We start from the raw sequence: 57,671 nt of genomic DNA on the forward strand, positions 1-57,671 counted from the left end.
GCGGGCCACCCGGGGCTCGGGACCGGGACGTTTGACGCGGCGGCGCACCGCGTGAAAATCTGGCACTCAAGTCTGAGAACGTGATTCTCCAAACCTGGCTGGTCTTATCCTGGCTGGGCTCGAAGGGAAGAGGTGAGCGCCTCCATGCTGACCCTCAAGGCTGCGGGCCTGCTGGACGTCGACCATGGCGAGATCATCCGGCCGGGAATCCTGAAGGTCGACGGCGAGTACATCGTCGGCGTGGGCGGTCAGCCCGAGGGCGAGGTCATCGACCTCGGCGACCTGATCCTCGTGCCCGGCCTGATGGACATGGAGCTGAACCTCCTGATGGGCGGCCCCGGTGAGAACCAGTTCACCGGGCAGATGCGCGACGACCCGCCGCTGCGGATGATGCGCGCCACCCAGAACGCCCGCCGCACCCTGCGGGCCGGCTTCACCACCGTGCGCAACCTCGGTCTGTTCTGCAAGACCGGCGGCTACCTGCTCGACGTGGCGCTGATGAAGGCGATCGACTCCGGCTGGGTCGACGGCCCGCGGATCGTGCCCGCCGGCCACGCCATCACCCCGACCGGCGGCCACCTCGACCCGACGATGTTCGGCCAGTTCGCGCCGCACGTCCTGCAGCTCACCGTCGAGGAGGGCCTCGCGAACGGCGTCGACGAGGTCATCAAGGCCGTCCGCCACCAGATCAAGCACGGCGCCCAGGTCATCAAGATGTGCGGCTCGGGCGGCACCATGACGCTCACCGGCCCGGCGGGCGCGAAGCACTACTCCGACGCGGAGGTGCTCGCGATCACGGACGAGGCGCACCGGCGCGGACTGCGGGTCGCGGCGCACACCCACGGCTCGGAGGCCGTGACCCAGATGGTCGAGTGTGGCGTCGACTGCATCGAGCACGCCTTCATGATCGACGACGACACGATCAACCTGATGGTCAAGCGGGGCACCTACCTGGTCGCGACCCAGGCGCTGATCGACGGCATGGAGGTACTGAAGTCCTCCGACCCGAGGATCCAGGCGAAGGCCGCCCGGGACTGGCCGAGGGCCAAGGCGTCGATCCGCAACGCGATCGAGGCCGGCGTGAAGATCGCCATCGGCTCGGACGCGCCCGCGATCCCGCACGGCAAGAACGGCAACGAGCTGGTCACCATGGTCGACCGCGGCATGACTCCGCTGCAGGCGATCCAGGCCGCGACCATCGTCGGCGCCGACCTGATCGACGTCACCGACCGGGGCCGGCTGGCCGAGGGCCTGCTCGCCGACGTGATCGCCGTGCGCGACAACCCCCTCGAGGAAATCCGGGTCTTCACCCGCGTCCCCTTCGTGATGAAGGGCGGTAAGCAGTTTGTCTACTGAGCCCAAGACCAGCGCGCTGGAGACACCGTTGTCTGAGAACCCGTTGTCCGAGAGCCCAGCACCCACGAGCCCAGCGCCCGAGAATCCGGTGTTCGAGAGCCCGACGGGCGCGCATCCGGTGCCCGGTACCGCGCCGGCGAAGCCGAGCCGCGTCGAGGATCTCGTCGAGATCCAGCAGACCCTCGCTCGCTACGCGGTGACCATCACCCAGGGCGACATCGACGGCCTGGTGAAGGTCTTCACCCCGGACGGCACCTACACCGCCTTCGGCGACACGTTCGCGCTGAAGGACTTCCCCACGCTGGTGGCCGCTGCCCCCAAGGGCCTGTTCCTGACCGGCACGTCGGCGATCGACTTCGCCGACGACGGCGTCAACGCGACCGGCACCCAGCCGCTGTGCTTCATCGAGCACGCCAAGCACGACATGCGCATCGGCTACTACAAGGACACCTACCTGCGCACGGCCGAGGGCTGGCGGCTGCGGACCAGGGCCATGACGTTCATCCGGCGCAGCGGCGTGCACGACCACGGCATCCCGCACGTCATCGAGCGGATCAACCAGTGACCGCTGAGACCAGCCTGGTGCCCGCCGGGTTCACCCCGCCGGTCGACGGGGAGACGGTCAGCGTCGAGGACTTCCGCGCCGCGGTGCGGGCCTGGTTCGACGAGCACGCGGCGGCGCTGGCGAAGCCCGCGGATCACTCGCTCGAGGCCGAGGTCGCCCAGCTCGGCAAGGTCCGCCGGGCGCTGTTCGACGCCGGCTGGATGCGCTACGGCTGGCCCACCTCGGCCGGCGGCCTCGGGGGGCCGGACGTGCTGCGCGCCGTGCTCGGCGAGGAGGTGGCCTCCCGCGACCTGACCGACGCCACCAACTACTCCCTCATCGAGGTCCTCGCCCCCACGATGATCTCGTACGCGAAGGGGGAGCTGGCCGCGCAGATGCTGCCGCGGCTGCTGTCCGGGCGCGAGCAGTGGTGCCAGGGCTTCTCCGAGCCGGGCTCCGRCAGTGACCTGGCGTCGCTGACCACCCGCGCGGTCCGGCGCGAGGACGGCGCCTGGGTCGTGAACGGCCAGAAGGTCTGGACGAGCCTCGCGCAGTACGCGCGGCGCTGCGTCCTGCTCACCCGCACCRCCCCCGGTCACGGCGGCATCACCGCGTTCTTCGTCGACATGGACACCCCCGGCATCACCGTCCGCCCGCTGCGCACCATGCACGGCGTCGACGAGTTCGCCGAGGTGTTCTTCGACGACGTCGTCGTCCCGCACGAGCGGATGCTCGGCAACGAGGGCGACGGCTGGAGGCTCGCGAACGATCTGCTCCCGTACGAGCGGTCCACCTGTTTCTGGCACCGGATCACCTACCTGTTCACCCGGCTCGACAGACTGATCGTCGACGCGGACGCGGACGCGGACGGAAGCGAGCCGGCCGCGACCACGGACGCGGCCCTGGGCGCCGCCTACCTGGCGCTGCACACCGTCCGCTGCCGTTCGCGCAACACCCAGCGCCGGCTCGCCGCCGGCGCGAACCTGGGCCCGGAGACGTCGGTGGACAAGATCCTGCTGGCCACCGCTGAGCAGTTGCTGTCCAACACGGCACGCGACGTGCTGCCCGGCGTGATCGAGCTGGCCGAGAGCGACTGGCGCACCGAGTACCTGTACTCACGGGCGGCGACGATCTACGGCGGCACCGCCGAGATCCAGCGCAACATCGTCGCCCGCCGCCTGCTGAACCTGGGCAAGGAGTAGCAGTGGACGCGGAGGAACGGGAACTTCTCGCCGAGGCGCTACGCGGAACCATGACCGCGACCCCGCCGGGCGCCGCGCTCGACGCGGCCCTGGCCGAGCTGGGCTGGGAGGATCTGCTCGCCGACGAGCCCGACGTCGCTGTCCCGTTGGTCTTCTCACTGCTGGGGGAGACGGGCGCGCACGCTTCGCTGCTCAACGACGTGCTGCTGGTCGCCGCCGGTCAGCCGGGCGGTGGCGTCGTGGCACTGCCCTACGCCGGCGGCCGGCAGGTCGTCTGGGAGCGCGCGGACGCGGCTGGCGATGGCGAGGTGCTCGACGCGGCGCTGCCGCTGCGGGCCGTGGATCCGGACGTGGCCGACGGCGGGAAGGCCGCCGCGGACCCGGCGGCGCTCGCCGCGGGCCGACGGGCGCTGGGCTGGTGGCTCGTCGGCACCGGGCGGGCGATGCTCGACCTCGCCCGGACGCACGCGCTCGACCGCGCCCAGTTCGGCAAGCCGATCGCGGGGTTCCAGGCGGTGCGCCACCGACTCGCGGAGACCCACGTCGCCCTGGAGGGCGCCGAGGCCACGCTGACGGTCGCCGAGGAGGAGCTGGGCTCCCTGCTCGCCAAGGCGTCCGCCGGCCAGGCGGCGCTCGACGCCGCCCGTCACTGCCAGCAGGTCCTCGGCGGTATCGGCTTCACCGCCGAGCACGCCCTGCACCACCACATCCGGCGGGCCCTGGTCCTCGACGGTCTGCTGGGCAACTCCCGAGAGCTGACCCGCCAGGCCGGGGCGTTCATCCGTGCCCAGCGCACCGCACCGCGGCTCGCCCAGCTGTAGCCAGGCCCAGCACCGTGTCTGTCCGTGGCGTGGCCACCCCGACGGCAGCGATCGTCGGGGTGGCCGGCCGCCCGTCCGCCAGTGTCAGGAATGGTGGCACGGGATGCGGGCACCAACGTTGGCGCCGTCGCCGGGGCGGCGTCGTGGTAACCGCCCGCCCGCTGCCCGGAAGGATTCCAGCCCGCCCTGTGCCGCACGGCACTTCCTGGCGATAATGGATATCGCTCCGGGCGAAAAGGTCGCCGGCCGGCAAGAAGGAGCGAAGAATGCAAAAGGCGCTTGCGCCCGAGATCTCGACCTGGCCCGCGGAGCAGCCGCGGCTCATCGGCAGCCGCTGCGGCGACTGCGGCGCCACGACGTTTCCCACCCAGGCGCGCTGCCCTCGGTGCAGTGGCGACAAGATGAGCGATCTGTTGCTGCCGCGTCGCGGCACCCTCGTCGCGTGGACGACCCAGGGCTTCGTCCCGAAGCTGCCCTACGCCGGCGGGGAGACGGCCAAGACCTTCAAGCCGTTCGGCGTCGGGCTGGTCCAGCTCGGCGACGTGATCCGCGTCGAGGGCCGGCTGACGGAGGCCGACCCGCAAAAGCTGGCGTTCGGCATGGACGTCGAGCTGGCGATGGTGCCGTTCTACACCGACGCCGACGGCAACGAAGTGATCACCTTTGCCTTTTCACCGGTCTGAGCCACGCCGAACGAGCCAGAGAGGAACTCCGAGATGAACGACGTCGCCATCATCGGCGTGGGCCTGCATCCGTTCGGTCGCTTCGGCGACAAGTCCGCCATGGAGATGGGTGCGGACGCCATCCACCTGGCGTTGAGGGATGCCGGCATTCAGTGGAAGGACGTCCAGTTCGGTGTCGGCGGCAGCCTGGAGGTCGCCAACCCGGACGCGGTGACGAGGCTCATCGGCCTGACCGGCATCCCGTTCACTGACGTGTTCAACGCGTGCGCGACCGCGGCCAGCGCCATCCAGYTGTGCGCCGACACGATCCGGCTTGGCAAGTACGACGTCGGGATCGCCGTGGGGATGGACAAGCATCCGCGCGGTGCGTTCACCGCCGACCCGTCGATGCTCGGCCTGCCGGCGTGGTACGCCGAGAACGGCCAGTTCGTCACCACGCAGTTCTTCGGGATAAAGGCCAACCGCTACATCCACGAGCACGGCATCTCGCAGCGGACGCTGGCGAAGGTCGCCGCCAAGAACTACCGCAACGGCGTCCTCAACCCGAACGCGTTCCGGCGGAAGCCGATGAGCGAGGACGAGATCCTCGACTCGGCCATGCTCAACTACCCGTTGACGCAGTACATGTTCTGCTCACCGGACGAGGGCGCCGCCGCCACCATCATGTGCCGAGCCGACATCGCCCACCGGTTCACCTCGCGGCCGGTCTACCTTCGTGCCGCGGAGATCCGCACCCGTCGTTTCGGCGCCTACGAGGTGCACAGCACTTTCGCGCCGGTCGAGGAGGACGTCGCGCCGACCGTCTACGCCGCCCGTGCCGCTTTCGAGGCCGCTGGCGTCGGCCCGGAGGACGTCGACGTGCTCCAGCTTCAGGACACGGATGCGGGCGCGGAGATCATCCACATGGCCGAGTGCGGCTTCTGCGCCGACGGCGACCAGGAGAAGCTGCTCGCCGAGGGCGCGACGGAGATCAACGGCCGGATGCCGGTCAACACCGATGGCGGCCTCATCGCCAACGGCGAGCCGATCGGCGCGTCCGGGCTCCGCCAGGTGCACGAGCTGGTCCGCCAGCTGCGTGGCGAGGCGGGGGACCGTCAGGTCGGCGGCAACCCGCGTGCCGGGTTCGCGCAGGTCTACGGCGCTCCGGGCACCGCCGCGGCGACCGTGCTCACCGTCTGATCGACCCGGCGGCACGCGCGCGGCGGTCGCCGCGGACGTGAAAGGGCAGCCGGCCGCGGCGACTCGGCGACCGGCTGCCCGGTGGATGTGCCGGCCCGCCGTCCGGCCCGGTGGTGGTCAGTTGGCGGACTTGATCTCGGTCTTCATCTGGTCGAGGCCAGCCAGAACCGGCCAGCCGCTGACGGACAGGGCGTTGCCGTGACCGGTCTGGTGGATGTCGAAGACCGACTGGACGGCGGCGTAGAAGCCCTGGATGTCCAGGGTCTGGTTGACGGCCCTCTTGGCCTGGCGCAGCCCGAAGGACGGCATCCTGGCGATCTGGGCAGCCAGCGCCCGTGTCTCGGAGTCCAGGTCGGCCCGCGGGACGACCTTGTTGACCATCCCGACCTTCTCCGCCTCCTCGGCGGTGACGGCCCGGCCGGTGAACAGGATCTCCTTGGCCTTGCGCGGCCCGAGCTCCCAGGTGTGGCCGTGGTACTCGACGCCGCCGATACCCATCGCGACCACCGGGTCGGAGAACTTCGCGTCGTCCGCCGCGACGATCAGGTCGCACGGCCAGCACAGCAGCAGCGCGCCGGCGATGCAGCGGCCCTGGACCGCCGCGATCGACGGCTTCGGAATGTTGCGCCAGCGCATCGAGAACTCGAGGTAGCGCCGGGCCTCTGTCTGGTAGATGAGCTCGAGTGTGACCTTGTCGGAGGTGGCACCCGGGATGGCCGCCCTGATGTCGTGGCCGGCGGAGAAGTGCTTGCCCTCACCGCGCAGGATGATGACCTTCACATCCGGGTCTTCGGCCGCCTTGACCCAGGCGTCGTTGAGCTCCTCCAGAAGAGGGCCGTTCTGTGCGTTGGCGGCTTCCGGCCGGTTCAACGTGATCGTCGCGATGTTGTCGGCGACGTCGTAGAGAATGTACAAGTCGGTACTCCCATGACCGTTCGGCTGGTGGCCAAAGGCTGCGCGAAATGATCTTTCTTCGCGCACCCGGCGGCCGATGTCCTCGGGCCCYTGATGTTCAGCCCCTGACGGTTCAGACCCGGGGCAGGCCGAGGACCCGCTCGGCGACAATCGTGCGCTGGATCTCGGATGTCCCGCCAGCGATGGTGCCGGAGAAGCTGTGCGCGTACCGGTCGAACCAGCTGGCGAAGAACCAGTCGAGGTTCATGTGCTCGAAGGGCCTGGAGTGACCGTCGCGGGCCAGCCCGGCGGAGCCCTGGGCGAGCAACGCGTGGCGGGAGGCAGTGCGGACGGCCTCCGAGCCGAACAGCTTGAGCACCGAGATCGAGGCGACGTCCTCCTCGCCGCGCGCGGCGCGGGCCAGCGCGGCGGAGCCGAGCAGCCGCAGCGCCTGAGCGTCCATCGCGAGGGTGGCGTAGCGGTCGCGTTCCAGTGGCGTCGCGGGGCGGACGTCCGCGACCAGCTCGTCAAGCCGATCGGCGAAGCCGAGCCACAGCATGGTGCGCTCGTGGCCGAGCGAGCCGTTCGCGACGTGCCAGCCCTTGTTCAGCTGGCCGATCAGGTTCTCCGCCGGGACCCGGACGTCGTCGAAGAAGACCTCGTTGAAGTCGAGGTCGTCCGCGCCGATGATGGAGCCGAACGGCCGTCGGGTGATGCCGGGGAGGTCGGTCGGGATCACCAGGACGCTGATGCCCCTGTGCTTGGGCGCGTCCGGGTCGGTGCGCACGAACGTCAGCAGGATGTCCGCGTCGTGGGCCCCCGAGGTCCAGATCTTCTGCCCGTTGACCACGAAGTGGTCGCCGTCGAGCACCGCCCGGGTGCGCAGCCCGGCGAGGTCGGAGCCCGCGCCCGGCTCGCTCATGCCGAGCGCCGCCGTGATCTCGGCCTTGAGGATTGGCACCGCCCAGCGCCTCTTCTGCTCCTCGGTACCGAAGGTGAGCAGCGAGGCGGCGATGATGCCGAGGCCCTGCGGGTTGAAGCTGTGGTAGATGTGCCGCTTGCCCAGCTCCTCCAGGTGGACGAACTGCTGCAGCAGCGTGGCGTTCCGACCCCCGTACTCGGGCGGGTTGCCGGGCAGCAGCCAGCCGTTGTCGAACTGCAGCCGCTGCCAGCGCCTCGCCCAGGCCGGCATGTGCGCGGTGGAGGTGGGCCGCTCGGTGGTCTCCTCGACGCCGGGCAGGTTCGCGTCGAGGAAGGCCACGAACTCGGCGCGGAACGCCTCGACGTCGTCGTCAAACCGCAGCTGCATGACGCTCCTCCGAGGTGGTACCGGCCGCGGGGGCCGCCGCGCGGGCGTCGAGCAGCGCGTCGGTGACCCTGGCCCGGTGGACGTCGGCGCCGCCGAGCAGCAGCTCGCCCGACAGCGCCCGCTTCAGCGCGAACTGCAGGTCGTTCTCCCAGGTGAAACCCATGCCGCCGAACAGCTGGAAGCCGTTCTCGAACACGACCGTCGTGCACTCACCGGCGGCGGCCTTGGCCATCGCGGCGGCGGTCGCGCGCCGCGGGTCCTGTTCGGCGATCGTCAGCGCGGCGAAGTAGGCGAGCGCGGTCGCGCGCTCGATCGCCACGTGCATGTCGACGGCCTTGTGCTTGACGGCCTGGAACGAGCCGATCGGGACGCCGAACTGCTCGCGGGTACGCACATGGTCGAGCGTGAGGTCCAGAACCCGCCTGCAGGCGCCGACCATGGTCAGCGCGAGGCCGGTGAGCGCGATGTCGCGCGCGAGGCCGACGTCGGCGCGGGTCCGGCTCTCCTCGCCGACCCTGACCTGCCAGAAACTGACGTCGGCGACGTGCAGCAGCGGGTCGAAGACGTTCTCGCGGTGGACCGTCGCCTCGGTGGCGGGGACGGTGAACACCCCGGCGTCGGTGACCACGGCGAACCAGTCGGCGCGGTCGCCGTCGAGGACGTGATGGCCGGTGCCGTCGAGGATCCAGCCCTCGTCGCCGTGCGGGTCACGGTGGGCCGTGACGCCCTCGAGGACGGCGGTGCCGGTCTGGCCATCGGAGAGGACGCCCGGGGCGAGCGGGGTGAACCAGGTCATGGTCGCCAGGTAGGGCGTAGGATCAGTGGCCCGGCCGAGCTCCTCGAGGAGGATCGCGAGTTCGACCGCCTCCGCCGTCTCGGTCAGCTCGGTCCAGCCGAGGCCGGCGAAGGTCCGCCACAGCGGCCCCGGGTCCGCGCCCTGGTCGGCGACGGAACGGACCAGCGCGGGTGGGCACTCCTTCGCGAGAACATCGCGGATGGTCGTGCGCCACAGCTGCTGGTCGGAGTCCAGCTCAAAGAGCATGCCGGCTCCCGATGGTTGGTGGATTCTCAGCCACGGAGGGCCTCCTGACGGTATTCCGCCCGGACCCGATGGAGAATAACATTCTCCGAAGACGGAAGCATCGGTCTCGCGAGCGCCGCGGGCCAGGGGGGCGAGGAGTGCACATGGCTGTACGCACGCTGGGGAGTACGTTCTACTCATGGCGCACGACCAGGAGCTTGCTGTGAGCACGCTGAGCGAGGAACCGGCCTGGAAGCAGCGCGCTGTCGAGCGCTCCACCAAGGCCGCGCRCCAGCGCGCGGAGCGCAAGGTGCAGCAGTTCCTCGAGGCCGCCCAGGAGATCATTCTGGAGAAGGGGTCGACCGACTTCACCGTACAGGAGGTCRTCGACCGGTCGCGCCAGTCCCTGCGCAGCTTCTACCAGCACTTCGGCGGCAAGCACGAACTGCTGCTGGCGCTGTTCGAGAACGCCCTGCGCCGCTCCGCGGACGAGATCCRTGCCGCCGCGGCGGCCGAGGTCGACCCGCTGGCCGGGCTCGAGATCGCCGTCCGGATGTTGTTCGAGAGCTCGCTGCCGGATCCGTCCACCCGCCACCCGCTGTTCACGGACTTCGCCACGCAGCTGCTGATGACCTACCCGACCGAGGTCAGGTCCGCGCACGAGCCGATGCTCAGCGTGTTCGCGGAGCTGATGGCGCGCGTTGACGCGGTCGGCGAGCTCCGAGCGAGCCTGCGCCCGCGCCGGGCGGCCGCGATGGTCATGCAGTCGGTGATGTTCCTCGCCCAGTCGACCGTGGTCGCGGGGGTGACCGAGAGCGCTCACCCGCTCACGACGGACGAGGTGTGGGACTTCTGTTCGGGAGGGTTCGCCCGTCACACCGTGGCGTGACGGGCGAACCCGGGTCCCCTGGCCGCCGGGTCAGGGCTGCTGGTTCAGGGCGGTCATCTGCGCCCGGGTGATGATGTCTCCGCAGGTGGCCGTGGAGCTGGTCGGTTCGAACGCGGTGCCATCCTTGTTGATCTTGATGGCGTAGTAGCAGGTCGAGGTCTCGTGGAGGTTGGTGGACAGGTCAATGCTGGTGTCGGGGGTCAGGCCGGCGCCGTCGTAGTCCTTGACGGCCCGCAGGCTGGTGATGAAGGACTCCCGGGTGGGGCATTTCCCGGCGGCTTCGAGGCCGCGGATGAACAGGTCCGCCGAGATCCACCCGTCCACGGCGAGGTCCTGGGTCGGCGGTTGGATCTCGGGGGCGTAGTCGCTCATCGCCCGCACTAACTTCTGCTGGCCGGGGGTGTTCAGCTCGAACGGCTGGGTGGCGGTGAAGATGGTGACGCCGGCGATCGAGCGGCCGAACTGGGTGAGGTTGCTGTTGTCATAGCCCAGCGGCATCACCGCGACCTTGAGGCTGCCGCCGAGGGTGATGCCGAGCTTGGCCAGTTCGGGGAGCAGCTTGGCGGCGGCGTCCGGGAGCAGGACGCCGGAGAGGGCGTCGATGTTGTTCGCCTTGATCTGCTCGGCGAGGGCCTGGTAGCTCGTGATCTGGCCGGTGAGGAACRTCTTGACGACCTTGACGTCGTTTGCCTTCAGGCTCGCCGTGATCTGCGAGGCGAAGTCTCCGTTCCCGGCGGTCTGGGCGGTCGCGAAGAGGGCCGCGCGGGTGCCGCCCTGGTCATGGATGTACTTGCCCCAGGTGGTGCTGGAGCCGTCTCCGAGGTAGAACCACGAGAACATGTTGTTCATCCCCAGCCAGACCGGGTCGCTGGCGATGCCGGTGACGGGGATGTTGCGCTCCTGCAGGAGCTTGGCCGAGTCCCTGCCGCCGCCGGGGGCGTAGATGAGCCCGAAGATCTTCTCCTGGTCGAGGAGCTCCTGGACCATGGGCACGTTGAGGGCCGGGTCGCCYGCGTCGTCGCGCCAGGCGTAGCTGATCTTGCGGCCGTAGACGCCGCCGTCCTCCTCGTTGGCGACGTGGAGGCGGGCGTCCACGCCGGCCCGGAAGGAGCGCATGGTGGCGGCCCCCGGCCCGGAGTCGGTCCAGACCATCCCGGCCTTGACGCCGGTGGGCGTGATGCCGGGCACTGTGGTCGTGCACGCCCCGCCGGCTCCGCTGGCGCCTCCGTTGCCGCAGGCGGTCAGGGAGGCGGCCAGGCCGCCGGCGCTGACCGCGAGGGCGACCGCTCTCGATAATCGCTTGTTGGGCAGCGGCATACTGCGGCTCCTTCGGCATGATCGCGGCGGTGACCGCCCGGATGGGCGACCGCCGCCGCGCAGGAGAGGCCTCCCGCCGACGCCGGCCCGGTATCGCGTCCGAGATGGGGATCCGACGCGGGGGCGTGCCGGCCCAGGTGCGGTTGGCTCCTCCTAGTGAGGTCGATAGTCGTGAGCATTACCCTGGCGGAGCTCCGGGGCGCAGGCGTCTGCCGGCGTCCCGGAGCCGGTGCCCGGGATTCGTTGGCCCGCCTCCACCAGGAGGCCGGCCCGGCCGTCCCGTGATTGTCAGGGCTGCTGGTTCAGTGCGGCCATCTGCTGCATGGTGATGACGTCTCCACACATGGCGGTGGGACTGGTCGGCTGGAACCTGGAACCGTCGGGGCTGACCTTGATCCCGTAGTAGCAGGTCGAGGTCTCACGGAAGTTCGTGGACAGATCGTTGCTGGCATCCGGGCCCATGCCGGCCGCATCATAGTTCCTGACAGCCCGCAGGCCGGAGATGAACGACTCCCTGGTCGGGCACGGCCCGGCGGCTTGTAGGCCCCGGATGAACAGATCGGCCGAGATCCAGCCGTCGACGGCCGTGTCCTGGGTCGGTGGCTGGATCTCCGGGGAGTAGCTGCTCATCGCCTGCTTGAACGTCTGCTGGCCGGCGGTGTTGAGCTCGAAGGGCTGGGTGATCGTGAAGATGGACACGCCACCGAGCGCGGCGCCGAACTGGGCGAGATTGCTCCCGTCGTAGCCCAGGGGCATCACCGCGACCTTGAGGCTGCCGCCGAGGGTGACGCCGATTTTGGCGAGTTCGGGGAGCAGCTTCGCCGCGGTGTCCGGCAGCAGGACGCCGGTGAGGGCGTCGATGTTGTCCGCCTTGATCTGCTGGGCGAGAGTCTGGTAGCTCGTGATCTCACCGGTGTAGAACGTCCTGACGATCTTGACGTTGTTCGCCTTCAGGCTTGCCGAGATCTGCGCGGCGAAGTCCGTGTTCGAGCCGGTCTGAGCGGTGGAGAAGATGGCCGCGCGGGTTCCGCCTTGTTGCTGGACGTACTTTCCCCAGGTGGTGCTGGAGCCGTCGCCGCTGTAGTACCACGAGAACATGTTGTTTATCCCCAGCCAGACGGGGTCGCTTCCGAGCCCGGTGACGGGGATGTTGCGCTCCTGCAGAAGCTTGGCCGAATCCCGGCCGCCGCCCGGGGCGTAGATGAGCCCGAAGATCTTCTCCTGGTCGAGAAGTTCCTGGACCATGGGCACGTTGAGCGCGGGGTCGCCCGCGTCATCTCGCCAGGCATAAGTGATCTTGCGGCCGTAGGCGCCGCCGTCCTCGTCGTTGGCGACGCGGAGTCGGGCGTCCACGCCGGCCCGGAAGGCACGCAGGGCGGCGGCCCCCGGCCCGCTGTCGTTCCAGACCATCCCGGCCTTGACCTCGGTGGGCGTGATGCCGGGCACTGTGGCCGAGCACGCCCCGTCCGCTGCGCTCGCGCCTCCGTTACCGCAGGCGGTCAGGGAGGCGGCGAGGCCGCTGGCGCTGACCGCGAGCGTGGCTGCTCTTATTAATCGGCTCTTCGCCGGCGATAACATGCCGCGGCTCCTTCGGCGTATCGCGGCGGTGACTGTCCGGATGGGYAGGTGTCCGCCGTGCAGGGAGAGTCACCCATCGGCACAGTCTCTGTCTGCGCCGAAAATGATGATCCTGACGCGATGCCGCGTCAGGGCCAGGGCGACCTATTCTCTTGTCTACGTCAATAGTAGTGAGCGGGTGCTCAACACTCCTTCGGTGCGCCGGAAGGTGCCGGCATCCCGAAGGCTGGGCACGGAACGTCGTTGGTCAACCCCACCGGGGGGCTGGCCGGGTTGCCTCTGAGGCCGTCAGGGCTGCTGGTTCAGGGCGGCCATCTGCTCCGGGCTGATGACGTTTCCGCACATGGCCGCGTCGCTGGTCGGCACGAACTCCGAGCCGTCGGTGCTGACCTTGATGGCGTAGTAGCAGGTCGAGGTCTGGCGGAAGTTCGTGGACAGATCGTTGGTGGCGTCGGGGGTCATGCCCGCRCCGTCATAGTCCTTCACGGCGCGCAGCCCGCTGACGAAGGACTCCCGGGTGGGGCATTTCCCGGCGGCCGTGAGGCCACGGATGAAAAGATCAGCGGAGATCCAGCCGTCGACGGCCATGTCCTGGGTAGGTGGCTGGATCTCGGGGGCGTAGTCGCTCATCGCCTGCTCGAACTTCTGCTGGCCGGGAGTGTTCAGCTCGAAGGGCTGAATGGCGGTGAAGATGGAGGCTCCGGCGAGCGCGCGGCCGAACTGGTCGAGGTTGCTGTTGTCATAGCCCAGGGGCAGCTGGGCGACCTTGAGGCTGCCGCCGAAGGAGACGCCGACCTTGGCGAGCTCGGGGAGCAGCTTGGCGGCCGCGTCCGGGAGCAGGACGCCGGAGAGGGCGTCGATGTTGTTCGCCTTGATCTGCTGGGCGACGGCCGCCCAGCTGGTGATCTCACCGGTGTAGAACATCTTGACGACCTTGACGTCGTTGGCCTTCAGGCTCGCCACGATCTGCTGGGTGAAGTCCCCGTTCGTGGCGTTCGTGTCGATCGCGAAGACCGCCGCGCGGGTGCCGCCCTGGTCATGGACGTACTTGCCCCAGGTGGTGCTGGAGCCGTCGCCGAGATACACCCAGGAGAACATGTTGTTCATCCCCAGCCAGACAGGGTCGCTGGCCAGGCCCGTGACGGGGATGTTGCGTTCCTGCAGGAGCTTGGCTGACTGGGTGCCAGCCCCGGGCGCGTAGATGAGCCCGAAGATCTTCTCCTGGTCGAGGAGCTCCTGGACGGCGCTCAGGTTGAGCTGCTGGTCGGCCTGGTCGTCACGCCAGGCGTAGGTGATCCTGCGGCCGTAGACGCCGCCGTCCTCCTCGTTGGCGACGTGGAGGCGGGCGTCCACGCCGGCCCGGAACGAGCGCATGGTGTCCGCCGCCGGCCCGGTGTCGCTCCAGACCATCCCGGCCTTGATCCCGGTGGACGTGATGCCGGGTGTCGTGGTCGAGCAGGCCCCTCCCGCCCCCTCCGCGGGCGACTGGTCACCGCAGGCGACCAGTGACGCGGCCAGACCGCTGGCACTCACCGCGAGCGCTGCCACTCTCACTAATCGAGTTCTGACTGGCGACCTCATGCCGCTGCTCCTTCGACGTGTCGCGACGGTGCCCGCCCGGATGGGCAGGCGTCCGTCGTGCAGGGGAGGGCCGCACACCGACGCAGCCGCGGTCTCACGCCGACGGAGGGGGATCCGGCGCGGCGGTGCGTCGGTTCGGGCAGGGCTGGCCCTTCCTATCGACGCCGATAGTAGTGAACTCTTTATTCAGATGAGACGTGGCGAGGGTATTTGCTCGATCGCCGAGCCGATGCGTGGAATTTTCTGGTCCTGCCCGCCGGCCGCGCGCGGAGTGACCGGCTGGTGGGCGGCCCCGACCGTGTCAGGGCTGCTGGTTGAGGGCGTTCATCTGCTCCTGGCTGATCGCGGCGCCGCATTCAGGCTGGCTTCCCGACTGGAACCTGTTCCCATCCTGGCTGACCTTGATGGCGTAGTAGCAGACCGAGATATCCCGGTAGTTCGTTGACAGGTCGTTGGTGTTCTGTGGGGTCATTCCAGCGCCGTCGTAGTCCTTGACCGCGCGCAGGCCGGAGATGAACGACTCCCTGGTCGGGCACGTCCCGGCGGCCCGTAGGCCGCGGATGAACAGGTCAGCCGAGAGCCAGCCGTCGACCGCGCTGTCCTGCGTCGGCGGCTGGGTCTCCGGGGAGTAGTTGTTCATCGCGTCCCTGAACGTCCGCTGCCCTGGGGTGTTGACCTCGAAGGGCTTGACGGACGTGAAGATCGACACGCCGGCGAGCGACTGTCCGTACGCCGCCAGGCTGCTGCCGTCGTAGCCCAGCGGCATCAGCACGACCTTGAGGCCGCCGCCGAGGGTCACGCCGATCCCGCGAAGCTCGGTCAGCAGGCTCGCCGCGGCGTCGGGGAGCAGGACGCCACCGATGGCGTCGATGCGCTCCGCCTTGATCTGCTGCGCGATGCTCCGGTAGTCGGTCATCGCGCCGCCGGACTGGAACGTCCTGACGATCTGGATGCCGTTGGCCTTCAGGCTCGCCACGTACTGGTGGTTGAAGTTGTTGTTCGACGCGCTCGTGCCGACGACGAACACGCCCGCGCGGGTGCCGCCCTGGTCGTGGATGTACTTGCCCCACGTGGTCGCGGAACCGGTGCCCAGGTAGAACCACGAGAACATGTTGTTCTTGTCGAGCCAGCTTGGGTCGCTCGCCAGTCCCATGACGGGAATCTTCTGCTGGCCGAGCCAGTCCACCGAGGCGGCACCGCTCGCGCTGGGCATCGCGATCATCCCGAACACGTGCTCGTTGTTGACGAGGTCCTGGGTGCCACTCAGGTTGAGCACCTGGTCTGCCTGGTCGTCCCRCCAGGCGTAGGTGAGTGTGCGGCCGAAGACGCCGCCCTCCTCCTCGTTGACGCTCCCGAAACGGGCGTCCACGCCTGCCCGGAAGGCGCGCATGCTGGTCGCGGACGGGCCTGTGTCGCTCCAGATCATGCCGGCCTTGACCTGGGTGGACGTGATTCCCGGTACCGAGGACTCGCAGCCCGCGCCGGCGGATGCGCTGCCGCCCGAGCCGCCGCAGGCGGCCAGACCGGCGGCCAGGCTGCTGGCGCCGACCGCCAGCGCGGTGGCCCGCAGTGCCCGTCGGCGAACCCGCGGCGCCCGCCGGCGAAGAGGTAACGACATCGCGGAAAATCTCCTCTGGCGATAATGTCGGCCGCCCGGCCTTGTGGGCCTCGCGCCCGTCATCGTGAAGGCCCGGCGCCGATCGCGGCGTTCCACGTGTCATGGCGAAGAGCGCGGCGACGTTCTGCCGCGGTCCCGGTCTCCATTTGGCATCGATATCGATGCCAATGCTATCGACCACGCCGTCTGGCAGCAGAAAGGGGGCGCCCGGCGAATGCCGCGCGCCCCCATCCCGTCACGGGCAGTCGCCCGCGTAATGAATATGCACCTGATGTCACCGGGCCTGGCATCTGTCACCGGGCCTGGCATCACGGAACGGTTCGGACCGTGACGTCAACAAAGGCCGGCCCGGCCGCCGCGGGTGTTGTTCAGGGTGCGACGTCGAGGACGACCTTGCCGATCGCCCTGCCGTCGGCGACGAAACGCAGCGCGCCGGCCGTGTCGTCGAGCGCGAACACCGCGCCGATGTGCGGGCGAACCCTCCCCGAGGCGAGCAGCTCCGTGAGCTCCCGGTCGTCGCGGGCGAGCTCGTCCGGCCGGTGGGTGGCGAAGTCGCGCATCTGGAATCCCATGATGTGCGCGCCCTTGAGCAGCACGAGGTTCAGCGGGATCCGCGGGATGGTCCCCGAGGCGTAGCCGACGGTCACGAAACGCCCGTCGAAGCGCAGCGCCCGCAGCGCCGCCTCCGAGAGGTCCCCGCCGACCATGTCGACGACGACGTCGACGCCTTCCGGGTGCGCCACCTTCAGCGCCTTCCGCAGGTCCTCGGCCTCGTTGTTGATCAGGGTCGTCGCGCCGTTCGCCGCGGCGGCCTCGAGCTTGTCCGACGAGTTCGCGACCGCCGTCACCTCGGCGCCCAGGGCTACGGCCAGCTGGACGGCCGCGAGGCCGACGCCGCCGCCGGCGCCGAGCACCACGACCCGGTGGCCCGGCTCGACGCCGGCCGTCGAGCGCAGCACGTGGTACGCCGTGCGGTGCCCGACGGAGAAGGCCGCCGCCGACCGGTCGTCCACCCCGTCCGGGACGGGGTGGAGCGAGCTCGCGGGGCACACGACCTGCTGCGCGAAGGCGCCGACGAACAGCGTCCCCGCCACCCGGTCGCCGGGGGCGAGCCCGGTGACCCCGTCGCCGACCTCCTCGACGATGCCGGCGAACTCGCTGCCTGGCGTGAAGGGCAGGGGCGCCGGCACCTGGTAGGTGTTCGCGATGATGAGCACGTCGGGGAAGTTGACCGCCGCCGCCCGGACGCCGACCCGGACCTGGCCCGGGCCTACCGGCGGAGTGTCGATCTCCTTGACCTGGACGACATTGGGCGCGCCGTACTCCGCGCACACGGCGGCCAGCACGTCAGCCCCCCGTGTAGCGGTAGTCGGTGGTCGAGGCGAACTCGGCCGCCTCCTTCATGGACTTCTCGATGACCGGCCCGAACGCGAGCAGCTTCGGGTCGCTGCCGGCGCGCTGGAAGCCCTGCTCCAGGACAATCGCCATCTTCCACCGGGCCAGGATGAGGTAGTAGTCAAGGTCGTCGACCTGGCGACCGGAAACCTTGGCGTAGTGCTCGACGATCTGGTCGCGGGTGGGCATGCCCTGCAGGTCGACGTAGCCCGACGTGGGGGCCGAGGTGTCGTCCGGCCAGTTCATGATCATCCAGGCCAGGTCCAGCTTCGGGTCACCGACGGTGCCCATCTCCCAGTCGACCAGCGCTGCCAGCTTCGCCGGGACCTCGTTCTTGAACATGACGTTGGCGAACTGGTAGTCGCCGTGCATCAGGCCGGGGATGTAGTCGAGCGGACGGTGGTTGCGCAGCCACTCGGTGACCGTGTCCATGCCCTCGAGCTCACGGGCCTTGATCCGGTTGAAGAAACGCAGCCAGCGGTCGACCTGGCGGTCGTGGAAGCCGTCCGGGCGGCCCAGGGTCTGCAGGCCCTTGGCCTGCCAGTCGACCTTCGACAGCAACGCGATGCCCTCGGCCAGTTGGTAACCCAGGCCCTTACGCAGCTCCAGGTCGCTGTTGAACGGCTCCGGCCACTTCCGGTCCTTCATGCTCATCGGCGACCAGCCGTCGACGAATCCCATGAGGTAGAAGGTGCGACCGAGCACCGAGTGGTCCTCGCAGACCGCGACCGCCGAGGTGTGCGGCACGTCGGTGCCGTCGAGCGCCTCGATGATCCGCCACTCCCGCACGATGCCGCTGTCCCGATCGGCCGGCGCGTTCGCCGGTGGGATCCGGATGACGCATTGGAAGTCGCCGCGGGTCAGCAGGTAGATCTCGTTCTGCGTGCCCCCGGAGAGGAACTTGTGCTCCAGCGGAACGCCCGCGCCGGGCAGCCCCTGGGCGTCCATCCAGGCGGCGAGCTTGTCGAAGTCGAGCGTGGTCTCGGGTTCGCCACTCACAGGTTTCCCACCTCGTGCTCGATGAAGTCGGCGTACTTGGCGCGAGCGGCGTCCAGCTTGCCGGGGATCCACTCGGTGGGCCACATGCCGTCGGTCGGCTTGTAGTCGCGCAGGACCTGCTTGGCGACGGTCATCTTGTGGACCTCGGTCGGCCCGTCGGCCAGGCCCATCACGGCCGCGCCATGGATGTACCGGAAGAAGGGCATCTCGTTCGTGGTACCGAGCGCGCCGTGGATCTGCATCGCCCGCCAGGCGATGTCATGCAGGATCGTCGGCATGACGATCTTGGCGGTGGCGATGTCCTTGCGGACCCGCTTGTAGTCCTGGTACTTGTCGATCTCCCAGGCGACGTACATGACGAGCAGCCGGAACTGCAGCAGCTGCGCGTACGAATCGGCGACGAAGCCCTGGACGAACTGCTTGTCGGCGAGCTTGCTGCCGGCCGAGGTGCGCGACAGCGCCCGCTCGCAGGTCATGTCCAGCAGTTTCTGGGCCTGGCCGATGGTGCGCATCGCGTGGTGGATGCGGCCGCCGCCGAGCCGGGTCTGGGCGATGGCGAACGCCTGGCCCTCGCCGCCGAGCAGCGCCGACTCGGGTACCCGCACGTCCTCGTAGTGGATGAGCGCGTGGAAGCCCTCGTCCAGCGGCTCACCGTACAGACCGACGTTCCGGACGATGTTGATGCCCGGGGTGTCGGCCGGCACCAGGAACATCGACATGCCGCGGTAGGCGCTCACGTCGGGGTTCGTGACCACCATGACGATGAAGAAGCTCGCCGTCTTGGCGTTYGACGAGAAGTACTTCCACCCGTTGATGATCCACTCGTCGCCCTCCTTGTGGGCGCGACAGGTGAACTGCGTCGGGTCCGCGCCGCCCTGCGGCTCGGTCATCGAGTAGCTGGAGAACATCTCGCCGTCGAGCAGCGGCTGGAGGTACCTCGCCTTCTGCTCCGGCGTGCCGTAGTGCGCGATGATCTCCGCGTTGCCGGTGTCCGGCGCCTGGCACCCGAACACGATCGGCGCCCACGAGGAGCGGCCGAGGATCTCGTTGAGCAGCCCCAACTTCTGCTGCCCGAAGCCCTGGCCACCGAGCTCCGGGCTCAGGTGGGTCGCCCAGAGCCCCTGGTCGCGGACCCGCTGCTTGAGCGGGTCGATGAGCTCCCGGCGCTTGCCTTCCAGGGGAACGAACTGCAGATCGGGGAACGCCAGGTCGAGCGGCTCGACCTCGTTCCGGACGAACTCGTCGGCCCAGTCCAGCTTCTTCTGGTACTCGGGATCGGTCTCGAAGTCCCACGCCATCGGTGTGCCCTTCCTCGTCGTCCCCGGCAGAATACGATTCTGGCATTACCGAACACAAGTAGGGATCTTCGGAACGGCGGTCGGAACGAAGATCCTCGGTCAGGTCTCAGGGAGCGGTCTCGCCGGGCAGCCGGGCGAGAAGCGCGCCGACGTCCTCCAGCGAGCGCAGCGTGTCGTTGAGGTGCGTACACGTCGTGACCCCGGTGAACGAGTCCCGCACCTCGCGGCGCAGCCCGTCCGGGCGCTGGCCCACCAGGCGGCCCGCACTGGCCAGCGCCAGGGGGCACTCCGGCCAGGGCAGCGCGCCGAACTCCGCCGTGCACGACGTGAACGTCGTCGTCGCCGGGTCGAGCGTCGCGTGCACGGTGTACTCGTGCACGGCCGTCTCGACGCCGTCCGGGTCGACATGGCTGTCGCGGAAGAAGCACTCGACGCGCGCCTCGGCGCCGTCACGCCAGACGTCGAGCCGGCGGCGGCGCCGCATCCCGTGCGCCGGTAGCGGGGCCACCTCGTGCCAGCCCCGCGGGTCGTCGCCCTCGATCGGCGGCACCGGCGGGCCGAACGGGGCCGGCACCCGCCCGGTGGCCTCGATCCCCTGGATGATCGTGCCGCCGGCGACCCAGCCGGCGCACAGGTCCGGGTACTGCGAGGCCATCCCCTGCCGCCACTGCGGGAACGGCCCGGGCTCCACCCACTGGGTGGCATAGCCGCTGACCAGCACCGCCGTCGGCAGGTCGTCGAGCAGCTGGAACCGGACCGAGTGGCTCGCGCGCTCGTCGGGCAGGGCGGCGTGGACCGCCTGCCGGAAACCCGACGCCGCCCGCACGCCGACGAGCGCCGCGAGCCGGGGCTCGCCCGGGTCGGAGCCGATCCGGGTGATCTCCCGGCGGGGAAAATCGATCTCGGCGTCGAGGCGGGCCGCGTCCAGCACGGTCAGGGCGCCGTCGGCCTCGACGCGCACGTCCCGGCCGCGCGCGTCGAGCGTCACCGGACCGGACAGGCCGGAATGCCCCTGGAGCTCGGAGGGCCTCTCGACCCCGGAGCGCCGCAGCGAGTCGTGCGTCGTCGTCCGGCGCACCAGCCCGGGCCGTGGCGGCGGCGTCGAGAGAGCCGGGCCGGTGGGCGACGCCGGGCCGGTCATCGCGCGGCCGTTCGGCTGGGCTGACGTGCTCATGCGCGGATCACTCCTCGCTCGACGGGGCCTGAAGCCAGCGGCTACGAGATCCGGTCGGGCTGGGCGTAGGCGAGGAGGGCCTCGCGGTCCTCGGCCAGGGCGAAGCCGTCGGCGACGAGCCGGTCGACGGCGGCGGTGTAACGCGCCAGGTAGTGCGCGCGCGACGGGTGGAGCTCCGCGACCCGGGCGGCCGGCAGCGCGGTCGTCGAGCCGAACAGCTGGCAGATCACCGACGGGTTCGGGCCGGGGACGCCGGACAGCACGTCGACCGGCACGTCGACCGGTGGTGTGCGGATCCCGCCGAGCGCGATGCCGTCGCGGTCGCGGACGATCTCGCCGCCCGCGGTCTCGATCCGGGGCGACGCGGCGGGCGGGGTGCCGTCGCGCGCCCACGTCTCCAGCGCGCGCAGCGCCGCCTTGACGACGACGTGCATCGGGGCGTCGTTGACGTCGACGCCGCAGCCGAGCAGGTCGGCGAACGGGCCGACGGTGTGCTGGTCGGCGTGGGCGGCGCCGGCGACCTCCCACGTGCGGACGCGCTCGAGGTCGTCCTGGCGGGAGCCGAGGGAGTGCAGCACCTGGTTCAGGTCGCCCTCGGCCTGGACGATGAGCACCGGGGTGCCGGTGTCCTCCCGGACGAGCGCCGGGCTGGTCGCGGTCAACGCGTGCAGGCCCGCCGGCTCGCCTGGCGCGGCCAGGTTCAGCGCGCCCAGCCCCCGGCTGTGCAGCAGGTAGCCGTCGAACAGCCCGCGGACGAGCGGCTCGACCCCGTTGACGTAGGTGACCATCGCGTAGGCGGACTGCGACTGGCCGGCGGCCAGCACGAGCCGTGGGGTGAGACCGCCGAGCAACGTTCCGTCGCGCACCGAGCGGGCCGTCTGGGTGAACACGTCGAACGCGAAGCCGTCGCCGGGGTGGACGAGCGAGCCGTAGCGTTCCGGGTCGGTGCCCACGAGCCCCGGCGCGTCGGCGCCCTCGACGGGCGAGGCGAGCACGGGGCCGCCCGCGACGCCGATGAGCTGGGCCGACACGCCGACCCAGGCGTGGCCGCGGCGGGTGATCTCCTCGTGGTTGCTCGCCCAGACGACGTCGGCGTCGTGGCCGGAGCTGACGTTGAGCCACTCGACGACCGCGGTGCCGCTGAAGCGCTCGGCCGTCGCCGGGCGGCGTACGACGACCCGGGTGCGGTACGGCGCCGTGCCGGCGGGCTCGAACGCCCAGCGGCCGTCGGCGGTGAGCTCGCCGGCGGCGCGGTAGGCGGTCGCCGTCCCGGCCGCGGCGAGCTCGCGCTCGACGTAGCCGACGGCGGCGACGTCGGCCGGCACCGGCGAGGCGAGCATGACCCCGTTGCCGCCGGTCAGCTCGACCAGCTCGGTGGGCGCCGCCAGGCTCACGCCGGACGCCGGCTGTGCGCCCAGTACTGCTCCAGCCCCGGCTTGATGCTGCGGCTCACCAGCTCGATCCGCGGGCCGTCGGCGCCCCGGTGGTACGCCCAGTAGGGCTGCCCGTCCGGGCCGATGCCGGCTACCTCCAACGGCATCCCCTGCGCGGCGAGCGCCGCCGAGTCGGCCGGCACGTCGTCCGACCAGTAGCCGAGGTGGTGCACACCCGAGTCGGCCGGCACCCAGACGGTCCCGGGAATGGGGCGGATGACCTCGAGGCGGGGCTCGTTCACCGAGTAGGAGAAGCGCGTCGTGATGGTGGTGTCCACCGGGCCGTCAGGGGTGATGATCCGTACCGCCACGTCGTTCACGAGCTCGTCGCACCATTCGAAACCGAACAGCTCCGTGAGGCGCTTCAGGGTGCCCTCGAAGTCCTCGACGATGACCCCGGCGTGGAACTGGTCCTCGGGCCGCAGCGTCGTCACAGCTCCACCACCACTCGGATAGCGCCCGTCGTCTTGTCGCCCGCCACCCGGAACGCCTCGACGGCGTCCTCGAGCGGGAACCGGTGCGTGATCAGCGTCCTGGGAATTTCGGGGTTCTCCGCGAGCATCGCCGCGACCTCCGCCAGCTCGGTCACGCTACCGCCCGCGCCGTCGTCGTGCGTGCAGTAGCCCACCGACGGGATGACGCGGGCCTCCAGGTGGAACAGGGTGCTCCAGGCGATCTCGACCGGGCCCTGGTGGGTGGCGACCGAGACCACGGTCCCGCGCGGGCCGACGAGGTCGACCGCGCGGGCGAGGCTCTCCTTGGTGCCGGCGGCGTCGAGCACGACGTCGTAGTGGCCGTCCGCGCCGATCCGCGCGCCCAGGCGCTCACCAGCCTCGGACTGGTGACGGTGGCGCGACTCGAGCGCGACGTCGGTGGCGCCGAGCCTGCGGGCGCCGGCCACGGCCAGCAGGCCCAGAGCGCCAGCGCCGACGACCGCCACGCTGGTGTCCTTGCCGGTGCCCGCGAGGCGCAGCGCGTGCCAGGAGACGGCGGCCGGCTCCGCGAGGGAGGCGTCCGCGACGGCGAGCCCGTCGGGGACCGGCACGAGCCGGTGGCTCGGGGCGCGGAACTGCTCTGCCATGCCGCCGTCGGTGTTGGCGCCGAGGGCGCGTTTGAAGTGGGCCGGGCAGAGGTTGTAGCGGCCGATCTGGCACTGGTCGCACGTGCCGCAGCTGAACACCGCCTCGACGATGGCCGCCGTACCGTCGGCGCGGACTCCGGCGAGCTCGTGGCCGACGACCTGACTCAGGCCGTATCTGAGGTACATGAGGTCCGAGCTGCAGATGCTCGCGGATCTCATCGTCAGCAGCTCGTCGCCCTCACCTGGCGGCGAGTCGAGATCGACGACGGACACGGCGCCGTCCGCCGAACGGACAGCCTTCATGAGTGTGCTCCCTGATTGGGCTGGGGAATCGGTGGCTGGGCTGCCCGCAGGCAGAAGGCGGTGATCTGGTCGGACTCGGCGTCGGTGGGCTCGGCCTGYCGCCACAGGAAGTCCGACAACGCGCCGAAGGCGGCGTACGAGGCCAGCGTCGCGTCCAGCTCGGGATGCGCGCTGCCCAGCGCGGCGAACGGCGGGCGCAGCAGTACCGACATCGCCCCGGCGCCCGGGTGCAGGCCGGGGGTCGCGTTCCTGGTGCTGCTCCCGTTCCACATCACTGCCAGCGTCGACGCGGCCACCTCGCCCCTGGCCTGCCCGAGCACCGCCTCCACCCAGCGGCGCACCTGGCCCGCGGGAGTCGGCTCCTTGCTCATCTGATGGGCGGCGTAGCTGGCCAGTCGCTCGCTTCCGTCCTCGATCAGCGCGGTGACCAGAGCGTCCTTGGACGGGAAATGGCGGTAGAACGCGTCGTTGGACAGCCCCGCCGCGGCGACGATGTCGGCGACCCGGGGCCGTGATGAGATGCCGTTGCGGCGGATCACCTCGAGGCCGGCGTCGAGCAGCCGGCGCACCTCGTTGGTATAACCGGCGGTGCGCGCTGCGAGTGTGCGCGCCGCCGTGCGCGCGGCGACGTCGCCGGTCGGCTGGGGCTGGGTGTCCGGCGCCGTCGAGGGCGTGCCGGCCGGTACGGCCGCCTGCGTGCCGCCGGGTACGGCCGCCTGCGTGCCGCCAGGTGCGTCGGGAGGCGGGTTGCCCGGCGTCGCCGCCAGGACGCGATCTGCGTTCTGCGTCATCAGAATCGAATTCTGGCACGTCGGGTGGGCGAAGTCACCTCATGTCCAGGACGGCGGCGCTTGGGATTCCCTGATGTGCGTGATACACATGATATGCATTCTGCATATCTGGGATGCAGCATCAGCGGGGAGAACTCATGAGCGCCAGCAAGGCCATCGCCGCCCCTGCCCCGGCCAGCGTCGCGGGCCGGCCGGCACGGGCGAACACCCTCATCGCGGTCCTCGCGGCCGCGGGCACCGCGATGTCGCTGATGCAGACACTGATGGTGCCGCTGATCCCGAAGCTGCCCACACTGCTGCACACCTCGTCCTCCAACGCCTTCTGGGCGATCACCGCCACCCTGCTCGTCGGGGCGATCGCCAACCCGCTGTTCGGCCGTCTCGGCGACCTGTTCGGCAAGCGGCGGCTGCTGCTGGTCGCCCTCGGCACCCAGACGGTCGGCGCGCTGATCTGCGCGCTGAGCTCGTCCATCCTGCCGATGGTGGTCGGCCGCGGGCTGCAGGGCGTCGGCTTCGCCACCATCCCGCTCGGCGTGAGCATCCTGCGCGACCTGCTGCCGCCCAAGCGGATGGTCTCCGCGATGGCGGTCATGAGCTCCTCGCTCGGCGTCGGCGGCGCGCTCGGCCTGCCGATCGGCGCCGTGGTCGCGCAGAACGCCGACTGGCACGTGCTGTTCTGGGGCTCCGCCGGGATCGGCCTGCTGCTGGGCGTCCTGGTCGCCGTCCTGGTCCCCGAGTCGCCGGTGCGCGGTGTCGGCGGGTTCGACGTGCCGGGCACGGTCCTGCTGTCGATCGGTCTGGTCGGCGTGCTGCTCGCCGTGTCCAAGGGCGGCGACTGGGGCTGGGGGAGCCCCGCGACGCTGGGCCTGCTCGCCGGTGGCGTCGTCGTCCTGCTCGCCTGGGGCGCGTTCGAGCTGCGCGTCGACAGCCCGCTGATCGACCTGCGCACGATGGGCCGCCGTCCGGTGTTGCTCACCAACATCGCCTCCGTGGCGCTGGGCTTCGGGATGTACGCGCAGTCGCTGATCGCCCCGCAGCTGATGCAGCTGCCGAAGGCCACGGGCTACGGCCTCGGGCAGTCGCTGCTCGGCACCGGCCTGTGGATGGCGCCGGCGGGGCTCGCGATGATGATCGTCTCGCCGTTCGCCGGCCGGTTGATCGCCGTGCGCGGCCCGCGGGTCGCGCTGGCCGGCGGCGCGGTCGTCGTGGCCGGCGGATATGTCCTGGCGCTCCCGCTGATGGGCAGCCCCGGCGGCGTGCTCGCGTTCTGCGCCGTGATCAGCGCCGGTGTCGGCCTCGCGTACGCGGCGATGCCCACCCTGATCATGCGGTCGGTGCCGGCCGAGGAGGGCGCGGCCGCGAACGGCCTGAACACGCTGATGCGCTCGATCGGCACGTCGGTCGCCAGCGCGGTGCTGGGCACGTTGATGTCGAGCATGACGACCACAATCGGCTCGACGGTGGTCCCATCGGAGAACGGCCTACGGATCGGCCTGCTGGTCGGCGGCGGCGCGGCGCTGGCGAGCTGCCTCATCGCCCTCGCCCTCCCGCGCCGGACCGCGGACGCCGCCCCAGCCCCGGCTGTCCCCGCCGTCCCCACCCCGGCTGTCCCCGCCGTCCCCGCCAGGCCGGCGGTGGCCACGCCCGCGGCGGCCATGCCCGCCCCTCGGGGCCCGTTCGAGCCGGCGGCGGAGCGGAGGGTCGCCGAGCGCGTCGCGACCGTCCCCGCCACCGACTAGTGATCAGGGCCGGCCTGGCCCGGCCACGTGCGCCCAGGAAGGTCACCGGCGGTTGGTACCGCGGGAGACCGTCAGTGATCTGGTGGGATTTTCGGAGCTCTGGCGCCGAGGATCCCACCAGATCGTGGCCCGATGAAACTCCGAGACTCTGGCGCCGACGGACCCACGGCCACACTCATCCGTCCATGGGTTCTGGGGCCCAGGAGACCGGGATCCACCCCACAAGCCATGGCCAGATCCGATGAGGGGCTTGGGTAAATTCGGTTCCTCGCTCTGGCGCCGAGGATCCCACCAGATCATGAGCCAGACCATGATCTGGTGGGATCCTCGGTCCCCGCGATCGACGATCGCGGGGCTTCTCCTTGGGACAGCCCGTTTGGACAGCCCGCGCCTCGGCTGGGGGCGAACGTCGGCGGCCTGGTCCTAGCTGTTGCGGGCACCACGGGGGACGTCGCGGAACGCCAGCCCCCGGTCGAGCGCCGCCTCGCGGGGCATGCCGAGAACCCGCTCGCTGATGACGTTGCGGGCCATCTCGGTGGTGCCGCCGCCGATCGTCGCGGTCTGGCGCATCAGGAAGTCCTGGCCGACGTCGAACACGGCGCCGTCACCCTCCACCCAGGCCGCGCCCCGGTCGCCGACGATGTCGAACGCGTTGGTCATGTGCTGGGTCGCGGTGATGCCGGCGAACAGCCGCGCGATCGCCGCCGACTGGTCCGACAGCCTGCCGGTCGTCATGCCGGCGGCGAGCCGCGGCTGCAGCGCGCTCCCGACCAGGTCCAGCACCCGGCTCTCGCCGATCAGGTCCCGCACCACCGGGTCCTCGAGCCGGCCGGCGTCGCGGGCGATGTCGAGCAGCCAGTCGGGCCCGATCCGGTGGTGCGCGCTGGTACCGGGGCTGGTGACGTACGGCGAGTTGCTGGCCATCCGCTCGTGGAACATCCAGCGGGTGCCGACCGTCCAGCCGTCGTCGACGGCGCCGATCCGATCGGAGTCGGGGACCCGGACGTCGGTCATGAACTCCTGGCAGAACTCCTTGAGGCCGTTGAGCATCTCGATGCGCTGCACGTCGACGCCGTGGGCGGTGAGCGGCAGGATGAAGACGGTGAGGCCGCGGTGCTTGGGGACGTCCCAGTTCGTCCGGGCCAGGCACAGGGCCCAGTCGGACCACCAGGCGCCGGTCGTCCAGATCTTCGAGCCGTTGAGCAGCCAGTCGTCGCCGTCGCGGACCGCCGAGGTGAGCGCGGCGGCCACGTCCGAGCCGCTGGACGGCTCGGACAGGAACTGCATCCAGATCTCCTCGCCCTTCAGCATGGCGGGGATGTGGGCGAGCTTCTGCTCCTCGGTGCCGAACTCCAACAGCACCGCCGCGCACGGCGTCAGCGTCGGCACCTGGATGCGCTGCGGGTACTCGTAGCCCTCGATCTCCTCGTTGAACGCCAGCTGGTGGGCGCGGGTGAGGCCCAGGCCGCCGTACTCGGGCGGGAAGCAGATGCCGGCGAGGCCGTTGTCGAAGAGCATCCGCTGCACCTTCCGCTCCCGGGCGGCGGCGGCCAGCTCCTCCTCGTCGGTCCGCGTCACCCGCAGGATGCCGACCTCCTCGTGCACCTCCAGCGGCCGCAGGTTGGCGCGGATCCAGACGCGCGCCCTGGCCCGGAAGTCCTCGACGCTCTCGCCCGCGGCGGCGCCTGTACGTGTGGCGTCGGCTGTACTGATGGCCGAGCCTGCGGCGTCACTGATGGCCGAGCCTGCGGCGTCGGACGTGCTCACGCGAGCTCCTTGAGGTTCTCGAAGATGCCGGTGACGCGGGCCCGGTGGCTCGCCGGGTTGCCGTGCAGCGCGCGGTTCAGCGTGACCCGGCGCAGGTAGAAGTGCAGGTCGTGCTCGAAGGTCATGCCGATGCCGCCGTGGATCTGGACGCAGTCCTGGACCAGCTCGGCGCCGTAGTCGCCGATGTAGGCCTTCGCGGCGCTGACCAGCTCGGCCGCCTCGGGCGCGCCGGCGTCGACCGCGGCCGTCGCCCGGTCGGTGATCGCGTGCGACGCCTCCAGCCACATCTTCATGTCGGCGAACCGGTGCTTGAGCTCCTGGTAGGACGCGAGCGGCCGGCCGAACGAGTATCGCTCGAACGCCCACTTCACGGTCAGGTCGAACGCGGTCTGCATCGCGCCGACGCTCTCCGCGCAGCTCAGCGCCAGCGCGGCCTGGAACTGGCGCTCCACCTGCTCGCCGACCTCGCCGAACTCGCCGACGACGGCCGCGGCGGGCAGCCGGACCCCCTCGAACTGGACGACCCCGAACCGGCGGGTGAGATCGGCGGAGCGCATCGGGGTGACGGTCATCCCGGCGGCGTCGGCCGGTACCAGCACCTGGGCGAAGCCGGCGGTGCCGGCGACCCGCGCGGTGACGAGGATGTGCGCGGCCCGCGCCGCGGACTCGACCGGGCGGGCGGTGCCGTCGAGGACGACGCCGCCGCCGTCGGCGCGGACCTGGACCGTCACGCCCGCCGGCTCCCCGGGCACCCCGGGCTCGCCGAGCGCGCAGGTGGCCAGCGACATGCCGGACAGGACGGCGTCCAGCGTCTCCGCGTGCGCGTCGCCGCCCCAGGCCGACAGCGCCAGCGCGACGACGTTGGCCGCGGCGAGCGGCCCGGGGGCGGCCCGGGCGCCGAACTCGTGGGCGAGGATCGACAGGTCGACGAGCGGGGAGCCGCTGATCGAGCCGCCGCCGTGCTCCTCGCGCGTGAGCAGCGAGGTCCAGCCGAGCTCCGCGCCGGCGCTCCAGTAGCCGGACGGGAAGCCGGCCGGGTCGTCGCGCAGGCGGCGGATCACGTCCGGAGGCACCCGGTCCGCGAGGAACCGCGCGGTCGCCTCCCGGAAGACCTCCTGATCAGGGGTCAGCTCCAACAACATGTTTCGTCTACCTCGATCCGCTCGTCCGGCCACGACGGTCCTGAGCAGGATCGCCGCTGGCCTCCATCCCACATTCGCGGTTTGTCGACTTCGACGTCAAACTTCGGCCAACGGGTGCGCCCCGCGCGTTCGTGAGATACAACACGGCCATGGCGGGACGGTTCACGGAGAAGGTGGCGCTCGTCACCGGCGCCGGGTCGGGCATGGGCCGCGCGATCACCATCCGGCTCGCCGCCGAGGGCGCCTCGGTGTTGGCGGTCGACATCGACGAGGCCAGTCTGGCCGAGACGAAGGCGCTGGTCAGCGGGACCGTCTCGGTTCGGACCGTCGACGTCGCGGACCCGCCGGCGTGCGCGGAGGCCGTCGCGGCGGCTGTCTCCGAGTTCGGGCGCCTCGACGTGCTGGGCAACGTCGCCGGGATCTACCTGCCCGCGCACACGACCGAGACGTCGATCGAGCTGTACCGGCGGACGCTGGCGGTGAACCTCGACGGGCCGTTCTTCCTGTCCCAGGCGGCCATCCCACACCTGCTGGCCGCCGGTGGCACGATCATCAACATCGCGTCCAACTCGGGGATCCAGGGCGTTCCATACTCGGCGGCGTACGCGGCGAGCAAGGGCGGCCTCATCCAGCTGACCAGGTCACTCGCGGTCGAGTTCATCAAGACGCCGCTGCGGGTGAACGCGATCGCGCCGGCCGGCACCCTGACCAACATCGCCAGGACCGTGAAGTTCCCCGAGGACCAGGACCCGGACCTGCGCCGCCGGATGGCCGGCTATCGCGGCATCGCCATGCCCGAGGAGATCGCGGCGCTGTTCGCCTTCCTCGCGTCGGGCGAGGCGAGGTCGATCACCGGCGCTGTCTACGCCGTCGACAACGGCCTGACCGTCAGCTGACCGATGGCTGGGAGGCCGGCGGCCGGTCTCGTGAAACCCGATAGGAGCATCGATGGACCTGCAGGCGCTCGCGGACAAGCTCGAGATCCAGGAGCAGCTGGCGCGGTATGCCCGCGGCGTGGACACGAACGACTTCGACCTGTGGAAGTCGGTGTTCACCCCCGAGGCGGTCATCGACTACACGTCGACGTCGAGCAGCCTGCCTGTCGGTAAGCGCGACGAGATGGCGGCCTGGCTCGCCAAGGGCATGGGCCCGATGCCGTGGAAGATCCACTACGTGACCAACGTGGAGATCGACCTCGACGGCGACCGGGCCAAGGTGATCGCCCAGTTCTACAACCCGATGCAGGTGCCGGGCCTGGCCGAGCCGAGCTTCTGCGGCGGCTACTACTTCCACGACTTCGTGCGCACGCCGGACGGCTGGAAGAGCGAGAAGCTCACCGAGGAGCTCGTCTGGTTCGTCAACAAGCCGGGCGGCGTGGACTGAGCGTGGACTGAGCATGGACTGAGCGCGGTCACGGCCAGGCGCGGCGCCGGTCAGTGTCCGCTCATGCCGCCGTCGACGGCCAGGGTGGTTCCGGTGATGAAGGAGGCGCCGGCGCCGGCCAGGAAGACGACGGCGGCGTCCAGCTCGTGCTGCTCGCCGAGCCGGCCCAGCGGGCTGGTGTTGGCGATGAACGTCATCAGCTGGTCCTTCGGGATGTCGGCGGTCATCTCGCTGGCGAAGTAGCCAGGCGCGATCGCGTTGACCCGGATTCCCTTGCGGCCGGACCACTGCTGTGACAGGTCGCGGGTCAGGCCGATCAGCCCGGCCTTGCTGGCGGCGTAGGCGGCCTGGGGGGCGTAGGACTTGATGAGCGCGAGAACGCTCGAGATGTTGATGATGCTCGAACCCGGTCGCATGACCCGCGCGCACGCCTGCGCGGCCCAGTACGCGCCGTTGAGATTGACGTCGATGACCTGGCGGAACTCGTCGGGCTTCTCGCGCAGGGCGGGTACCGCGGTGCCGATGCCGGCGTTGTTGACCAGGATGTCGATCTGGCCGAACTCGGCGACGGCCGCCTCGGCGAGGGCGGTGCACTGGTCGGGATCGCTGACGTCGGTGGCGACCGTGAGCGCGCGCCGGCCCGTCGCCCGTACCGCGTCCGCGACCTCGCCGAGCTTGTCGGCCCGGCGGGCGGCGACGACGACGTCGGCGCCGGCCTGGCCGAGCGCGCGGGCGAACCCGGCGCCGAGGCCGGAGCTCGCGCCGGTGACGACGGCGACCCGGCCGTCCAGCCGGAACAGGTCCAGAACATTGATCATGACTTGGCTGGTTCCTCGGTAGTCCTGATGTGACGGCTGCCGGCCGCGCGAAGAAAGATCATTCTTGCGCGCCCGTCAGCCCTTCAGCGCGCGCAGGCCGGCCGCGGCCAGCGGCGCCGTCGCCTCGCCGACCACCTCGAACCCGTCGCCGCGGGTCACACCCTGCAGGTACCGGGCGTGAATGCCTTCCGCGATGACCGCCGCCTTGAAGTAGCCGAGAGCGAGGTAGAACGAGAAGCCGCTCAGGTCCCGGCCGGTGAGGGTGGCGTAACGGTCGAGCAGCCCGTCCGCTCCCGGCAGGCGCGGACTGGTCGACGCCGCCGAGCCGGTGAGCACCGGGGCGAACGCCGGGTCCGAGTAGGCGAGGTGCAGGCCCAGGTCGGCGAGCGGGTCGCCGAGCGCGGCCATCTCCCAGTCCACCACCGCCCGGACGTCTGCCGGGTCGTCGGGGGAAAGGATGACGTTGTCGATGCGGAAGTCGCCATGCAGGATCGAGACGCCGGACTCCGCCGGCTGGATCGCGGCGAGCCGGGTGTGCAGGGTGTCGATGTCGGGCAGCGGCCGGGTGCCGACCCGTTGCCACTGGTCGTTCCACCGCCGGATCTGGCGGCCCAGATAGCCCCGCGGGCGGCCGAACGCCCCCAGTCCGACCGCCTCGGGGTCGAGGGCGTGCAGCCGGGCCAGCACGTCGATCAGCGCGTACGCGCAGCGGTCGATGTCGGCCTGGGGCAGGGCGTGCAGCTCGTCCTCGGTGCGGATGACCGGACCGGAGACGTACTCGACGAGGGCGAAGGGCACGCCCAGCGTCTCGCCCTCGTCGTGGGCGACGGCGCGGGGCACGGGGACGTCGGTCCCTGACAGCGCCGCCATCACGCGGTACTCGCGCAGCACGTCGTGCGCCGACGGGGTGAGCCCGCCCAGCGGCGGCCGGCGCAGCACCCAGCGCGTCGTCCCGTCGGTGAGCAGGTAGGTCAGGTTCGACCGGCCCCCGGTCAGGAGCCTGGCGTCCAGGTTGCCCTGGAATCCAGGCACCGCGACGGCGAGGAACCGCTCGAGCGCGGGAAGGTCGAGCCCTTCGACGGCGGTGGGGCTCATCGGGCCGCCGCCGTGGTGTGACGGCGCAGGACCCGGCGGGCGATGGCCCACCGGTGGGTCTCGGACGGGCCGTCGTAGATCCGGAACGGGCGCACCTCGCGCAGGAACCGGCCGAGCGGGATGTCCCCGGACACCCCGAGTGACCCGCAGATCTGCAGTGACCGGTCGACCACCCGCCAGATCGCCTCGGCGCAGAACGTCTTGGCGATCGCGGTGGACTGGGCGCCCGAGCGGCCCTGGTCCAGCTCCCAGCTCGCCTGGAGGATGAGGCCGCGGGCGGCGGCGATGTCGATCTCGCTGTCGGCGATCATCTGCTGCACCATGCCCAGCTCGCCGAGCCGGGAGCCGAACAGCTCCCGCTCGCCGGCCCGGCGGACCGCGATGTCGCGGGCGTGGTTGGCGATGCCCAGCCAGCGCATGCAGTGCGTCATCCGCGCCGGGCCGAGGCGGACCTGCGCGTAGCGGAAGCCCTCGTCGACCTCGCCGAGCACCGCGTCGGCGGGCACGTCGCAGTTGTCGAAGAGCACCTCGGCGTGACCGCCGTAGAGGGTCTCGTCGAGCGTCTCGATATGCCGCACGATCTTCATGCCGGGGTTGTCCGCGTCGACGAGGAACATCGTCGCGCCGCCCTCGTCCCCGGCGGCGCCCGAGGTGCGGGCCATGCAGATCGCGAACCCCGCGCCGTCGGCCCCGGTGATGAACCACTTGCGCCCGTTGATGCGCCACCCGCCGTCGACCCGCTCGGCCCGGGTGGCCAGCGCGCGGGGATCCGAGCCGGCTCCCGGGGCGGGTTCCGTCATCGCGAAGCAGGACCTGATCTCGCCGGCCGCCAGCGGGCGCAGGTAGCGCTCCTTCTGCGCGGGCGTCGCTATCAGCTCCAGCATGTGCATGTTGCCCTCGTCGGGCGCGGCGATGTTGAGGGCCAGCGGGCCGAGCAGGGCGTACCCGGCCTCCTCGAACACGGCGGCCCGGCCGCGCATGCCCAGCCCGTGGCCGCCGTACTCGGGGGCGACGTGCGGCGCGAACAGGCCCGCGCCGCGCGCCGCGTCCTGCAGCTCGCGGCGCACCGCCTCCGACGGCGTGGCGGCCGCGTGGCGTTGCTCGACCGGGAGCACCACCTCGCGGACGAACCGCGCGGTCCGCTCGGCCAGGTCCGCGACGGCGGGTTCAGGGGAGAGATCGATGGCCATGGGGCTCCTCAGGTGGCCGGCTAGGCGCGGGGCAGGCCGAGCACCCGCTCGGCGATGATGGTGCGCTGGATCTCCGAGGTGCCGCCGGCGATCGTCCCGGAGAACGTGCGGGCGTAGCGCTCGAACCATCCGCTGACGTAGGCCTCCAGGCTCAGGTGGGGCAGCCGGGCCGTGAGCGCCGGGTGGTCGAGSGCGTCGGCGCCCGCCGACTCGAACGCGGCCTCCGTGGCCGCCTGCGCCGCCTCGGACCCGAGCAGCTTCAGTACCGACAGGGCGGGCACGTCCTGCTCGCCGCGGGCCTCCTTCGCCAGCGCGGCGGAGCCCATCCACCGCAGGGCGTGGGCGTCCATGACGAGGGTCGCGTACCGGTCCTCGTCGAGCGCCGTGCGCGGGCGGAAGTCCGCCATCAGGTCCGCCAGCCGCTCGGCGAAGATCAGCCACAGCAGGGTGCGTTCGTGGCCCAGCGACCCGTGGGCGACCGCCCAGCCGCCGCCCAGCTTGCCGACCAGGTTCTCCGCCGGGACCCGGACGTTGTCGAAGAAGACCTCGTTGAAGTCCAGGTCGTCGGGGCTCGCGATCGAGCCGAAGGGCCGGCGGGTCACCCCGGGCGCGTCGGTGGGGATCAGCAGCACGCTGATGCCCTTGTGCTTGGGCGCGTCCGGGTCGGTGCGCACGAAGGTCAGGATGACGTCCGCGTCGTGGGCGCCCGACGTCCACACCTTCTGTCCGTTCACCACGAAGTGGTCGCCGTCGAGGACGGCCCGGGTGCGCAGGCCCGCGAGGTCGGAGCCCGCGCCCGGCTCGCTCATCCCGAGGGCGGCGGTGATCTCGGCCCGCAGGATCGGCACCGCCCAGCGGCGCTTCTGCTCGCCCGTGCCGAACGAGAGCAGCGAGGCCGCGATGATCCCGACACCCTGCGGGTTGAAGCTCTGCAGGATCCGCCTCTTCGACAGCTCCTCCAGATGGACGTACTGCTGCAGGATGCCGGCGTTGCGGCCGCCGAACTCGGGCGGGTTGCCGGGCAGCAGCCAGCCGGCGTCGAACTGCAGGCGTTGCCAGCGCCGGGCCCACTCCGGGATGTCGGCACTCGAGCGGGACGGGCGGTCGGCCTCGTCCGCGCTCGGGGCGTTCTCCTCGAGGAACGTCGCGAACTCGGCGCGGAACGCCTCGACGTCGTCGTCAAACGTGAGCTGCACGGTTCTCCACCCCCGCCGGAGCCCCTGCCGGAGCCAGGCCTTCCTTCGTGATCAGGGCCCGGTGCTCGTCGGCGCCGCCGAGGAACAGCTCGCCGGCCTTGGCCCGCTTCAGCGCGAACTGCAGGTCGTTCTCCCACGTGTAACCCATGCCGCCGAACAGCTGCAGGCCGTGGCGGAACACGACCGACTGGCATTCGCCGGCCGACGCCTTGGCCATCGAGGCCGCGAGCCGGCGCCGGGGGTCGTCCGCGGCGATGGTCAGCGCGGCGAAGTAGGCCAGGGCTCTGGCCCGCTCGATGGCCACGTGCATGTCGGTCGCCTTGTGCTTGACGGCCTGGAACGAGCCGATCGGGACGCCGAACTGCTGCCGGGTCCGCACGTGCTCGACCACCAGGTCCAGGACGCGCTGGCAGGCGCCGACCATGGTGATCGCCAGGCCGGTGAGCGCGTGGTGGCGTGCCCGCTCCGGGTCCGCGCCGGTCAGGGCGTCGCCGGTGACGCGGACGCCGGCCAGGGTCACCTCGCCGACGTGCAGCACGGGGTCGAAGACGGGGACGCGGCGCACCGTCGCGTCCGCCGCGGGGACGGCGAAGACGCCCTCGGCGGTGACGACGGCGAGCCAGTCGGCCCGGTCGCCGTCCAGCACGTGGCGCGCGGTCCCGTCGAGCACCCAGCCGTCGCCGTCGCGGCGGGCTGTGACGCCCTCGTGGACCGCGGTGCCGGACTCCCTGTGCCCGGCGACCCCCGGGGCCAGCGGGACGAACTGGGTCATCGTCGCCAGGTACGGAGTCGGGTCGGTGGCCCGGCCCAGCTCCTCCAGCACGATCGCCAGCTCGACCGTCTCGCTGGGGTCGACGAGCTGGGTCCAGCCCAGGTTGGTGTAGGTGCGCCACAGCTCACCCGTGTCCGCGCCCGCGTCGACGRCGCCGCGGACGAGCGCCGGCGTGCACTCCTTGGCCAGCACGTCACGGACGGTGCTGCGCCACAGCCGCTGGTCCTCGTCGAACTCAGACTGCATCCCGACCTCCGCAATTCCGGCCCCCGAAGCCGGACGCCGAGCCGATCAGGACATACGCCACCACGAGTCACCCTCCTACCGCACCGCGCTCTGGACGCGCGCAAGAACAGGACTTCCAACACATGCGGGGCAGGACGCGGTCAGTGCCGCTCGCTCAGCCGCGGTCCCTRCTGCTCGCGCAGCACCGCCCGCTGGATCTTCCCGGTCGCGGTCTTCGGCAGCGCCGGGATGACGACCACGCGCCGCGGACGCTTGTACGCCGCCAGGCGCTCCTTCGCGAAGGCGATGAGCTCGTCCTCGCTGGCCGCCGCGCCGGGGCGCAGCGACACGTAGGCGGCCACCAGCTCGCCGCGGTACTCGTCCGGCAAGCCGACCACCGCCGCCTCGAAGACCGCCGGATGTTCGTAGAGGACGTCCTCCACCTCGCGCGGCCAGACCTTGAACCCGGAGGTGTTGATCTGGTCCTTGATCCGGTCGACGAGGTAGATCCAGCCCTCGGCGTCCATCACGGCGACGTCGCCGGTGTGCAGCCGTCCGCCCGGTAACGCGTGCGCGGTCGCCTCGGGGTTCCGCCAGTAGCCGGGAACCACCTGCGGCGCGGTGAGGACGAGTTCTCCCTCGGCGCCGGGCGGCCGCGGCGCGCCCTCGGCGTCGATGATCTCGACCGTCACGTTCGGCGCCGGCACGCCGATGGAGAGCGTGCCGCTCGGCTGGTGGACGGGAGCGGTCGCGCCGGGCGGTACGGCGATACCGCCGCCCGTCGTCTCCGTCATGCCCCAGATGTTGTGCAGGTAGGGGCCGAAGCGGGCGCGGAACGCCTCGATCGTCGACGGCGGGATCGGCGCCCCACCGGAGAAGAGCAGCCTGATCGTCTGGAAGTGCTCGGGGCCGGCCTCCGCCACCTGGAAGAAGGCGTTGAAGGCGGTGATCGAGCCGATCGTCGTGGTCACCCCGTGCTCGCGGAAGGCGTCGAGGACGACCGCGGGCTCGAAGCGCCCGCTCATGCTGAGCGTGGCGTCGTTCAGCAGCGCGATGCCGGCGTTGAGCGAGAGGCCGGTGATGTGGAACAGCGGCGCGATGGCGAAGGAGACGTCACCGGGCGCGAGGCCCAGCCAGTCGCCGTAGTTCAGCACCGCGTGCAGGTAGTTGCGGTGGGTGTTCAGCGCGCCCTTCGGCGGGCCGGTGGTCCCCGACGTATAGGTGATGAACGCGGTGTCGTCGAGTCCCACTGTCACGAGCTCGGGGCGTTCCCCGTGGCGCGCGGCGAGGATCGCGCCGAGGTCGCCCTCCGGCGACGGCGCCGGCTCTACCGGGTCCGGGAAGGCGCGCGGGTCGTCGCGGGTCTGGAAGTCGCGTGACGACGCGGAGAGCACCCAGCCCACGGTGCCGCCGGCGAGTGTCTCGCGGACCTCGGCGTCCGTGCCCCGGGCCGCGATGACGCCGGAGGTTCCCGAGTCGTCGATCAGGCGCCGCAGCTCCCGCCCGCGGTACATCGGGTTGAGCGGGACCGCGACGGCGCCGGCCTTCCAGATCGCGAGCAGGCTGATCGGGTAGTAGGGCACGTTCTGCAGGTAGACGCCGACGCGGTCGCCCCGCCCGACGCCCCGGCTCTGGAGTTCGGCGGCCAGCGCGTCGGCGTGCGCGTCGAGCTCGGCCGCGGACAGCGACCCGTCGAAGTAGCGCACCGCCGCCCGCTCGGGGTTCGCGGTGACCCGGGCCCGCCAGGCCTCGACGACCGACCCATGGGTGATCTCCGGCGCGGGGTCGACCCGCGCCGGATACAGGGCCAGCCATGGCGGCAGGGGACCGGTCGGCATGGATCACGTCCTCGGTGAGGGGGAGCCCCGCCCGTGCGTCCGGCCCCGCGTGGCCGAAGAGGACGCACGGGCGGGGACGCGGGGTCAGGGTTGACGCGTCGGGCGCACGTTACTAGATTTTTCGCAGTTATTGAATATCTGGTTGCATATACTGCACGCAACTCGATCGTTGCCGCATTGATCGCAACCGGTATCGATCCTCCCGCACCATTGATCGCCACAGCACTGATCGCCGCGGTGTCGCTCACCGCGGCGATGAGCGCTGGGCGCGGCACCCGCCGCGTCCGGCACCCGCCACCCGAGGAGTCGAGGTGTCCACTCAGGTCGGCACGGCACAGCCTGGCTCGCCGCCGCCCGCGGGCGCGAACGACGTCGTTGACGTCGCGGTCGTCGGCGCGGGCCCCTCCGGGCTGATGACCGCCAACCTGCTCGGCCTGGCCGGGCTGCGCGTCGCGGTCCTGGAAGCGGGCCCGGCGCTCATCGACTTCCCCCGCGGTGTCGGGATGGACGACGAGACGCTGCGGACCTTCCAGACGGTGGGCCTGGTCGACGACGTCCTGCCGCACACGATCCCGCACCAGCTGCTCGCCTTCGTCGACGCGAAGCAGCGCGACCTGGCCCGGCTCGCGCCACCGACCGCGGAGTTCGGCTGGCCGCGGCGCAACGGCTTCGTACAGCCGCTCGCGGACCGGGTGCTGTTCGACGGCCTTGGGCGCTTCGACAACGTCGACGTGCGCTTCTCGTCCCGGGTCACGGGCTACGCGCAGGACGCCGACGGCGTGACGCTGACCATCGAGACCCCGGACGGCGAGCGGACCCTGCGGGCGGCCTACGCGGTCGGCGCGGACGGTGGCGCCAGCGTGACCCGCGAGACGCTGCTCGGTCTGCGCTTCGACGGCAGCACCGCCGACGCGCAGTGGTTCGTCATCGACATCCGCAACGACCCGCTCGGCCGGCCCGGCGCGTACGTCTGCTGCGACCCGAAGCGCCCCTATGTCTCGATCAGCATCCCGCACGGCATCCGCCGGTTCGAGTTCATGCTCAAGCCCGGCGAGACCGAGGCGGACGCGATGACCGACGAGTTCCTCGCCCGCCTGCTCGCGCCGATCGTCCCGCCGACCGCGAAGGTCGACGTCATCCGCCGCCGGGTCTACAACCACCACGCCCGGCTCGCGGAGCACTTCCGCGTCGGGCGGGTCTTCCTCGTCGGCGACGCGGCGCACATCATGCCGGTGTGGCAGGGGCAGGGCTACAACAGCGGCATCCGCGACGCGTTCAACCTGTCCTGGAAGATCGCGATGGTGTGCCGGGGGCTGGCGGGCGACCACCTGCTCGACACCTACGAGTCCGAGCGGCGTGACCATGCCCGCGCGATGATCGACCTTTCCCGCCGTGTCGGGCAGGCCGTCTCCGTCACCAACCGGTTCGGCGCGCTGGCGCGTGACCTGTTCTTCCGGGGGCTGTCCGCCATCCCCAAGGCGAAGACCTACATCGTGACGATGAAGTTCAAGCCGATGCCGACGATGCGCGAGGGCGCGCTGACCCGGGTCGGATCGGTGAGCGAGCCGAGCCCGGTGGGGCGGCTGTTCATCCAGCCGACCGTGAGCACCCGAGCCACGCCGTCGGCGAGGCTGGACGACGCGCTCGGCCCGTGGTTCGCCCTGGTGGCGTGGAACAACGACCCGCGCCAGATCCTGGACGACGACGCGCAGCGCCGCCTCGCCCACCTCGGCGTCCGCCTGGTGGAGGCCCGCCCGGCGGTGCAGCTGCGCTGGGACGCGCCGCAGCCAAACGGCGGCGTGCCCGACGACTCGGTGCTGGTCGTCGGCGACCTGGACGGTGCGCTCAAACGCTGGTTCGACGCGCACCCGGAGTCCGTGCTACTGCTTCGACCAGACCGGATCGTCGCCGGCGCGAGCCCCGCGCACGCCGCCTCGGACATGGTCCGGGCCTTCGGGGCCGCGATCGGCGCCCCCGACGCGACCGCCGCCCTGCCCGACGCGGCGACCGCCGCCCTGCCCGACGCGGCGACCGCCGCCCTGCCCGACGCGGCGACCGCCGCCCTGCCCGACGCGGCGACCGCCGCCCTGCCCGACGCGGTGCTCGCCGTGCCTGGCGCCGCGTCCGCTCTGTCCGACGCGGGGCCCGCTCTGTCCGACGCGGGGCCCGCTCTGAAGGAGAACGCATGACGCTGTGGACGGACCTGGCCGGCCTGGACTACACGGTGCGCCACGTCGACGTGGGGCACTGGTCGACCCGGGTGCTGGAGTGCGGCGCCGGTGAGCCGTTCGTCCTCATGCACGGCACCGGCGGCCACCTGGAGGCCTTCACCCGCAACCTGCGCGCGCTCAGCGCCAAGTACCGGGTCATCGCCTACGACTACCCGGGGCACGGGTGGACGACGACCTCCACGAAGGACCTGGAGATCGAGGACTACATCGATCACCTCGTCGGGCTCCTGGACGTCCTCGGCCTTGAGCGCGTCCACCTGTCGGGTGAGTCGCTCGGTGGCTGGGTCGCGGTGAAGTTCGCCGCCCGCTACCCCGAGCGCGTCGGTCGGCTCGTCCTCAACACCCCGGGCGGGACGATGGCCACCCCCGAGGTGATGGAGCGCATCCGGTCGCTGTCCCAGGCCGCGGCCGACGACCCGAGCGAGGAGCGCATCCGCGCCCGGCTGTCGTGGCTGATGGCTGATCCCGCCGCCTCGGTCACCGACGAGCTGGTCGCGATCCGCCGCGGGGTGTACAGCCGGCCTGGCTTCGCCGAGTCGATGCGGCACATCCTCTGCCTGCAGGACCCCGAGATCCGCCGTCGCAACCTCGTCACCGACGAGGAGCTGGCCGCGATCACCGCGCCGACGCTGGTCGTCTGGACCAGCGACGACCCGTCCGGCCCGGCGAAGGCCGGCCTCGACATGGCCGAGCGCATCCCGGCCGGGGAGTTCCGCCTCATCAAGAACGCCGGCCACTGGCCCCAGTGGGAGCAGCAGGAGGAGTTCGACTCGATCGCGCTCGAGTTCCTCGGGAGGGACCGATGACCGCCACGACAGCGTCCGTCGAGGCCGCCGCCGACAGGCTTCAGCTGGCGACCGCGTCCGGCATCCCGTGTGCCCCGATCACGGACCTGGTCCCGGCCGGCGACATCGACGCGGGCTACCAGGTGCAGAGCCGGCTCACCGAGCGCCGGCTCGCGGCGGGCGCCCGGATCGTCGGGCGCAAGATCGGTCTCACGTCGGCCGCCGTGCAGAGCCAGATCGGTGTCGACCGGCCCGACTTCGGTGTCCTGTTCGACGACATGCGCTACGCCGACGACGAGTTGATCGAGATGGGCCGGCTGCTGCAGCCGAAGGCCGAGGCGGAGGTCGCCTTCCTGCTCTCCCGCGACATCGAGGACGCGTCCGACCCGGCCGTGGTCCGCGGCGCGGTGGAACTGGCGTTCCCCGCGCTGGAGATCGTCGACAGCCGGATCGCGGACTGGAAGATCGGCATCACCGACACGGTCGCCGACAACGCGTCCTCGGGCGTCTTCGTGATCGGCGCGGTGGGAACGCCGCTCGACGCGGTGGCGCCCGTCGACGTCACGATGACGATGCGCCGCGGCGACGAGGTCGTCTCGGCCGGCACGGGCCACGACTGCCTGGGCGACCCGCTGAACGCGCTGGCCTGGCTCGCCGCGACCCTCATCGAGGTCGGGACGCCGCTGCGCGCGGGTGATCTCGTCCTGTCGGGCGCGCTCGGCCCGATGGTCTCCGTCTCGGCCGGGGACGTCTTCGTCGCCGACATCGCGCCGCTCGGCACGGTGACCGCCCGGTTCTCAGGAAAGGACGAGGGATGACGGAGAAGACGGGGGTCGCGATCGTCGGCTCCGGCAACATCGGCACCGACCTGATGATCAAGATCCTGCGCGGGTCGTCGGACCTGCGCGTGGTCGCGATGGTCGGCATCGACCCGAACTCGGACGGCCTCGCCCGCGCGGCCCGCCTCGGCGTCGCCACGACGGCCGAGGGCGTCGCTGGGCTGATCAGGATGCCCGAGTTCGGTGAGGTGGAGATCGTCCTCGACGCCACCAGCGCCGGCGCGCACATCGCGAACGCCAAGCTGCTGGAGCCCTACAACCTGCGCCTCGTCGACCTCACCCCGGCAGCGATCGGCCCGTTCGTGATCCCCGCGGTGAACTTCGAGGACCACCTCGACGCGCCGAACATCAACATGGTCACCTGCGGCGGCCAGGCCACGATCCCGATCGTGGCGGCGGTGTCCCGGGTGACCGAGGTGCCCTACGCGGAGATCGTCGCCTCGGTCTCGTCGAAGTCGGCTGGTCCGGGGACGCGGGCGAACATCGACGAGTTCACCGAGACCACCGCGCACGGCATCGAGCAGGTCGGCAAGGCCCGGCGCGGCAAGGCGATCATCATCCTCAACCCGGCCGAGCCGCCGCTGATCATGCGCGACACCGTGCTCTGCCTCATCGGCGGCGCCGACCATGACCAGGTGCGGGCCTCGATCGAGCGGATGGTCGCCGACGTGGCGACCTACGTCCCGGGCTACCGGCTCGTGCAGAAGATCCAGTTCACGCCCGTCGACCCGGCCGAGATGGCGACCCTGCTGCCCGCCGGCGCCGGCCCCGTCGACACCAAGGTCTCCGTGTTCCTGGAGGTCGAGGGCGCGGCCCACTACCTGCCCGCCTACGCGGGCAACCTCGACATCATGACCTCCGCCGCGATGCGCGTGGCGGAACGGATTGCCCAGCGCGCGAAGGCGGCGGCGTGATGACTGAGACCACGACACCGGACACCACCACCCCCGCCCCCACGGCGAAGCCGTACATCCAGGACGTGACGCTGCGAGACGGCATGCACGCGCTGCGGCATCGGATCACCCCCGAGCTGGTCGGCCGCATCGTCGACAACCTCGAGGCCGCCGGCGTCGGCGCGATCGAGATCGCGCACGGCGACGGCCTCGGCGGCTCGAGCCTGAACTACGGCCCCGGCAGCAACACCGACTGGGAGTGGATCGAGGCGGCCGCCGCGCACGCGAAGAGCGCGGTCCTCACCACGCTGCTGCTCCCCGGCGTCGGCACGATCCACGACCTGCGCCGCGCCCACGACATGGGCGTCCGCTCCGTCCGGATCGCCACGCACTGCACCGAGGCCGACGTGGCCGCGCAGCACATCGCCGAGGCCCGCGACCTCGGCATGGACGTCTCCGGCTTCCTCATGATGGCGCACATGATCGGCTCGAAGGAGCTGGCCGAGCAGGCGCTGCTGATGGAGTCCTACGGCGCGCACTGCGTCTACATCACGGACTCCAGCGGGCGGCTCACGGTCAACGACATCCGCGAGCGGGTCCGCGCCTACCGCGAGGTGCTGAGGCCCGAGACGCAGGTCGGCATCCACGCCCACGAGAACCTCTCCCTCGCGGTCGCCAACTCGGTGGCCGCCGTCGAGGAGGGCGCGTTCCGGGTCGACGCCTCGCTCACCGGCCTCGGCGCCGGGGCGGGCAACGCCCCGATCGAGGCACTGATCGCGGTGGCGAACATCCTCGGCTGGGAGACCGGCTGCGACCTGTTCGCGCTGCAGGACGCCGCGGAGGACATCGTCCGCCCGCTGCAGGACCGGCCGGTGCGCGTCGACCGCGAGACGCTGACCATCGGCTACGCCGGCGTGTACGGCAGCTTCCTGCGCCACGCCGAGATCGCCGCGGCGACGTACGGCGTGGACGCCCGCGAGATCCTGCTGGAGGCCGGCCGGCGCAAGCTCGTCGGTGGCCAGGAGGACATGCTCACCGACATCGCGCTCACCCTGCAGGCCCGGGCATCCTGACCATCATCACAGCGCGCGCCGCCCAGGCCCCGGCGGTGCCGAAACTATGCTGAACAGCGTGCCGGAGCTGACGGCGGCCACGCCGAGCAAGGTGCGCGACGGGAACCAGACGCTCGCGCGCGGGCTGCGCGTGCTGCTCGCGATCGCCGACTCCAAGTCGGGGATGACCGTGCAGCAGGTCGGCGACATGCTCGGCGTGCACCGGTCGATCGCCTACCGGGTGCTCCAGACCCTGGTCGACTTCGACCTCGCCGCGCGCAGCAGCGAGGGGACCTACATCCCGGGCGCCCGCCTCGCGACCCTCGCCGAGGCGTTCCTCCCCACGCTGCGCGACGCGACCGCCCCGATCATGCGCTCGCTCGCCGACCGGCTGCAGTCGACGGTCATGCTCTTCGTCGCGCAGGGCGAGGACGCGGTCGCGATCGCGATGACGGAGCCCACGACGGCGCCGCACCACCTGGCCTTCCGGCCGGGCATGCGCACGCCGCTGACCCGGGGCGCGGCAGGCTACGCGATCCTCGCCGCCGATCCGCCGTCCGTGGGGGAGCCCGAGGAGGTCGCGCACGCGCGCGACGTCGGCTACGCCCGCAGCCACGCTGAGGTCGAGGCCGGCCAGTACGCCGTCGCGGCCTGGATCCCGATGACCGGCACCGCGACCCGCGCCTGTCTGAACCTCATCACCTACCGCGAGGACGTCGCCGAGGCCGCCGGCCCCGAGATGCGCCGCGCCGCCGACCAGGTCGCCCGCGCCCTGCGCCGCCAGGCGTGAGCCGCGGTAGGCGCGGATGTCCCCCCTCCCGCCATCGCTGAGAAGACCGCCGATCGATCGGGCCAACAGCTGGTTGTCGCGCTCGTCCTCGCCATCGGCTGGCTCCGCTGGGTGGCCGGCGGCGTCAGGTGGCGCATTGTCGCTCTCCCGACTCGTTGAACCGATCTCGGCCCGGTGCCGTGCCTTGGTGTGACCGCGGAACCGGTGGCCGCGACGAGGCCTGGCCGCCGGGGCGAGCGGCCGACGAGGAGATGATCATGAAAGAACCAAGGATGCGTCGGCTGCCGGTCCCGGCGACGCTGACCCTGCCGGTAGCCGCTACGGCGTTGCTGCTCGCGGCGTGCGGCGGCGGGACGTCGTCGACGTCGACCAGCCCGGCGACCGTGGGAGCGAACCCGTCCACGGCGGCGAGCGCATCAGCGCCGGCAAGCGGATCGGTGGTGGGTGGCACGACGGTCGCCACGGGGTCCGGTCCGGCGGGCACCTTCCTGACCGACGGCAGCGGCAAGACCCTCTACCTGTTCATGGCCGACAAGGCCGGCGCGTCGACCTGCGCGGGTGCATGTGCCAGGGCCTGGCCTCCCCTCACAACGACGGCCGCGCCGGCCGCGTCCGGGGCCGCGCTCGCCAGCGACCTTGGCACGATCATGCGCTCGGACGGGACGACGCAGGTGACCTACCACGGCCACCCGTTGTACTACTACGAGGACGACAAAAAGGCCGGGCAGACGGAGGGCCAGGGCAGTACCGAGTTCGGCGCCAAGTGGTGGCTGGTCGCGCCGTCCGGCTCGGCGATCACCACCGGCGGGTCGGGCAGCACCGGCGCGGGCGCCGGCGGCGGTGGGTACTGATTCGACGTGGCTGTCCCGCCGCGGCGCACAGCCGCGGCGGGACGAGCTCACTGGAGTCCTCGGCCAGCGTGTGGCTCTAGACAGCCAGGGTGAGGATCGCCGTCCCGTCCGGCTTGGTGATGTTCACGCTCGAGATCTGCTCGGGCGTCAGGGCTGTGCCGCCGGTGAGGGAGACCTTCCGCCCGGGATCGAGCCGCCAGCTGCCCGCGTCGTACGCGTCGCCGTCGGCGTCGTACGCGACCAGCTTGTACTCGTAGCCCGGGGCGACGGAGGCGTCAGGCCGATACCAGCAGGTCAGGTCGATCTCGGTGCCCCACTGGGTGGCCCGCAACGCGACGGCGGCGCTGACCGGGCTCGCGACCAGCGCGGTCATGGCCCGCGGCGCCGGCGTCGCCTGGCCGTTCGGCGGCACGGCGGTGACGACGACGGCGGTCAGGCTCGCCGCCGCGACCAGGCCCAGGCCAGCGGTGAGCCAGCGCCGACGGGTCCGTTCCCTGCCGGCGACGCGCAGCAGCCCGGGCAGCAGAATGTCGGGAACCGGTTCGACCGGGGCGCCTGCCGGCTCGGCGAAGGCGCTTTCGTCGAGGCCGGCCAGCAGCGGCGGAACCCCGACGATCTCGGCCACATTGGCCTGGCACTGCGGGCAGGTCGCGAGATGGGCCTCGAAGCCGGCCCGCTCCGCCCGATCGAGCCCCCCAAGCACGTAGGCGGCGTCGAGGTGAGCGTACGGATCGGCGCTCATGAGACACCTCCCAGTTCGTCGATGGCCAGCCGCAGTGCCCGCAGCGCGAAATGGGTGCGCGATTTCACCGTGCCCGGCGCGATCCCCAGGGCCTGCGCCGCCTGGCCGACCGAGCTGCCGCGGAAGTAACACTCCCGCAGCACATCCCGATGTTCCTTGGACAGTCGGCGCAGCGCGGCCGCCACCAGTTGGCGGTCGACGACGTGCTCGGCGGGGTCGTCGACCGGCTGCTCGGGAACGCGGTCGGTCACGGTCTCATGGTGGCTGCGGGCTGCGCGCCACTCGTCGATGGTGATGCGTCTGGCCACCGTGAACAGCCACGGCCGCGGCGAGCCGCGAGCCGGGTCGAGCACCCCCGGGTTGCGCCAGGCGCGCAGCAGGGTCTCCTGCACGATGTCCTGCGCACGGGTCCGGTCGCCGCCGGTCAGCCCCAGGACATAGGTCCACAGCGCGCCAGCGTGCTGGTCGTGCAACGCGCGCAGCAGGTTCTCGTCGCTCACACCCTCCCCCGGACCTGACCGCCCGCCGTCCCGCGCGAGCGCGCGACTCACCAGCCGGCCCCGTCCTGAAGAACTCTGCCGCCCATTCCCCTTCACACGTAAGCCAGGGGCATTTGGTTCAACGGCGGGTCCGGCTCGACCAGGGGCCGTGGCGCGGCTCCCGACGAGCGCGTGACTACCCGGCCGGGGTGAACGCCGCGGCGAGGGCGGCGTAGACGTCGCGCAGGAGCTGGGCGGTGCGAGGCGTCTTCGGGATCGCGCCGAAGCCGCCGTGGATGACGCCGGGGTAGACGTGCAGCTCGGTCGGGACGCCGGCGTGGGAGAGGCGGGCCGCATAGTCCACGATCTCGTCGACGAACGCGTCCACGTCGCCGCAGCAGAGGTAGGCGGGCGCGAGGCCGGAGAGGTCGGTCGCGCGGGCCGGGGCCGCGGTCGGGGGGACGTCGTCGCCGGCCAGGCCGCCGAGGTACGCCTCCCACGACAGCCGGTTGGCGCGCAGGTGCCACAGGCCCCAGTGGCCCGGGTCCTCGATCGCACGGATCGACGCGGTGAGCTCGCGGTCGTCGAGCATCGGGTAGATGAGCAGCTGGAACGCCGGCTGTGGGCGGCCGGTCTCGCGTAGCCGCAGGCAGAGCGCGGCGGCTACGCCGGCGCCGGCGCTCGCGCCGCCGACCGCGAGCCGCGCCGGGTCGACGCCGTACGCCGCCGGGTCCCCGGCGATCTGGCGCCACACCGTCTCGGCGTCGTCCAGTCCGGCCGGGTACGGGTTCTCCGGAGCGAGCCGCCAGTCGACGGAGACGACCGCGCAGCCGAGCTCGATCACCATCCGGTCGAGGCGGTCGTCGTTCTCGTCCAGGTTGCCCATGATGTAGGCGCCGCCGTGCAGCCAGAGCAGGCAGGGCAGCGGCGCGGCCGCATCGGCTCCGGCCTCGCCGGGGCCAGAGCCGGCCGGGCGGTACCACCGCACGGTCACGTCGGGACGGCCGTCGACGCCGGGGATCTTCTCGTCGAGCCGGGTGACCTGTGGTTTCGGCGGCGCGGGGGGAGCGGCGACCGCCCCGTAGGAGACGCGGATCGTGTCGACGGAGGTCAGGTCCCAGCGTGCCAGCCGGTCGAGGACCGCCACGGTCCCGGGCTCCACGCGCGCTTTCACGTCGATGGCGGGCCCGGCCGAGCTCATCGGTGCGGCGTCCTCGGGCACTGTGCGCTCCCGTCGGTGGGTGATCGTGACTTACGTGTCGTCGTGGTCGCGCTCGGGGCTGGAACACGACCACGACGACACGTGCTTGGTGATCAACGCGGCCGCCGCGGTGCGGGGCCTGACGTCTCGGCCGTCGGGATGGGCCTGCCCGTCAGGATGGCTTGTGGGCCGTCAGGTCGCGGTCGATCCGTCCGGAGCCGGTCGGCTCGCCGTCTCCGGGTCGACCGGCTCGATGCCCTCCTCGATGGCCTTGATGAGCAGGGCCATGAAGCGGGTGTAGAAGCGGGCCATCCGGATGAAGCCGGTGCCGAACCAGAGGCCGGGCTGGGCGGAGCGGCGCCAGGTGTTGGCGTACTCGCCGTCGGCCGCGCGGCCGTAGGCCTTGTCGATCTTCTCCGCGGCCTTGCCGAGCACGGGCTGGAGGTGGCCCCAGAACTGGTGGTAGCCGGTCGCGAAGACGATGAGCTCGACGTCGTCCATGGTCGAGCCGTCGGTGAAGGTGACCGTCTTGCCGTTGATCTCGGCCAGCTCGACGCCCTGCCTGAGCTTCACCCGGCCGTCGGCGATGAGCTCGGAGGCGCCGATGTCGATCTGGTAGGCGTCCCGGCCGGACATGTGCGCGCCGATGATGCCCGTGCCATCCGGTCCCCACTCGAGCTTGAAGCCCTGGGCCTCGAGCCGGTCGAGCAGCGGGCGGTCCGCCTCGGCGGCCTCCTTCACCAGCCGCTTGTTCAGCTCGTCCACCCGCACGTTGGGCAGCGAGTAGGTCATCTGGTCGGCGAAGTCCGGGGTGTACGGCATGTCCTCGGTGAACAGCGTCGACCAGTAGCGGTGGTAGGACTCGTAGGTGACGACGTAGGTCGCGCCGCGTTGCACCATCGTCACGTCGGCGCCGTGCTCGTAGAGGTCGTGGGCGAGCTCGTGGCCGCTCACCGCGGCGCCGACCACCAGGACCTTCTTGCCGGGGAAGTCGGCGCCGTTCTGGAACTCGTCGGAGTGCGTCCAGATGCCCTGGTAGGTCTCCAGCCCCTTGATCGCCGGCACCCTCGGCGCGCCGAACATCCCGCCCGCGACGACGAAGTGYCGTGGGCGCAGCTCCTGGATCGACCCGTCGCCGCGCCGCACGTGGATGGACCAGCGCTGCGTCTCATCGTCGTACCGGCCCCGCAGGAAGGTGGTGGAGTTCCAGACGTTGACGTCCATCAGCTTCGCGTAGGACTCGATCCAGTCCGCGAACTTGTCCTTCGGGGTGTGCGCGGGCCAGTTCGGCGGCAGCGACATGTACGGCAGGTGGTCGCCGTAGACGGTGCTGTGCAGCGCGAGCGACGCGTAGCGCCGGCGCCACTGGTCGCCGATCCGCGCGTCCTTGTCGATGACGAGTGTCGGGACGTCGAGGGCGCCCAGCCGGGCCGCGATCGCCAGGCCGTTGTGGCCCGCGCCGAGCACCAGCACCGCCGGGTCCTCGTCGGCGAAGGAGGTCTCCCTGGCCCGGTCATGCGTCCACCGGGTGCGGCCCTCGACGATGCCGTAGACCTTCCCCTCCCGGCGGTGGTGGCGGATCCGCTCCGGGTGGTCGGCCAGGCCGATGACCTGCGTCTGCAGGGTCACCGCGCGGAACCTGCCCTCGTTCGGGACGAGCAGGACGTACGCGCGGTCGACGCGGTCGGAGGTGGTGAAGTCGAAGAAGGCGTTGATGCCGGCCTCGCCGACGACGGGCGCCTGTTCCTGGCTGGGGGCGAAGTCGGCGGCGCGCCATTCCTTGGCGAGCTCCAGGAACCGCGGCACCGTCTCGTCCCGCCCGACGGTGTGGTGGAAGTCCCAGGGGAACGCCATGAAGTCGCGCCAGGTCGCGTCCTCGGTGAACAGGTCGGACAGGGCGGGCTCGGAACCGTCCCGCACGGCCGCCGCCAGGTCGGATACCCAGCCGGTGAAGATCTGGGCGGCGTCCTGTGCCGTGACCTCCCCTGGGGCGCGGTCAACCGTCTGCGTCATCGTCTCTCCTACTCAGCCAGTGCCGATCTCAGCCAGTGCCGACAGAGTCGGTAGCGCCGCTGGGAACAACGGCGGGGTCGCGCGTGGGAACTACGGCGCTGGGAACTACGGCGCTGGGAACCAGGGCGCTGGGAACCAGGGCACGGTCGCGCACGGCGGCGCGGCCGGCGCCCAGGCCCCACACGCCGKCGACCGCGAGGGTCGCGCCGGCGCCGCCGTAGACCATGCCGGTGGGGCTCGCCATGACGTTGCCGGCGGCGTAGAGCCCGCCGATCACGTCGCCGTCGACGTCGAGGACACGCCCCTCGCCGTCGGTGCGCGGGCCGCCCTTCGTACCGAGCAGCGACGACTCGACCCGGACGCCGTAGAAGGGCGCGGTCTCGACCGGCCCGAGCGTCGAGTGGGGCGAGCCGGGGTCCAGCGTCGTCCGGCCGCCGGGAAACCGGTCGAACGCGCTCTCGCCGCGGCCGAAGTCCGGGTCGACGCCGGCGCGGGCATGGTCGTTGAACGCCGCGACGGTCGCCTCGACCTGCTCGGCCGGAAGGTGGAGCTTCCCCGCCAGCTCGCCGAGGGTGCCCGCGCGGGTCACCCACTCCGGCACGGCGGCGCCGGGCGCGCCGCCCAGGACGCCGAAGCGGTCGACCGTCGACTGGTCGAAGATCATGTAGCTGGGCAGGTTCGGGTACTCGAAGCGGGACGCGTCCAGCTCGTGGAAGGCGCCGCCGAAGGCGTTGTAGTTGGCCGCCTCGTTCGCGAACCGGCGCCCGTACCCGTTCACCATCACCGACCCGGGCAGCGCGCGCTCACGCGAGGCGAGCAGCCCGTTCGCGGCGCCGTCGCGGCGCACGCCCGGGAAGCTCACCGCCGGCGCCCACCAGGCCTCGCGCATGTTGCCGAGCTGGGCCCCGACACGCATCGCCATCCGCAGCCCGTCGCCGGTGTTCGTCGGCGCCCCGAGCGCCCGGGTGAGCGGGCCGCGCAGGAAGTCACGGACAAGCGCCGGGTCGTACTCGAAGCCGCCGGTGGCGAGCACGACCGCACCGGCCGACACCGCCTGGACGACACCCTCGGGTCCCTGGATCTCGACGCCGGTGACGGCCGTGACGCCGGTCGTGGTGCTGTCCGCCGTCAGCAGCCGCAGCCCGCGGGAGCCGGTGAACACCTCGACGCCGTGGCGGAGACAGGCGCCCAGCAGGCCCGCGACGAGGCCGCGGCCGAGGCCTTCGGCGCCTCGCTCGTCACGCCTGGCGAGTTCGCCGGGTGGGATCGCGCCGGTGCCGCCGCCCAGCGGTGTCTCCCGGATGAGCAGCCGGCTCGGGGCGCCGGCGATACGGTCCGCCCACTCGCCGAGGTCGGCCAGGCTGACGAGGCCGACCTCGATCGAGCGCCCGCCGCCCGGCAGGCCACCCGGCCGCTCGGGGTGGTAGTCGGGGTAGCCCTCGACGAGCTGGAAACGCAGCTCGGTGTGCCGGTGGATGAAGTCGACGTACTCGGGGCCGCCGTCGAGCAGCGCCTCGGCGAGCTCCGGCAGGATCATGCCGTTGGACAGGCTCGACAGGTACTCCTGGCCCCGCGCCGGCGAGTCGTCGACGCCCAGCTCGCGGGCGGGCTGGTTGCCGGGGATCCAGACGGTCCCGCCGGACAGGGCGGTCGTGCCGCCGAGCAGCTCGGCCTTCTCGAAGACGGCGACGCGCGCTGCTCCCTCGACCGCCGCGGCGAGCGCCGCGGTCAGCCCCGCCGCGCCCGAGCCGAGAACCACGACGTCGTATCTGTTGTGCATCGCACGCCCCTACCGCCGTGGACCCTGCGCACGAGACCTCGCGTGGAGATCTTGTGCCGTTCCATCATGTGCAGATAATGCACATTCCCGTTCTAATAGTGCAGCAGACGGAGATTACCTTTGGTGGTTGGACCGAGGCAAGAGCTCGCGCCTCGGCCAGTGGGCAGCTCGGTCGGTGRCCGGCTCAGCCGGTGGGCAGCGCGGTGGTCACGGCGAAGCCGGCGATGTACTCGGGGATCGGGCGGTAGTAGCGGTAGCCGACCTCGTACGGTCCGGCGACGGCCAGCGCCGCGTAGGCGGCGATCCAGGTACGGATCTCGTGCGCGCCCCCGCCGTGCGCGCCGATCTCGTCGTTGCTCCAGCCGTCGAGCTCGGTGAGTTTGCCCGCCCCGAGCAGGTCGAGGAACGCCTCGTCCCACTCCGGGGTCAGCGGCAGCCGGTCGCTCGTTCCGGCGGCCAGCCGCTCGCCCTCGGCGGCGGCGCCAGTGTGCTTGCGCTCCGCCTCCTCGGCGGTGAGCGGGCGGCCGGAGACGAGCCGCTCGGCGACGGGCGCGGGAGCGGTGTCGAGCGCGGGCACCGGCGGGTCGTGCGAGATGCCGCCCGAGCCGAGGAACAGCACCCGCTCGTCGCGCGCCGCGAAGAACCGCCCGATCGCCGTGCCGAGCGCCCGCGACCGCGACAACGGCCCGAGCGGCGGCGCCGCCGCGTTGATGAAGACCGGGATGACCGGGCGCGCGTCCAGGGCGCCGAAGAGCTCGCGCAGCGGCTGCGCGGTCGAGTGGTCGACCTCCATCAGGTGCGAGACCGGCAGGTCGACACCCGCGTCGAGGACGGCGCCGGCGAGCTCGCGCGCGAGCGCCGTCGGCACCGCCAGGTCGCCGGCGAGGCTGGAGTAGTCGCCGACCGCCCGGGCCGCGACGCCCAGGCAGAACGGCGGCATCTGCCGGTAGAAGAAGCCGTTGAAGTGGTCCGGCGCGAAGACGACCACGACGTCGGGGTCGACTGCGGCGACGAAGTCGCGGGCCGCGCCGAGCGCGCCCGCCACGTCCGCCTCCAGCTCCGGGCGCTGCTGGGTGATGTCAAGCAGGGGACTGTGCGACATGCAGCAGAGCGCCAGCGGCATCGGTTCCTCCGTCCTCCGGGGTGTCACCCCAGGCGTGACGCATCTTCGCGAAGATCGAGACCAGCGCCCGTGCCTCCTCGGCGGTGAGCCCGAGCTGTGGGTACAGCTCGGAGTTCAGCCGTCGGATGGCGGTGCGGGTGCGGGCCCGGCCGGTGCGGGTCGCCTGGGCGAGGGTGACCCGACGGTCCGTCGGATGCGCCCGCCGCTCCAGGTAGCCCTGCTTCTCCAGCTTGTTGACGAGGTTCGTGACGCTCGCCTGGTGCAGCTGCAGCGCCTTCGCGAGGTACGACAGCGGCACCGCGTCCTCGTTGAAGTACAGGACGACGAGCACCTCATAGCGCGCGAACGACAGCTCGACGGGGGCGAGGATCTCGTCGGCGCGCGCCATGAGGAGCTGGTGTACCCGCAGCAGTGAGGTAACCGCGATCATGCCGTCGGCGGTGTCGTCCCAGCCCTTGTCGACCCACAGGTCGTACGCGGCTTGGATCGGATCGCGGTTCCACTGCTTGGGCACGTCGGTTCGTCTCGTCTCGGCTCAGACTGTCGCGGGCTGCTTGAAGCCCATCACCTCGGCGAGCGTGCCGCCGACGATCGCCTTGCGCTCCGCGTCCGGGACACCGGCGAACTGCTGGGCGAGCAGCTCCTTGCTGCCCCGGAACGTGCCCTCCGCGTGCGGGTAGTCGTTGCCCCAGATGATCGAGCTCACGCCGGTGATGTGCCGGGCGGYGACCGCGGCCAGGTCGTCGGAGAACGAGACGTGGAACTGGCGCTGGACGTACTCGCTCGGCATGAGCGGGTAGGGCCACTTCTCGTTGAGCAGGAAGATCCGCGCCATCGTGTCCTGGCCCTCGAGGGTCGGCGGGGCCTCGTCGTTCCACGAGCCGATCCACCAGTCGGTGTCCTGGCCGATGCCGGTGGTCCACGCCTTGTCCATGGCGCCGACGAGCGAGGACAGCCAGTGCGCGTTGAACTCGATCAGGTTGAAGTGCAGCTCGGGGTACCGCTCGGCCACGCCGGCGCCGATCAGGTCGCAGATCACCTTCTGCGGCGTGAGCGTCGACAGGACCGACTGGGTGTAGAGCCGCTCGGCGGCGGACTTCGCGGTCACCGGCTGGTTCACCTGCCGGGCGTTCTCCTTGACGACCCGCATCGTCGAGGACGACGGGTTCTTCATCTTCACGCCACCGGTCTGGGTGTGGAAGAAGATCTGCGCGCCGGCGGCGCGGGCCGCGTCCCAGACCCGGTCGAGCGCCGGGTCCCAGTAGGTCGTCGGCGGGATGCCGGGCAGCAGCAGGGCCTTGAAGCCGGCGCTGGTCACCCGCTCGATCTCGGCGACGGCGTCGTCGATGTCCGTGAGCGGGATCGGGCAGGTCGGGGCGATGCGGTCCCGGAACGGCAGGAAGCGCTCGATGAGGTAGCCGTTGTAGACCCGGGCGTGCTCGATCGACAGCTCGTGGTCGTCGGAGTACAGCCCGAAGATCGACAGGTTCGGGTGCATCACGCAGGCGTCGACGCCGTCGGCTTCCAGGTCCTCGATGATCGTCTCCGGGGAGCCGTCGGGCGTGCGCCCCGAGGTCTGCCGGTACCGGGAGACCGTCCAGCCCTCGAAGCCGGGCGTGTGCAGGCGGCGGAAGACCTTCGCCCCGCCCTCGACCAGCGGCTCCTCGAGCTCGATGTCCWCCTCCCAGACCGCGCGGTCACGCAGGTGGACCGGCATGCGGGTCTTGAAGAGGTCGATCGGCTCGAGGATGTGCCCATCGGCAGAGACAACAAAATCCTTGGACATGCCACACCATCCGTTCGGGATCGGCTTGTACCGACCGGTCCATCAAGGTCTATCCGCCCAGATGTATTGAGTCAATACCGTTTGAAGCCAAAGCATCGGCGATGTGCAGCGGCAAGCGACCGAGCTGGGCGCAGAGGCGCGCCTCGCGGAGGCCCGGCCCACGAGCGAAGCGAGTAAGGGGCCGTAGCGCCGTGCCCGCACGGAGCGAACCAGAGATACAGGCCTACTCGGGGCGGGCGACCACCTTGCCGAAGAGGTGGCCGTCCACCATGGCCTGGAAGCCGGCCCGGGTCTCGGAGAGGGGGATGACCTCGTGGATCGGCGGCTGGAGGCCGTGGTCCACGATCATCTTCACGAGCCCTTCGAGATCGTGGCGGGATCCCATGGTGGTGCCGACGATCCGCAGGTTGGCCAGGTACAGCCGCTCGATGTCCAGGGGCGGGTTCGTCCCGGATGTCATGCCGGCGACGACGATCGTGCCGCCGGGACGCACAGCCTTCATCGAGTGCGCCCAGGTGGCCGCCCCGACGGTCTCGATGACCGCGTCGACCCGCTCCGGGAGCCGTGCACCCGGCTCGAACGCCGCGGCCGCGCCGAGCGCGACGGCGCGGGAGCGCTTCTCCTCGGACCGCCCCGTGACCCAGACGCGCACGCCGGCGGCGCGGCCCAGCAGGATCACCGCGGTCGCCACGCCGCCGCCAGCCCCCTGCATGAGGACCGTCGTGCCCTCGGTGGCGCCGGCCAGGACGAACAGCATCCGGTAGGCGGTCAGCCAGGCCGTGGGCAGGCAGGCCGCCTCCTCGAACGACAGCTCGGCCGGCTTGGCCACCAGGTTGCGCGACGGCACGGCGATGCGCTCGGCCAGGCCGCCGTCGTGGAAGTCCGACAGCATCGAGATCCTCGGGTCGAGCACCTCGTCACCCGTCCAGGCGGGGTCGCCCACCAGCGCGTGGACCAGCACCTCGTCGCCCGACTCGTCGACGCCGGCCACGTCCGAGCCGAGCACGCGCGGGAATGGCGCGTTCCTGGGCCCGTGCCCGCGCAGCGACAGGACGTCGTGGTAGTTCAGCGACGCGGCCCTGACCTCGACGAGGCTCCAGCCCTCGGGAACGGCGGGCTCCGGGTGGTCGCCGACGCGCAGCCCCGCGAGCGGGTCGGCCGGGTCGGCCGCGGTGATCGTCGCGGCCAGCATCAGCGGCCGACCCCGAGGTCGGACTCCTCGGTGACGAGCGCGTACCGCCTGCTCTTGTCCATGAAGTTCTCCTCGTCGTCGCGCAGCACCCCGCCCTCGTCGCCGAGGTACCACCTGTTCCAGGCCGCGAGCCCGGCGCGGTCGCGGAACCCGATCTCGGTCACGCAGTCGTACGCCGTCTCGGTGGTGCCGCGGCCGAGCACGACGGTGTGGTTCTGCACGTAGTGGATGATCGCGTCCGCCACCTCGGCGGGGATCACGCGCTGGAAGAGCGGCGCGTGCCGGTGCTCGTAGTACTCCCGGAACTCGGCGAGTGTCAGGTCCGGCCGGCGCTTGATCAGCGCGACGATCTTGATCATCGCGCGGGCCGGGTCGTCGTGACGTACGTCTCGGCCGTTACGGCATACGTCTCGTCCGCCACGGCATACGTCTCGTCCGCCACGGCATACGTCTGGGCCGTCATGGCGTGCGCTTCGTGAGGTGCCGGGCGATGACGTTGCGCTGGATCTCGCTGGTGCCCTCGCCGATCTCCAGGACCTYCGCGTCCGCGTAGAACCGGGAGATGGCGGACTCGCGCACGTAGCCGTAGCCGCCGTGGATCTGCACGCTCGCGCTCGCCGCGCGGTTGGCGACCTCGGAGGTGTAGAGCTTGGCCATCGCCGCCTCCTTGGCGAACGGCCGGCCCCGGTCGCCGAGCCACGCGGCGCGGTACACCAGCGCGCGGGCGGCCTCGACCTCGGTGGCCATGTCGGCGAGCTTGTGGCCGATCGCCTGGAAGCGGGAGAGCTTGCTGCCGAACTGCTCGCGCTCGTTCRCGTGCCGCAGCGCCAGGTCGAGGGCGGCCTGCGCGAGGGAGAGCCCGAGGGCCGCGACGCTGATGCGCCCGGCGTCGAGGACCTCCAGGAACTGGCGCAGGCCGTTGCCCTCCTCGCCGATCAGGTGGTCGTCGGGGATCCAGCAGTCGGTGAAGATGAGCTCGCGGGTGTCCATCGCGTGCCAGCCCAGCTTGCGCAGCGCGTTCCCCTTGGAGTACCCCGGCGTGCCGTCGGGGATGAAGAACGTGCCGAAACGCTTCTTGCCGTCGGACGACGTGCCGGTCGTCGCGAGGATGGTGACGCCGAGGCTGATCGGCGTGCCGGCGTTGGTGATGAACATCTTCGTGCCGTTGATCCGCCACCCGTTACCGTCGCGGACCGCGCTCGTGCGTACGGACCCCGCGTCCGAGCCGGCGGTCGGCTCGGTGAGGCCGAAGGCGCCGAGGTGCGTGCCGGTGGCCAGCGGGACGAGCCAGCGCTTCTTCTGTTCGTGCGTGCCGAAGGCGGCGAGCGGCAGCGACGCGATCGTCGAGTGGGCGTTCCACGCGGCGGCGATCGACTGGTCCGCGGCGCCGATGGCCTCCATCACGGCGACGTAGGAGACGTAGCCCGCGTCCGCGCCGCCGTACTCCTCGTCGATGAGCATGCCCATGATCCCCAGCTCGGCGAACCTGGGGAAGATCTCGGCCGGGAAGTACTCACGCTCGCTCCAGTCGGCGGCGTGCGGCTCGATCTCCTTGGTCGCGAACTCGCGGCACACGCGTTGGAGGGCGAGCGTCTCCTCGGGGAGATCGAAGTCCATGGCCGCTTCCCGTMGACGAAGGGTTGCATTTTTGGAACGAGCGGTACAAGAATGTCGCGTTGTCGCCCGATGTCAAGCGGCCTGCCGCGCTGCCGCGGGCCAGGTGCGGGCCAGGTCACCGTTGGCCGGATGCGGCCAGGCCACCGAGGCCGGGTGCGGGCCAGCGGGTCACAGGCTGGAAGGAAGGCTGCAGGCGTTGACGTCCACCGACGTGGAAGAGATCGGCACCGATGCGGCGACGCTGGGTGAGCTCTACCGGCGGATGCGCCTGATCCGGCGCTTCGAGGAACGGGCGTCGGTGCTCTACCGAGACAGCCAGATCCCCGGCTTCCTGCACCTGTCCATCGGCCAGGAGGCGACCGCGGTCGGCGCCTGCTGGCCGCTCGACGACCGGGACGTGATCACGTCCACGCACCGCGGCCACGGGCACTGCATCGCCAAGGGCCTCGACGTCACCGAGATGTTCGCCGAGCTGATGGGGCGCGAGACGGGGACGAACCGCGGCCGCGGCGGCTCGATGCACATCGCCGACCCGCGCAAGGGCATCTTCGGCGCGAACGGCATCGTCGCGGCGGGCCTGCCGATCGCCGCCGGCGCCGCCACCGCCGCGCGGCTGCGCGCCGCCAGCGGTACGGGCGCGGCCAGCGGTACGGACGAGGGCGACGG

General features: G+C 71.3%; 52 protein-coding genes (1 of these 52 only partly in view). 18 read left to right on the forward strand and 34 right to left on the reverse strand.

The features are described 5' to 3' along the window. The first annotated feature begins 144 nt into the window (after positions 1 to 144). From BL253_RS12165 to BL253_RS12190, 6 genes are all read left to right on the forward strand, one after another. Complete coding sequence (locus tag BL253_RS12165) at positions 145 to 1,356, forward strand: metal-dependent hydrolase family protein (RefSeq protein WP_076816579.1); 1,212 nt, start codon at positions 145 to 147, stop codon at positions 1,354 to 1,356. 28 nt (positions 1,357 to 1,384) lie between these two features. Continuing rightward, complete coding sequence (locus BL253_RS12170; RefSeq protein WP_241834732.1) at positions 1,385 to 1,921, forward strand: nuclear transport factor 2 family protein; 537 nt, start codon at positions 1,385 to 1,387, stop codon at positions 1,919 to 1,921. Then, the gene (locus BL253_RS12175) at positions 1,918 to 3,102 is read left to right on the forward strand and encodes an acyl-CoA dehydrogenase family protein (protein ID WP_241834733.1); all 1,185 of its coding nucleotides are present in this window, start codon (positions 1,918 to 1,920) and stop codon (positions 3,100 to 3,102) included. Before BL253_RS12170 ends, BL253_RS12175 begins: the two co-directional genes overlap by 4 nt. A gap of 2 nt (positions 3,103 to 3,104) precedes the next feature. Next, the gene (locus BL253_RS12180) at positions 3,105 to 3,923 is read left to right on the forward strand and encodes an acyl-CoA dehydrogenase family protein (protein ID WP_076816438.1); all 819 of its coding nucleotides are present in this window, start codon (positions 3,105 to 3,107) and stop codon (positions 3,921 to 3,923) included. A gap of 266 nt (positions 3,924 to 4,189) precedes the next feature. Continuing rightward, positions 4,190 to 4,606 (forward strand): Zn-ribbon domain-containing OB-fold protein, encoded by a 417-nt coding sequence (locus BL253_RS12185; RefSeq protein ID WP_076816439.1) that lies wholly within the window; start codon positions 4,190 to 4,192, stop codon positions 4,604 to 4,606. Between the two features lie 33 nt (positions 4,607 to 4,639). Further along, entirely contained in the window at positions 4,640 to 5,785 is a 1,146-nt protein-coding gene (locus BL253_RS12190; protein ID WP_076816441.1) for a thiolase family protein, read from the forward strand. 117 nt (positions 5,786 to 5,902) lie between these two features. On the opposite strand, the gene BL253_RS12195 is transcribed toward BL253_RS12190, so the two are convergent. The 3 genes from BL253_RS12195 to BL253_RS12205 all read right to left on the reverse strand — a co-directional run bounded on the left by BL253_RS12195 (position 5,903) and on the right by BL253_RS12205 (position 9,030). Beyond that, positions 5,903 to 6,700 carry an enoyl-CoA hydratase gene (locus BL253_RS12195; RefSeq protein ID WP_076816443.1) on the reverse strand — a complete coding sequence of 266 codons (798 nt, stop codon included), beginning with the start codon at positions 6,698 to 6,700 and terminating at the stop codon, positions 5,903 to 5,905. Between the two features lie 112 nt (positions 6,701 to 6,812). Then, positions 6,813 to 7,988: an acyl-CoA dehydrogenase family protein gene (locus tag BL253_RS12200; RefSeq protein ID WP_076816444.1), complete on the reverse strand. Its 1,176-nt coding sequence runs from the start codon at positions 7,986 to 7,988 to the stop codon at positions 6,813 to 6,815. Then, the gene (locus BL253_RS12205; protein WP_076816446.1) at positions 7,972 to 9,030 is read right to left on the reverse strand and encodes an acyl-CoA dehydrogenase family protein; all 1,059 of its coding nucleotides are present in this window, start codon (positions 9,028 to 9,030) and stop codon (positions 7,972 to 7,974) included. The genes BL253_RS12200 and BL253_RS12205 overlap by 17 nt, the downstream gene beginning before the upstream one ends. A 202-nt stretch (positions 9,031 to 9,232) precedes the next feature. Between BL253_RS12205 and BL253_RS12210 the strand changes: the two genes are divergently transcribed. Then, the gene (locus tag BL253_RS12210; protein WP_076816448.1) at positions 9,233 to 9,898 is read left to right on the forward strand and encodes a TetR/AcrR family transcriptional regulator; all 666 of its coding nucleotides are present in this window, start codon (positions 9,233 to 9,235) and stop codon (positions 9,896 to 9,898) included. A 30-nt stretch (positions 9,899 to 9,928) separates the two neighbouring features. Here BL253_RS12210 and BL253_RS12215 read toward each other — a convergent pair whose 3' ends face one another. From BL253_RS12215 to BL253_RS12270, 12 genes are all read right to left on the reverse strand, one after another. Continuing rightward, positions 9,929 to 11,215 (reverse strand): ABC transporter substrate-binding protein, encoded by a 1,287-nt coding sequence (locus BL253_RS12215; protein ID WP_076816450.1) that lies wholly within the window; start codon positions 11,213 to 11,215, stop codon positions 9,929 to 9,931. Between the two features lie 288 nt (positions 11,216 to 11,503). Further along, positions 11,504 to 12,793, reverse strand: coding sequence for an ABC transporter substrate-binding protein (locus tag BL253_RS12220; RefSeq protein ID WP_076816452.1), 1,290 nt, complete (start codon positions 12,791 to 12,793; stop codon positions 11,504 to 11,506). Positions 12,794 to 13,081: 288 nt separating this feature from the next. After that, on the reverse strand, positions 13,082 to 14,374 hold the full coding sequence (locus BL253_RS12225) for an ABC transporter substrate-binding protein (protein WP_076816453.1): 1,293 nt from the start codon (positions 14,372 to 14,374) through the stop codon (positions 13,082 to 13,084). A gap of 301 nt (positions 14,375 to 14,675) precedes the next feature. Beyond that, the gene (locus BL253_RS12230) at positions 14,676 to 15,992 is read right to left on the reverse strand and encodes an ABC transporter substrate-binding protein (RefSeq protein WP_076816455.1); all 1,317 of its coding nucleotides are present in this window, start codon (positions 15,990 to 15,992) and stop codon (positions 14,676 to 14,678) included. A gap of 368 nt (positions 15,993 to 16,360) precedes the next feature. Further along, positions 16,361 to 17,338, reverse strand: coding sequence for an NADPH:quinone oxidoreductase family protein (locus BL253_RS12235; RefSeq protein WP_076816457.1), 978 nt, complete (start codon positions 17,336 to 17,338; stop codon positions 16,361 to 16,363). Between the two features lies 1 nt (position 17,339). Further along, positions 17,340 to 18,335 (reverse strand): phosphotransferase family protein, encoded by a 996-nt coding sequence (locus BL253_RS12240; protein WP_076816585.1) that lies wholly within the window; start codon positions 18,333 to 18,335, stop codon positions 17,340 to 17,342. Positions 18,336 to 18,382: 47 nt separating this feature from the next. Next, positions 18,383 to 19,684 (reverse strand): acyl-CoA dehydrogenase family protein, encoded by a 1,302-nt coding sequence (locus BL253_RS12245; RefSeq protein WP_076816459.1) that lies wholly within the window; start codon positions 19,682 to 19,684, stop codon positions 18,383 to 18,385. A 106-nt stretch (positions 19,685 to 19,790) separates the two neighbouring features. Then, entirely contained in the window at positions 19,791 to 20,858 is a 1,068-nt protein-coding gene (locus BL253_RS12250; RefSeq protein ID WP_076816460.1) for a DUF2889 domain-containing protein, read from the reverse strand. A 41-nt stretch (positions 20,859 to 20,899) separates the two neighbouring features. Then, positions 20,900 to 22,252 carry an alpha/beta hydrolase domain-containing protein gene (locus BL253_RS12255; RefSeq protein WP_076816462.1) on the reverse strand — a complete coding sequence of 451 codons (1,353 nt, stop codon included), beginning with the start codon at positions 22,250 to 22,252 and terminating at the stop codon, positions 20,900 to 20,902. Continuing rightward, on the reverse strand, positions 22,249 to 22,725 hold the full coding sequence (locus tag BL253_RS12260; RefSeq protein ID WP_081438253.1) for a VOC family protein: 477 nt from the start codon (positions 22,723 to 22,725) through the stop codon (positions 22,249 to 22,251). Before BL253_RS12260 ends, BL253_RS12255 begins: the two co-directional genes overlap by 4 nt. Further along, positions 22,722 to 23,675, reverse strand: coding sequence for a zinc-dependent alcohol dehydrogenase (locus tag BL253_RS12265; protein WP_076816464.1), 954 nt, complete (start codon positions 23,673 to 23,675; stop codon positions 22,722 to 22,724). Before BL253_RS12265 ends, BL253_RS12260 begins: the two co-directional genes overlap by 4 nt. Then, complete coding sequence (locus BL253_RS12270; protein WP_076816465.1) at positions 23,672 to 24,466, reverse strand: TetR/AcrR family transcriptional regulator; 795 nt, start codon at positions 24,464 to 24,466, stop codon at positions 23,672 to 23,674. The genes BL253_RS12265 and BL253_RS12270 overlap by 4 nt, the downstream gene beginning before the upstream one ends. A gap of 137 nt (positions 24,467 to 24,603) precedes the next feature. On the opposite strand from BL253_RS12270, the gene BL253_RS12275 reads away from it, so the two are divergent. Then, complete coding sequence (locus BL253_RS12275; RefSeq protein WP_076816588.1) at positions 24,604 to 26,205, forward strand: MFS transporter; 1,602 nt, start codon at positions 24,604 to 24,606, stop codon at positions 26,203 to 26,205. A 423-nt stretch (positions 26,206 to 26,628) separates the two neighbouring features. Here BL253_RS12275 and BL253_RS12280 read toward each other — a convergent pair whose 3' ends face one another. Continuing rightward, positions 26,629 to 27,918 carry an acyl-CoA dehydrogenase family protein gene (locus tag BL253_RS12280; protein ID WP_076816590.1) on the reverse strand — a complete coding sequence of 430 codons (1,290 nt, stop codon included), beginning with the start codon at positions 27,916 to 27,918 and terminating at the stop codon, positions 26,629 to 26,631. Between the two features lie 50 nt (positions 27,919 to 27,968). Further along, on the reverse strand, positions 27,969 to 29,114 hold the full coding sequence (locus BL253_RS12285) for an acyl-CoA dehydrogenase family protein (protein WP_076816467.1): 1,146 nt from the start codon (positions 29,112 to 29,114) through the stop codon (positions 27,969 to 27,971). Positions 29,115 to 29,263: 149 nt separating this feature from the next. Here BL253_RS12285 and BL253_RS12290 point away from each other — a divergent pair, with 149 nt between their 5' ends. Next, positions 29,264 to 30,010, forward strand: a complete 747-nt coding sequence (locus tag BL253_RS12290; protein ID WP_076816592.1) for an SDR family NAD(P)-dependent oxidoreductase — start codon at positions 29,264 to 29,266, stop codon at positions 30,008 to 30,010. A gap of 52 nt (positions 30,011 to 30,062) precedes the next feature. Next, positions 30,063 to 30,497, forward strand: a complete 435-nt coding sequence (locus BL253_RS12295) for a nuclear transport factor 2 family protein (RefSeq protein WP_076816469.1) — start codon at positions 30,063 to 30,065, stop codon at positions 30,495 to 30,497. 50 nt (positions 30,498 to 30,547) lie between these two features. Here BL253_RS12295 and BL253_RS12300 read toward each other — a convergent pair whose 3' ends face one another. The 6 genes from BL253_RS12300 to BL253_RS12325 form a co-directional block, all read right to left on the reverse strand. Next, a complete protein-coding gene (locus BL253_RS12300) occupies positions 30,548 to 31,315 on the reverse strand; it encodes an SDR family NAD(P)-dependent oxidoreductase (RefSeq protein ID WP_076816470.1) in 768 nt (255 codons plus the stop codon). Positions 31,316 to 31,390: 75 nt separating this feature from the next. Beyond that, complete coding sequence (locus BL253_RS12305) at positions 31,391 to 32,410, reverse strand: phosphotransferase family protein (protein ID WP_076816593.1); 1,020 nt, start codon at positions 32,408 to 32,410, stop codon at positions 31,391 to 31,393. Then, positions 32,407 to 33,600, reverse strand: coding sequence for an acyl-CoA dehydrogenase family protein (locus BL253_RS12310; protein WP_076816472.1), 1,194 nt, complete (start codon positions 33,598 to 33,600; stop codon positions 32,407 to 32,409). Before BL253_RS12310 ends, BL253_RS12305 begins: the two co-directional genes overlap by 4 nt. A gap of 20 nt (positions 33,601 to 33,620) precedes the next feature. After that, entirely contained in the window at positions 33,621 to 34,796 is a 1,176-nt protein-coding gene (locus BL253_RS12315) for an acyl-CoA dehydrogenase family protein (RefSeq protein WP_076816474.1), read from the reverse strand. Continuing rightward, a complete protein-coding gene (locus tag BL253_RS12320; protein ID WP_076816475.1) occupies positions 34,780 to 35,814 on the reverse strand; it encodes an acyl-CoA dehydrogenase family protein in 1,035 nt (344 codons plus the stop codon). The genes BL253_RS12315 and BL253_RS12320 overlap by 17 nt, the downstream gene beginning before the upstream one ends. A gap of 140 nt (positions 35,815 to 35,954) precedes the next feature. Further along, positions 35,955 to 37,631 carry a class I adenylate-forming enzyme family protein gene (locus BL253_RS12325; RefSeq protein WP_076816477.1) on the reverse strand — a complete coding sequence of 559 codons (1,677 nt, stop codon included), beginning with the start codon at positions 37,629 to 37,631 and terminating at the stop codon, positions 35,955 to 35,957. Between the two features lie 311 nt (positions 37,632 to 37,942). On the opposite strand from BL253_RS12325, the gene BL253_RS12330 reads away from it, so the two are divergent. The 7 genes from BL253_RS12330 to BL253_RS12360 all read left to right on the forward strand — a co-directional run bounded on the left by BL253_RS12330 (position 37,943) and on the right by BL253_RS12360 (position 45,072). Next, the gene (locus BL253_RS12330; protein WP_076816479.1) at positions 37,943 to 39,820 is read left to right on the forward strand and encodes a bifunctional 3-(3-hydroxy-phenyl)propionate/3-hydroxycinnamic acid hydroxylase; all 1,878 of its coding nucleotides are present in this window, start codon (positions 37,943 to 37,945) and stop codon (positions 39,818 to 39,820) included. Further along, positions 39,817 to 40,668, forward strand: coding sequence for an alpha/beta fold hydrolase (locus BL253_RS12335; protein WP_076816481.1), 852 nt, complete (start codon positions 39,817 to 39,819; stop codon positions 40,666 to 40,668). The genes BL253_RS12330 and BL253_RS12335 overlap by 4 nt, the downstream gene beginning before the upstream one ends. After that, complete coding sequence (locus tag BL253_RS12340; protein ID WP_076816482.1) at positions 40,665 to 41,465, forward strand: 2-keto-4-pentenoate hydratase; 801 nt, start codon at positions 40,665 to 40,667, stop codon at positions 41,463 to 41,465. Before BL253_RS12335 ends, BL253_RS12340 begins: the two co-directional genes overlap by 4 nt. Further along, a complete protein-coding gene (locus BL253_RS12345) occupies positions 41,462 to 42,400 on the forward strand; it encodes an acetaldehyde dehydrogenase (acetylating) (protein WP_076816484.1) in 939 nt (312 codons plus the stop codon). The genes BL253_RS12340 and BL253_RS12345 overlap by 4 nt, the downstream gene beginning before the upstream one ends. Continuing rightward, positions 42,400 to 43,452, forward strand: a complete 1,053-nt coding sequence (gene dmpG, locus BL253_RS12350) for a 4-hydroxy-2-oxovalerate aldolase (RefSeq protein WP_076816486.1) — start codon at positions 42,400 to 42,402, stop codon at positions 43,450 to 43,452. Before BL253_RS12345 ends, dmpG begins: the two co-directional genes overlap by 1 nt. Positions 43,453 to 43,498: 46 nt before the next feature. Continuing rightward, entirely contained in the window at positions 43,499 to 44,221 is a 723-nt protein-coding gene (locus BL253_RS12355; RefSeq protein ID WP_076816487.1) for an IclR family transcriptional regulator, read from the forward strand. Positions 44,222 to 44,478: 257 nt separating this feature from the next. Continuing rightward, a complete protein-coding gene (locus tag BL253_RS12360; protein WP_198946248.1) occupies positions 44,479 to 45,072 on the forward strand; it encodes a COG4315 family predicted lipoprotein in 594 nt (197 codons plus the stop codon). Between the two features lie 76 nt (positions 45,073 to 45,148). On the opposite strand, the gene BL253_RS12365 is transcribed toward BL253_RS12360, so the two are convergent. The 11 genes from BL253_RS12365 to BL253_RS12415 all read right to left on the reverse strand — a co-directional run bounded on the left by BL253_RS12365 (position 45,149) and on the right by BL253_RS12415 (position 57,005). After that, positions 45,149 to 45,814 carry an anti-sigma factor family protein gene (locus tag BL253_RS12365; RefSeq protein ID WP_076816491.1) on the reverse strand — a complete coding sequence of 222 codons (666 nt, stop codon included), beginning with the start codon at positions 45,812 to 45,814 and terminating at the stop codon, positions 45,149 to 45,151. Then, a complete protein-coding gene (locus tag BL253_RS12370) occupies positions 45,811 to 46,314 on the reverse strand; it encodes a sigma-70 family RNA polymerase sigma factor (protein WP_241834734.1) in 504 nt (167 codons plus the stop codon). The genes BL253_RS12365 and BL253_RS12370 overlap by 4 nt, the downstream gene beginning before the upstream one ends. Before the next feature lie 175 nt (positions 46,315 to 46,489). Next, positions 46,490 to 47,494 (reverse strand): alpha/beta hydrolase, encoded by a 1,005-nt coding sequence (locus BL253_RS12375; protein WP_076816597.1) that lies wholly within the window; start codon positions 47,492 to 47,494, stop codon positions 46,490 to 46,492. 192 nt (positions 47,495 to 47,686) lie between these two features. After that, the gene (locus tag BL253_RS12380; RefSeq protein ID WP_076816492.1) at positions 47,687 to 49,507 is read right to left on the reverse strand and encodes a flavin-containing monooxygenase; all 1,821 of its coding nucleotides are present in this window, start codon (positions 49,505 to 49,507) and stop codon (positions 47,687 to 47,689) included. Between the two features lie 28 nt (positions 49,508 to 49,535). Next, entirely contained in the window at positions 49,536 to 51,287 is a 1,752-nt protein-coding gene (locus BL253_RS12385) for an FAD-dependent oxidoreductase (protein ID WP_076816494.1), read from the reverse strand. 184 nt (positions 51,288 to 51,471) lie between these two features. Further along, positions 51,472 to 52,410 carry a 3-carboxyethylcatechol 2,3-dioxygenase gene (locus BL253_RS12390; protein ID WP_076816496.1) on the reverse strand — a complete coding sequence of 313 codons (939 nt, stop codon included), beginning with the start codon at positions 52,408 to 52,410 and terminating at the stop codon, positions 51,472 to 51,474. Continuing rightward, on the reverse strand, positions 52,367 to 52,924 hold the full coding sequence (locus tag BL253_RS12395) for a MarR family winged helix-turn-helix transcriptional regulator (protein ID WP_076816497.1): 558 nt from the start codon (positions 52,922 to 52,924) through the stop codon (positions 52,367 to 52,369). Before BL253_RS12395 ends, BL253_RS12390 begins: the two co-directional genes overlap by 44 nt. A 21-nt stretch (positions 52,925 to 52,945) precedes the next feature. Further along, entirely contained in the window at positions 52,946 to 54,196 is a 1,251-nt protein-coding gene (locus tag BL253_RS12400) for an amidohydrolase family protein (protein ID WP_076816499.1), read from the reverse strand. Between the two features lie 223 nt (positions 54,197 to 54,419). After that, positions 54,420 to 55,388 carry a quinone oxidoreductase family protein gene (locus BL253_RS12405; protein WP_076816501.1) on the reverse strand — a complete coding sequence of 323 codons (969 nt, stop codon included), beginning with the start codon at positions 55,386 to 55,388 and terminating at the stop codon, positions 54,420 to 54,422. Next, positions 55,388 to 55,747, reverse strand: coding sequence for an EthD domain-containing protein (locus tag BL253_RS12410; protein WP_076816502.1), 360 nt, complete (start codon positions 55,745 to 55,747; stop codon positions 55,388 to 55,390). Before BL253_RS12410 ends, BL253_RS12405 begins: the two co-directional genes overlap by 1 nt. Before the next feature lie 100 nt (positions 55,748 to 55,847). Further along, positions 55,848 to 57,005 (reverse strand): acyl-CoA dehydrogenase family protein, encoded by a 1,158-nt coding sequence (locus BL253_RS12415; protein WP_076816504.1) that lies wholly within the window; start codon positions 57,003 to 57,005, stop codon positions 55,848 to 55,850. A gap of 196 nt (positions 57,006 to 57,201) precedes the next feature. Here BL253_RS12415 and BL253_RS12420 point away from each other — a divergent pair, with 196 nt between their 5' ends. Beyond that, positions 57,202 to 57,671, forward strand: partial view of an alpha-ketoacid dehydrogenase subunit alpha/beta gene (locus tag BL253_RS12420; protein WP_076816506.1) — the start only. Its footprint extends 1,585 nt past the window's final position; only the first 470 of its 2,055 coding nucleotides appear in the window; it begins with the start codon at positions 57,202 to 57,204; the stop codon falls past the right edge of the window.

The sequence above is a fragment of the Pseudofrankia asymbiotica genome (genome assembly GCF_001983105.1).
Lineage (GTDB): Bacteria > Actinomycetota > Actinomycetes > Frankiales > Frankiaceae > Pseudofrankia > Pseudofrankia asymbiotica.

Excerpts from the sequence above, each read along its gene's own strand:
- BL253_RS12165 (WP_076816579.1), top strand. The coding sequence starts at position 145 with ATGCTGACCCTCAAGGCTGCGGGCCTGCTGGACGTCGACCATGGCGAG.
- BL253_RS12185 (WP_076816439.1), top strand. The coding sequence starts at position 4,190 with ATGCAAAAGGCGCTTGCGCCCGAGATCTCGACCTGGCCCGCGGAGCAG.
- BL253_RS12200 (WP_076816444.1), bottom strand. The coding sequence starts at position 7,988 with ATGCAGCTGCGGTTTGACGACGACGTCGAGGCGTTCCGCGCCGAGTTC.
- BL253_RS12205 (WP_076816446.1), bottom strand. The coding sequence starts at position 9,030 with ATGCTCTTTGAGCTGGACTCCGACCAGCAGCTGTGGCGCACGACCATC.
- BL253_RS12220 (WP_076816452.1), bottom strand. The coding sequence starts at position 12,793 with ATGTTATCGCCGGCGAAGAGCCGATTAATAAGAGCAGCCACGCTCGCG.
- BL253_RS12240 (WP_076816585.1), bottom strand. The coding sequence starts at position 18,335 with ATGGACGCCCAGGGGCTGCCCGGCGCGGGCGTTCCGCTGGAGCACAAG.
- BL253_RS12250 (WP_076816460.1), bottom strand. The coding sequence starts at position 20,858 with ATGAGCACGTCAGCCCAGCCGAACGGCCGCGCGATGACCGGCCCGGCG.
- BL253_RS12265 (WP_076816464.1), bottom strand. The coding sequence starts at position 23,675 with ATGAAGGCTGTCCGTTCGGCGGACGGCGCCGTGTCCGTCGTCGATCTC.
- BL253_RS12275 (WP_076816588.1), top strand. The coding sequence starts at position 24,604 with ATGAGCGCCAGCAAGGCCATCGCCGCCCCTGCCCCGGCCAGCGTCGCG.
- BL253_RS12285 (WP_076816467.1), bottom strand. The coding sequence starts at position 29,114 with ATGTTGTTGGAGCTGACCCCTGATCAGGAGGTCTTCCGGGAGGCGACC.
- BL253_RS12290 (WP_076816592.1), top strand. The coding sequence starts at position 29,264 with ATGGCGGGACGGTTCACGGAGAAGGTGGCGCTCGTCACCGGCGCCGGG.
- BL253_RS12295 (WP_076816469.1), top strand. The coding sequence starts at position 30,063 with ATGGACCTGCAGGCGCTCGCGGACAAGCTCGAGATCCAGGAGCAGCTG.
- BL253_RS12300 (WP_076816470.1), bottom strand. The coding sequence starts at position 31,315 with ATGATCAATGTTCTGGACCTGTTCCGGCTGGACGGCCGGGTCGCCGTC.
- BL253_RS12305 (WP_076816593.1), bottom strand. The coding sequence starts at position 32,410 with ATGAGCCCCACCGCCGTCGAAGGGCTCGACCTTCCCGCGCTCGAGCGG.
- BL253_RS12310 (WP_076816472.1), bottom strand. The coding sequence starts at position 33,600 with ATGGCCATCGATCTCTCCCCTGAACCCGCCGTCGCGGACCTGGCCGAG.
- BL253_RS12335 (WP_076816481.1), top strand. The coding sequence starts at position 39,817 with ATGACGCTGTGGACGGACCTGGCCGGCCTGGACTACACGGTGCGCCAC.
- BL253_RS12340 (WP_076816482.1), top strand. The coding sequence starts at position 40,665 with ATGACCGCCACGACAGCGTCCGTCGAGGCCGCCGCCGACAGGCTTCAG.
- BL253_RS12345 (WP_076816484.1), top strand. The coding sequence starts at position 41,462 with ATGACGGAGAAGACGGGGGTCGCGATCGTCGGCTCCGGCAACATCGGC.
- dmpG (WP_076816486.1), top strand. The coding sequence starts at position 42,400 with ATGACTGAGACCACGACACCGGACACCACCACCCCCGCCCCCACGGCG.
- BL253_RS12355 (WP_076816487.1), top strand. The coding sequence starts at position 43,499 with ATGCTGAACAGCGTGCCGGAGCTGACGGCGGCCACGCCGAGCAAGGTG.
- BL253_RS12360 (WP_198946248.1), top strand. The coding sequence starts at position 44,479 with ATGAAAGAACCAAGGATGCGTCGGCTGCCGGTCCCGGCGACGCTGACC.
- BL253_RS12365 (WP_076816491.1), bottom strand. The coding sequence starts at position 45,814 with ATGAGCGCCGATCCGTACGCTCACCTCGACGCCGCCTACGTGCTTGGG.
- BL253_RS12375 (WP_076816597.1), bottom strand. The coding sequence starts at position 47,494 with ATGAGCTCGGCCGGGCCCGCCATCGACGTGAAAGCGCGCGTGGAGCCC.
- BL253_RS12390 (WP_076816496.1), bottom strand. The coding sequence starts at position 52,410 with ATGCCGCTGGCGCTCTGCTGCATGTCGCACAGTCCCCTGCTTGACATC.
- BL253_RS12405 (WP_076816501.1), bottom strand. The coding sequence starts at position 55,388 with ATGCTGGCCGCGACGATCACCGCGGCCGACCCGGCCGACCCGCTCGCG.
- BL253_RS12410 (WP_076816502.1), bottom strand. The coding sequence starts at position 55,747 with ATGATCAAGATCGTCGCGCTGATCAAGCGCCGGCCGGACCTGACACTC.